Here is a 57,671-nt window from a genome sequence, read left to right on the forward strand (position 1 = left end):
TTATTCCACAACCATTATCAACAACTTTTATTAATTTTTTCCCCCCTTTTTCTATATTTATTTTTATATTTTTACTTCCAGCATCTATAGAATTTTCAACTAATTCTTTTAAAACATATGATGGATCTTTAATAAGTTCACCAGCTGAGATTTTATTTATTAAATGTTTATTTAGTATTTTTATTCTATTAAAGTTTTTTTCAATCATAAGATTTTTATTTTATATATTTATTTAAATAATATAATTTATATAATTTTATATTTCCTAAAAATAAATTTATTAATAAATTTATTTTATAAATTTTTTTATATTTTTTTAAATATATATATTTTTTTATTCTTATAAAATTATATATATATAATTTTTTTAAATATATATATTTAATAATTTGTATTTTATTTATCTTTTTTTTCAAAATATATATTTTTTTATATTTGATAAAATATATATCAATATTAAAAATATTATTTTTTTTTAATAAATTATAATTAATTAAAATTTTTTTTATAAGTTTTATTTTTTTTATATTTCCTAAAATATATATTTTTTTTAAATTTTTTAAATTTATATTAAATATTTTTTTTATAATATATTTTTCACTTAATTTTAGTTTATTTATTGGAAATAAAATTTTTTTCATTTTTATATATTTTTCTTATAGCACCTGTATCAGCAGACCTTGCAAAATATGAATATATTTTTAAAGCTTTTGTTATTATTCTATTCCGATTATTTTTTGGTTTCCATAAATTTTTTTTATATAATTTATTCATTTTATTTCTACGATTAATTAATCTATTTTTATTAATTAATAAATTTATATATCTTTTATTTATATTAATACTAATTAAATCATCATTTTTTATTAAACCTATATTCCCTCCTGAAGCAGCTTCAGGCGAGACATGTCCAATTGATAAACCAGACGTCCCACCAGAAAATCTTCCATCTGTTAATAAAGCACAAAATTTATCTAATTTTTTATATTTCAAATAAGAAGTAGGATATAACATTTCTTGCATTCCTGGTCCCCCTTTAGGACCTTCATAACATATAATTAATATATCCCCTTTCTTTATTTCATTATTTAATATACTTTGAACTGCTAATTCTTGTGAATTAACAACTTTAGCTCTACCTTTAAATTTTAAAATTTTTTTATTTACTCCTGCTGTTTTTACAACACATCCATTTTTAGCGATATTTCCAAATAATATTGCTAATCCGCCATCTTTAGAATAACAATATTTTTTCTTACGAATACAACCATTTTTTCTATCTAAATCTAAAGGCCATTTATTATTTTGATAATAAGATTTATTTGTTATAATTCGACCTGGAGCTGCTTGATAAAAATTTAATATATTTTTATCAAATGAATACATAATATCCCACTTATATAATGCTTCTTTTAATGTTTTACTATATATAGTAGGAACAAATGTATTTAATAAATTTAATTTATTTAATTCCCCTAAAATTCCAAATACCCCACCAGCTCTATGAAAATCTTCAATAAAATATTTTTTTGTATTAGGAGATAATTTACATAATTGTGGTACTTTAGTTGATAATTTATCTATATTTTTTAATTTAAATTTTATATTTGCTTCTTTTGCTATGGCTAATAAATGAAGTATTGTATTTGTTGAACCACCCATAGCGATATCCATTATTATTGAATTTTCAAATGATTCTTTTAAACATATATCTAACGGTAAAATTTTTTCATTATTTTTATAAAATTTATTTGTTATTTCTACAATTTTTTTTCCTACTTTATTAAATAATAATTTCCTATTTACATGAGTTGATAATAAAGTTCCATTACCTGGAAATGCTAATCCTAAAACTTCTAATAAACAATTCATGGAATTTGCAGTAAACATCCCAGAACAACTTCCACAAGTTGGACAAGCATTTTTTTCTATTTCTAATATTTTTTTACTATTTTTAGTTTTTGATCCACTTATAATAATAGCATCTACTAAATTAATATTTTTTTCTTTTATTTTTCCTGCTTCCATAGGACCACCTGAAATAAAGATTGTAGGAATATTTAATCTAAAACAAGCTATTAACATACCTGGCGTAATTTTATCACAATTAGAAATACATACTAGGGCATCAGCACAATGAGCATTTACCATATATTCAACTGAATCTGCTATAAGTTCTCTAGACGGTAAAGAATACATCATCCCACTATGTCCCATAGCAATCCCATCATCTATAGCAATAGTATTAAATATTTTAGCATTTCCACCATTTTTTTTTATTGATTTTTTTATAACTTTTCCTACTTTATCTAAAAGTATATGACCTGGAACAAAATCAGTATAAGAATTTGCAATAGCAATTATTGGTTTATCAAAATCATTATCTTTCATACCAGTCGCACGCCATAACGCTCTCGACCCTACCATTTTTTTATTTGTAGTTTTATAAGATCTATAATTTTTCATTTTTTACCTAATAATATTTTTTTTAAAAAACTATTTTTGCTATATCTTTATAATTTTTAACAAAATGAATTTTTATATTTTTTTTTAAATAATTTGGTAAATTTTCAAAATCTATTTTATTATCTTTTGGTAATAAAATTTCAAAAATTTCACTTCGTCTTGCTGCTACAATTTTTTCTCTAATACCACCTACTGGTAAAATTTGACCTGTTAATGTAATTTCACCAGTCATTGCGAGTTTACTATTTATACTTTTTAATTTAGCTAATGATATTAAAGCTGTTGTCATTGTTACTCCTGCAGATGGTCCATCTTTTGATATTGAACCTTCCGGGATATGTAAATGTATAAAATAATTATTAAAAAATTTTTTATTTATATTATAATAATTAATATTTGCTAATGTATAACTATATGCTATATTTGCTGATTCTTTCATTACATTACCTAAGTTTCCTGTAAGTTTTAAGCCATTTTTAAAATTCTGAATTCTAACAGCTTCAATTGGCAAAGTAACACCACCTAGAGAAGTCCAAGCCAATCCTGTTACTACTCCAATACCGTTTAATAATTTTTCTTTTTTAAAAAGAGGTGTTCCTAAATAATCTTTTAAATTATTAATTGATATATTTATAATATTATTTTTATTTATTAATAATTTAACTACTGATTTACGAACAATCCGATGTAATTGTTTTTCTAAATTTCTAACACCTGCTTCTCTAGCGTATCCTTCTATAATTTGTTTCAATGCCGCTGATGTAATTTTTATACTTTGTTTTGGTAAATTATCTTTTTTTAATAATTTAGGCCACAAATGATTTTTAGCAATCTTATATTTTTCTTCAGATAAATAACCATATAACCTAATAGGTTCCATTCTATCATATAAAGGTATTGGTATAGTATCTGTTTTATTTGCTGTACATATAAATAATACTTTAGATAAATCTATATGAATATCTAAATAATTATCAAAAAACTCATTATTTTGTTCTGAATCTAAAACTTCTAATAAAGCAGAAGCTGGATCATTATTATATGTTTGACTTATTTTATCAATTTCATCTAACATAATTACAGGATTTAAAACCTTTGTTTCTTTTAATGCTTGAACAATTTTACCTGGCATTGAACTTACATAGGTTCTACGATGCCCTTTGATTTCAGCTTCATCACGTATTCCACCTAATGATATTCTATAAAATTTTCTTCCTAATGCATTTGCTATTGATTTGCCGATTGATGTTTTTCCAACTCCTGGAGGACCTATGAATAATAAGATTGAACCTCCTATCGTCCCTTTAAATGTACATTCTGCTAAAAATTCTATAATTCTTTCTTTTATATCATTTATCCCATCATGATATTTATTTAATAATTTACGTGCATAACTTATATCTATTCGATCTTTAGATAAAACACCCCATGGTATTTTTGTTAACCAATCTAAATAATTACGAGTTGTACTATATTCTGGGGATCCTATTTCTAAGATTTTTAATTTATTTAATTCCTCTTTTATCTTTTTTTTAACTTTTTTTGATATTAAAAAGTTTTTTATACGTATTTTAAACTTTTTTATATCATTTATTCTTTCATCTTTTACAATACCTAATTCTTTTTGTATAAATTTTAATTGTTCTCTTAAAAAAAATTCTCTTTGCCGTTCATGTATTTGTAAATTTACTTTTTGTGATATTTCATTTTGTAACTTAGCTATTTCTATTTCTTTTCTTAACATTGGTAAAACTAATTGCATTCTATTTAATATAGATAAAGTCTCTAAGATTTTTTGTAATTCTTTTCCTTTATTTGATGTTATCGCTGCAGCAAAATCTGTTAAAGGACCTGGATCATTTGGACTAAATCTATTTAAATAATTTTTTAAATCTTCACCATATAAAGGATTAATTGGTAATAACTCTTTTATACTATTTATTATTGCAATGGCATAAGCACGTGTTTCATCAGATTCTTTATTTAAAATTTCTTTTGGATATATAACTTCTACAAAAAATGGGGGATTTTTTGATATCCAATTTCTTATTTTAAATCTTTTTAAACCTTGAGCTATAAATTGTATTTGATCTCCATCTGTTCGATGAACTTTTACAATAGTACCTATTAAAGGAAAATCACTCTTATTAAATATTTCTTTATTCTTAACATAAACTAATCCTAAACAATTTTGTTTTGTCTCACCTACTCTTTGTATTGTTTCAATCCATTTATTTTTATTTATTACTAATGGTTGTATTTGAGCCGGAAAAAATGGCCTATTATTTATAGGAAGTAAATAAATACTTTCTGGCAAGAAATCATTTTTAGACACTATTTTATGTCCTTTATAATTATATATTGGTAAATTATTATTTATATATTGGGATTTTTTTACAAAGTTTATTAACTTTAATATTAATTTTTTTTTTTATAATATAAAAATTTTTTTTATTTTTTATATTATCTAATATATCACAAATCCATATAGCTAGATTTTTACATTCTTTTTCTTTAAAACCACGTGTTGTTATTGCTGAGGTACATAATTTAATACCAGATGTAATAGCAAGATTTTTTGAATAATTTGAAATAAAAAATATATCTACTAAAATATTAATTTTTTTTAAAATATATTTTATATATTTACCTTTAATCCCATATTCTATTAACGATATTAAAAAAAAACTATTTTTTTCATTATTTAATATGATTTCATAACCTCTATTAATAAATATCTCAATCATTACTTTTACATTTTTTCTAATTTGTAGTTGATAATTTTTAAAATTTAAATCTAAAGCTTCTTTAAAACATACAGATTTAGCTACTAAACTATTTTTTTTATAAATACTTTTATTATTAATAAATAAAAAAGAATCAATAATATTACAAATATCTGGATTATTTTTAGATAAAATTAATCCCCCAATTGGACCACGTAAATTATTATTAGTTGAAGTAATTACTATATGAGCATAATTTATTGGAGTAGGATATTCATTTATAATAATTAATCCTGTTATTTTACTAATATCTATTATTAAATAACTATTAATATAATTAGATATTTTTCTAAAAATTGCCCAATCTATATTTAAAATATATTCATATAATATAATTTTTATTAATTTGGGTTTATATTTATTTATTAATTCTAATATTTTATTTTTTTTTATTTCATTATTTAATATTTGATATTTTATATATATAATTTTTCTACCTAAAAAATTATAATGATTTTCAATATCTGAATTATAATGATTAATACTTATACAAATAATTATATCTCCACTATTTGTTAATGCTTTATATATTAATTCATTAGCTTCATTATATGAATCAAATATAATATTTGCATAATCACAACCAAACAATTTACAAGCACGTTTTATTGCTAATTTTTCTATATTATTTAGATAATATATATTACTTCTATTTTTATTTATTAATTTACAATTTTGTAATTCAATTATTTTTAAACTTGAATAATTAATCGAAGATAATAATTCAATTTTATTTTCTTGTAAAAATAATTCTTCTTTCACAAAAGAAAATAATTTTTTATCATATTTTTCAATATTATTAAAAACCATAAAAATTCTCTTATACATTATTCTAATTTTTTATTAATATATTATATTTATAATAATAAAAATTTTAAATACTTAATTAATATAAAAAATTATGAAAATAATAAAATCTATTAAAGGAATGAAAGATATTTTACCTAAAAAATCTTTTATTTGGCAATACATAGAAAATAAAATAAAAATTATTTTATATAAATATTCTTATCTAGAAATAAGAACCCCAATAATTGAAAAAACAAAATTATTTAATATATCTTTAGGAAAAACAACAGATCTAATAAATAAAGAAATGTATACATTCAAAGATAAAAAAAATAATTCTTTAACATTGAGACCTGAAAATACTACATCTATAATTAGATGTATATTAGAAAATAATATTTTCTTTAAAAATAAAAAACAAAAATTCTGGTATTTTGGACCAATGTTTAGATATGAAAATACTCAAAATGGAAGGTATCGACAATTTTATCAATTTGGGGTTGAAACATTTAATATGTCAGGTCCTGATATTGATTCAGAAATAATTTTAATAACAAATAGAATTTTTAATATCTTAGGAATAAAAAAATATATAACATTAGAAATAAATACTTTAGGAAATAAAAAATCTAGAATAATATATGCTAATATATTATTTAAATATTTAAAAAAATATAAAAATTATTTAAATAAAAATATATTTTATAAATTATATAAAAATCCCTTACGGTTATTAGATAATAAAAAAAATAATATAAAATACATATTTAATAATACTCCTAAAATTATAAGCTGTATAGATATAGATTCTATAAAACATTTTGAATATTTAAAAAATATTTTAAATTTTACAAATATAAATTATAAAATAAATACAAATTTAGTAAGAGGATTAGATTATTATTCTCGTACTGTTTTTGAATGGACTACAATTTTTTTAGGTAGTCAAAACACTATTTGTGCTGGAGGAAGATATGATTATTTAATAAAATATTTAATTGGAAAAAATATTCCTGCAATTGGTTTTGCTATAGGTATAGAAAGAATAATATTATTATTAGAAAAAATAAAAAAATTACCAATTAATATAAAATTTAAAATAAATATCTTATTTATTATAATTTCAAATGAAAAATATTTAAAAATAAACTCAATAAAAATTGCAGAAAAAATTAGAAATGAATTACCTAATTTAATTCTAAAAATTAATTTTTGTAATAAATCTTTAAAAAAACAATTATCTGAGGCAAATAATAAAGGTATATATATTATATTAATTTATGGTATAAATGAACAGAAAAAAAATAAAATAACTATAAAATATTTATATAAAAGAAAAAAACAAAACTTATTAAAGTTAAAAAACTTAATAAAAGAACTAAAATTAATATTTTATCATGAATCAAATTATTTCAATTATTGGTAAAACAAATGTAGGGAAATCTACTTTGTTTAATTGTTTAACAAAAAAAAATAATTCAAGAACAAATAATATTCCTTACTTTACTAGAGATAGAAAGTATGGAATATTAAAAATAAAAAATAAAAATATAAATTTAATAGATACAGCTGCAATTTTGAATGATTTTTTTTCTTATAAAAAAAATAATATAAATTATTCTATTAATAAACAAACCAGAATAGCTATTCAAGAATCAAAGATAATTTTATTTTTAATAAACTCATATACAAAAATTGATTTGTTTTATAAAAAATTTATCAATTATTTAAAACTAAAAAATAAAAAAATTATATTCATTATAAATAAAATTGATTATTTTAATAAATATATTATTACTGATTTTTATAAATTTAATTTAAATCATCCTATTTTTATATCTGCTTTAAAAAAAATAAATATAAAGAAATTATTATTTAATATAAAAAAAAATTTATATAACTATAGAATTTCTATAAAAAATAATAAAAATTTAATTAAGATTTGTACAATAGGAAAAACAAATGTAGGTAAATCTACATTAATTAATAGTTTATTAAAAGAAACACGTTTAATTATTGATAAAAATCCAGGGACTACAAGAGAAAATATAAAAATAAAAATAAATTATAAAAATAATTTATTTATTTTAACTGATACTGAAGGAATAGATAAGAATATAAAAAAAAATAAAATATTAAAATTAATTAATATATATAATATTATTTTATATATTATTGATGCTAATATAGGATTAGTTGAAATAGATTTATATTTAATAAAAAAAATATTTTTATTAGGTAAATTTTTAATTTTAATTATTAATAAATGGGATCTTCTAAATATTCATAAAAAAAAATTAATAAAAAATGAATTAAATTTAAAATTAAAAAAATATAAAACTTTCTTAAGTTTACATTTTATTTCTGCTTTATATTTATATAATATAAAAACTATATTTAATTCTATTGAATATTTTATTTATTTAAAAAATAAAATTTGGTCTATTAAAAAATTAACTAATTTAATTAATTTAGCGATAAAAAAAAAACCACCATTAATTTATAAGAATAAAAAAATTAAATTTATATTAGCTAAACAAATAAATCAAACTCCAATAAATATTATTATTTTTGGAAACAAAAAAATTAAATGTTTATCAAAAAATTACAAAAAATATTTATTAAATTTTTTTATAAAAAAATTAAATATAAAAAATATTTTATTAAAAATAACTCTTTTATAAGAAACGCCCGAGAGGATTTGAACCTCCAACAGTTTGATTCGTAGTCAAAAACTCTATCCAATTGAGTTACGGGCGCTTTATAAAAAAATTATGGAGAGAGAGGGATTTGAACCCTCGATAGATACTTGATCTATTTTCCTTTAGCAAAGGAACGCCATAAACCTCTCGGCCACCTCTCCAAATTTTTTATAGTTCTTCTTTTATATTTTTTTTATCTAAACAAAAAGCTGTATGTAATGAATTTATTGCTAAGTGTACAAATTTTTCATCTATTATTACAGATATTTTTATTTCAGACGTTGAGACCATTCTAATATTTATATTTTTTTTTGCTAAAACACTAAACATTTTTTTAGCTACACATAAATGAGATTTAATACCAACCCCAATTACTGAAATCTTAACAATTTTATCATCTCCATCTATTGTTCCATTTAGTTTATTAAAAACATAATTTTTTATAAGATTGTAAGCTTTTTTATAAAAATTTTTTGATAAAGTAAAAGTAAAATCTATTTTATTATTTATTTTTTTTATATTTTGAATTATCATATCTATTTCTATATTAGCATCTGCTATTTTCTTTACGATTTTATAAGCTACCCCAGGTCTATCTGAAACATTTAAAACAGTTATTTTTGCTTCATTACAATTATAAGTTATTCCTGAAATTAATGGTTTTTCCATATTAATTATTAATTTAGACCTCTTATTTATTATTAATGTACCTGGATTATTATCAAAAACAGATAAAACTCTTAGTGGTATATTATATTTACCTGCAAATTCAACAGAACGGATTTGTAATACTTTTGATCCTAAACTGGAAAGCTCTAACATTTCTTCTACATTTACATATGATAATAAACTTGATTTTTTACATATTCTTGGATCTGTTGTATAAACTCCAGAAACATCTGTATATATTTGACATTCATCAGCTTTTATAGAATAAGCTAATGCTACAGCAGTTGTATCTGAACCTCCTCTGCCTAACGTAGTTATATTACCATATATATCTATTCCTTGAAAACCAGCTACTACCACTACATTCTTATTTATTAGATCTTTATTAATTATTGAAGTATCTATATGTCGAATACGAGCTTTTGTATAAACACTATCAGTAAAAATAGCTACTTGTGCTCCAGTATAAGATTTTGCTCTAACACCAATAAAATTTAAAGCCATTGATAATAAAGAACTAGTTACTTGTTCTCCAGTTGATATTAAAATATCTAACTCTCGATTTTTATAAAGTTTAGTAATATTTTTTTTATAAATTTTTTTTGCTAAAGATAATAATTTATTAGTTTCTCCACTCATTGCGGACACAACAACAATTATTTTATGATTTTTTTTATAAAAAAATTTTATTTTTTTAGCAATATATTTTATATTTTTTATTGATCCTACTGATGTTCCACCAAATTTTTGTACTAAAATTCCCATTGTTTTCCTCAAAATAAATATATTTTTTAATATATATTAATATAATTTTAATATATTTTTTAATATATTTTTTATTAGATTTAAATTTTTAACATTTTTTTTATTAGTACTTATATATGAAAAAATATTTTTTTTACTATAAATAATATTTTTATTATTAATAAATAATTTATTTAAAATAATTTTTGAATTTAATTTTTTTTTTAAAAAATCATTCGTTAATCTAATAAATAAATTTATATTATTATTAATCTTTATATATATAATTATTATACTTTTATTAAATAACTTATTTATTAAATTATTTATTATTAAATACAAATCGTTTTTATAATAAATTTTTATTTTTTCTATTAAAATTCTATAGTTATATAAATATAGAATTTTTTTTAATAATTTTTTTATAAAAAAATTTATATTTATATTTTTTATTTCTCTTAAATTATCAATAAGTTCATTTTTTTTATTTATTATATTTAATATATTTTTTTTTATATTGTATATATTTTGTTTAAAAATATCAGATACATTATTAATTAATAATTTATTTTTTAATAAATAACATATAGCATTTTTATCTGTTAAAGCTTCAATCCGACGTATTCCTTTAGATATACTTTTTTCTAAAATTATACAAAAAACTCCAATTTTATTAGTACTTTCAACATGTAAACCATCACAAACTTCTATAGAATAACTATTTTTTTTTCCAATAAAAACTACATTTAATTTTTCTTTTAAATATTTATTTTCAACTAATGCAACTGCTTTAATCTTATTTATTTTTTTTAATGATAATTTTTTTATAAAAATTATATTATTTTTTAATATCTCATTATTTATTAATTTTTCAATAATAAATAATTTTTCATTAGAAATATTTTTATGATAATTAAAATCAAATGTTAAATTTTTATTATTTATTAAAGAACTTTTTTGAATCAGATTTACATTTAATACTCTTTTTAACGTTTCATTTAATAAATGTGTAGCTGAATGATTTTTTTTTATTTTATACCGATAAAGTTTATCTATATAAATATTTACTTTATTATTAATAAATAAAATACCTTTTAATAAAACTCCTATATGTAAATATAAATTTTTATATTTAATAACATTTTTTACTTTAAATTTACCTAGATCATTATATATATAACCAACATCTCCAACTTGACCACAAGATTCAAAAAAAAAAGATGTTTTATTTAAAAGAATAAATCCATTATTTTTTTCATTAATAAAATTAATATTTTTTCCATTTTTATCAAAAATAAAACTTATATTAGTTTTATATTTATAAATATTAAAATTTATTAAATAATTTTTTTTATCTATATTAACAATTTTTGTATTTAATAAATATTTTTTTTTTGATTTAAATTTATAATTTATCATTTCTTTTTTAAAACCTAAGTTATCAAACTTTATATTATTTTCTGTTAAAAAATATTTGATTAAATCATAAGGTAAACCATATGTATCATATAATTTAAATATCAAACTTCCATTTATATCATACCTTTATCAAGTAATTTTATAAATTTAAGTTCTTCTTTTAAAATTATTTTTTTTATATTTTCTTTAAAAGAATGTAATTTTTTATAAACTTTTCCATAGATTGTATCTAATATATCTATTAATTTATATAAATATGGTTTTAAAACGCCTATTTTATAACCAGAAATTAAAGATCTACGTATTAATCTACGTAATACATAACCCTGACTCTTTTTATTTGGTAATAATCCTTCACTTATTAAAAAAGCACTTGTTCTGATATGATCTGCTATAATTTTTAAATATTCTTTTTTTAAATTTGATACATTTATTATATATTTGATTTCATTTAATAATGGTTTAAAAACATCAATTTCATAATTACAAAAAACATTTTGTTTAATACTTGCTATTCGTTCTAAACCCATACCTGTATCAACAGAAGTATTAGGTAATAAATATAAATTACCTTTTATATCTTTTTCAAATTGTATAAAAACTAAATTCCAAAGTTCTATAAAATTTTTCTTATTTAATAATGATATATTTTTCATATCAAGATTTTTATTTTTACAAAAATAAATTTCTGTACAATAACCACAAGGTCCCATATTATTCATTTGCCAAAAGTTTTCTTTATCAAATTTAAATATTCTTTTTTTAGATATACCAATTTCATTCACCCAGATGAAATACGATTTTTTATCTTTATAATGCACTGTTACAAATAAATTTTTTTTGGAAATTTTTAATTCTTCTATAAGAAAAGTCCATGCCAATTTTATAGCATTTTGTTTAAAATAAGAACCAAAACTAAAATTTCCTAACATTTCAAAAAAAGTATTATGAAAATTAGTATATCCTACATTTTCTAAATCATTATGTTTTCCCCCTACTCTAACACAACATTGACTAGATACAACTTGCAAATATTTTATTTTTTCTTTACCTAAAAAAATATTTTTAAATGGAACCATTCCTGAATTTGTAAATAATAATGAAGGATCTTGGTAAGGTATTATTTTACTAGATTTTAATTTTATATGTTGATGACTTTTAAAAAAATTTAAAAATAATTTTCTTATTTCTGAAGTTTTCATTTATATACCTATATAAATTTTTTATACATTTCATTAACAAAATTTTATTTATTATGCCAAACACATGAGAAGTTTATCAGTACTATGTTATTATATTTATGTTATTATATTTATGTTATTGTAAAGAACTTATTTTGATTTTCATTATATCATATATCCTATAACTATTTAAAAAACCGTATGAAAAATAATTCAAAAAATACAACACCAATAATTACACAATATTTAAAAATAAAAAATAAATATAAAGATATTTTATTATTATATCGTTTGGGTGATTTTTATGAATTTTTGTTTGATGATGCAAAAAAAGCATCTTCTTTATTAAAGATACAATTAACTAGTAGAGGAAAATATAATAATAAACCTATACCTATGGCAGGTATACCTTCTCACAGTATAGAATCTTATTTAAAACGTCTAATAGATTCAGGAATATCTGTAGCTATTTGTGAACAAATAAAAAATAAAAAAAAAAATAATAATAATTTAATAGAACGAAAAGTAATAAGAGTAATTACTCCAGGAACTATATATGAAGAAAATTTATTAGATGAGAATAAAGATAATTTAATTTTATCTATAATATACCAAAATAAAATCTGGGGAATTGCCTCTTTAGAATTAACAACAGGTTATTTTGGAGTTTTAGAAGTTAATAATAAAAAAGACTTATTTTTAGAATTAGAACGTTTAGACCCTGCAGAAGTCTTAATTCCTTATTCAATGAAATTTAAAAAATTACCAATAAAAAAATCAATAATAAAATATATAAAAAATAAAAATTTTAATTATGAGAATTCCTATAATTTAATTTTAAATAAATTAAATATTAAAAATATAAATAAGAAATTATATAATGGGATATGTGCAGCAGGGGCAATTATAAAATATATAAATAATAACAAAATTTATAATTTATCACATATAAATAATTTATTTATTGAAAATAAAAAATATAATTTAAATATAGATAATACAACTAAAAAACATTTAGAAATTAATATAAATGTTAATGGAAAAAAAGATAACACATTGTTTAGTATTTTAAATACTACAAATACAAATATGGGCAGCAGATTATTAAAAAAATGGATAAATAACCCATTTTTAAATTATCAACTAATCGAATTGAGACAAAACGCTATTTCAAAAATTATAAATTATGATTTAATATATTTTTTAAAAAAAAATATAAAAAAAATTGGTGATATCGAACGTATTATTACTAGAATAGCTTTAAAAAAAGCTAAGCCAATAGATTTAATAAAATTAAGAAATGCATTAAAAGTTTTTCCTAACATAAAAAGTTTATTAAATATTATTTTAAATAAAGAAAAAAAAATAAAATCTATACTTAATAATATTAATATATATTTAATTACTTATCCAAATATTGAATTAATTTTAATAAATTCAATAAATGATAACCCACCTAATAATATTAAAGATGGTTATGTAATAAAATCAAATTTTAATAACAAATTAGATAATTTACGTGAAAATTATAATAACTCAGAAAATTATATAAGAACTTTTGAAAAGAAAGAAAAAATTCGTACAAAAATAAATCAACTAAAAATTAATTATAATAATATTAATGGATATTTTATAGAAATACCTAAAAAGAAAATTAAAAAATATAAAATACCAAAAGAATATATAAAAAGTAAATCATTAAAAAATTCAGAAAGATTTTATTCTAAAGAATTAAAACTTTTAGAAAAAAAATTATTAGAATATAAAGAAAATTTAATTTTATATGAAAGAAAAATTTATAAAAAAATAATAAATATAATTATAAACAATATAAAAAAATTATTAAAAACATCTAAAGCTCTTGCTGCTTTAGATGTTATTACAACTTTATCTGAAAGAGCTGTATCATTAAATTTTTGTAGACCAATAATTAATAAAAATAAAATTGGAATAAAAATAATTGAAGGGAGACATCCTATAATAGAATTAGTAACTAATAATCAGTTCATACCTAATAATTTATCATTAACTAATAATAATAATATCAAAATTATTACAGGGCCAAATATGGGAGGAAAATCTACTTATATAAGACAAAATGCAATAATTGTTTTATTAACTTATATCGGGAGTTATGTACCTGCTAAATATGCAGAAATAGGTCCAATTGATAAAATTTTTACTAGAATAGGATCATATGATGATTTAAGTTCAGGAAATTCTACGTTTATGATAGAAATGAAAGAAACAGCAAATATACTAAATAATGCAACATTCAAAAGTTTAATTTTAATGGATGAAATAGGTAGAGGAACAAACCCTAATGAAGGCTTCGCCATAGCTTGGGCTTGTTTAGAACAAATAATAAAAATTAAAGCGTTAACTTTATTTTCTACTCATTTTTTTACTTTAACTAAAATAGAAAAAAAATTTAAACAAATAAAAAATATACATTTTAATGCAATAGAAAATAATAATCAACTTATTTATATGTATAATATTAATAAAGGAGCTATTAATAATAGTTATAGTTTAACTGTAGCAAAGTTAGCTAATGTACCAAAAAATGTTATTGAAAAATCTACAAAAATTATTTATTTACTAAATAATAATAAATAATTTTTTTAACCATATTATATTTTTTTTCCATAAATTTGATTTTTAGCTTTGTAACTTGATCTTATTAAAGGACCTGAAGCAATATAATTAAATCCTAAAATATAACCTTTTTTTGCATAATAATAAAATTTCTTTGGTTTTATCCATCTTTTAATTGGTAAATGAAATTCAGATGGAGAAATATATTGTCCTATTGTTATAATTTCAACTTGATTTTTTTTTATATCTTTCATAACATTTATAATTTGTTGATCAGTTTCACCTAACCCTGCCATTAAACCTGATTTTGTTTTTACACTTGGACAAAAATTTTTATATTTTTTTAATAAATTTAATGAGTTAAAATAATTGCCACCCGGTTTAACTTTTAAATAGAAATTTTTAATTGTTTCAATATTATGATTAAATACATTTGGTTTGTTTTTACTTAAAATCTTAATAGCAATATCTATTTTTCCTCTAAAATCAGGTACTAAAATTTCTATTTTTATATTATTATATAATCTTTTTATTGCTCCAATACATTTAGAAAAATGATTTGCTCCCCCTTCATATAAATCATCACGATTAACAGAAGTAATTACTATATAATTTATATTTAATTTAATTATTAATTTGATTATATCAAAAGGTTCATAATAATTTATATTTTTAGGATTACCATATAAGACATCACAAAAAGGACATTTTCTTGTACATTTATTTCCTAAAATCATTATAGTAGCTGTATTTTCATTAAAACATTTTATAATATTAGGACAAGAAGATTCTTCACAAACAGTATGTAAATAATTTTTACGTAATTTTTTTTTTATATTTTTTATTTCATTAAAAATTGGTATACGAAGTTTAATCCAATTTGGTTTTTTTTTATTTATTTTTAATATTTTATTTTTCATAGCTTTCCTATATGTTTTAAAAAACAGTAAACCCCAACATTTGCTTCTAACTCAAACTTAATAGCAAAATTATAGATATCACAAAGCTTTATCATTTTTATATTAATTAAATCACAAGGTTTAAAATTCTTAAATATATTCAGATTAAAATTAATATTATATGATAATCCATGAAAACTACATCCTTTACTTATACCTAAACCTAATGACGCTATTTTATATTCTTGATTTTTATAATTTATATAAACACCATGATTTTTTATTTTATATGCAAAAATACCATGAAAAAATAAAACATCGAGAAATGTATTTTCTAAAATATTTATTAAATTATAAATATTTATTTTTAACCGTTTAATATTTAATAATATATAAAAAATTAATTGTCCTGGGGTATGAAGTGTAATTTTTCCACCTCTATTAATTTTTAATAAAAATATATTTTTTTTTATAAAAAAAATATTTTTTTTATCTAAATTACCTTTAGTAAAAATTTTAAAATGTTCTAAAATTAAAATTTTATCTGGATCATTAAGATTTCTATATTTTGAATATAACTTCATATATTTTATAATATATGAATAATTATATTTTTTCAAACAATTAAATATTAAAATTTTTGTATTTAATATATATATTTTTTTTATTTTCATTCATTATATTAATGGAAGGCGTGGGATTTGAACCCACGAATCTAATTTAATAAAAAATTGCTTGTTTTCGAAACAAGTGCAATAATCCTCTCTGCCAGCCTTCCATTAAAATTTCGGAGGGACAGGGATTTGAACCCTGGAAAAGTAAAAAAACTTTTGTCGGTTTTCAAAACCGATGCAATAATCCTCTCTGCCATCCCTCCTTTTATATTATATTTATAATAAGTTTATTATTAGTAAATATATTTTTTTCATAAAAAAATATATTATTTTTAATACATATTATATATTTTATATTTTTTATATTTATTCCTTTTATAAATAAATAATTACTTATTAATCTAATTCTTTTTTTATTAAAATATAAATTATATTTTATATTACCTGATTTATTTATATAAAAATTTAATATAATTTTTTTATTTGGATTATTACGAATATATATAATATATTCATTTAAAATATTTTTAAAATTCTTTTTTAAAAAAAAATTATCATAATTAAAATAAATATTTTTAATAAATGGTAATTTATTATAAATAAATTCATTATTTATTTTTATATTTTTATAAAAAATATAATTATTTTTATAAGAAATATTAATTATTATAAAAAAAATAATTGTTAATATTTTAATAAATTTATTATTTTTCATATTTTTTATTATTTAATTTATTTTTATATTTAAAATAATGTGTTAATGCAACTGCTATTGCATCTAAAGCATCATAACTATTAATATATCTTAAATTTAAATACGAATAAACCATTTTTTTTAAATTTATTTTATTTGATGCACCAGAACCTGTTAGACATTGTTTAATTAATCTAGAAGAATATTCAGACACTGGGATATTATGATTTGCAGCACAAACTAGAGCAGTCCCTCTTGCTTGAATTAATTTTAAATTTTTAAAAATATTTTTTTTTTTAGATATAAAAGTTTCCTCTATTGCAACTTCAGAAGGACAATAATTTGAGATGATTTCACTAATTCCACTATATAGAAACTTTAATTTTTTTGATAAACTATTAATTTTTATTATGTTTATATAACCACTATCGATATAATATGGATAATCTTTTATTTTTATTAAACCAAAACCAGGTCTTATTAGACCTGGATCCAGACCTAAAAATATCATTTAAATTTTATGAAGGGCACCCTGTTAAAGGACAAACAAAATTTTTATTTTTAGGAAAAGCAATAACATCTCTAATATTTTTTGATTCTGTTAATAACATTACTAGACGATCTAAACCTAAAGCTAAACCACAATGTGGTGGGACTCCATATTTAAAGGCTTCTAAAAAAAAACCAAAATTTTTATTTATTTGTTCATAACTTAACCCTAATATTTTAAATATTAATTTTTGAATTTTTTCATTATTTATACGAATTGACCCCCCACCTAATTCAATACCATTAATTATTAAATCAAAAGATTTAGCTTTAGTATTTTCAGGATTATATATTAATTCTTCTAATGTAGATTTAGGTGAAGTAAAAGGATGATGATATGAAGTGAAAGTTCCAGAAGATGAACGTTTAAATAAAGGAAAATTAATAACCCAGATTGGTGCCCATTTTTTTTTATAAAGATTAAAATCTTTTGCTAATTTGATTATTAAAGCTGATAAGGAATTATTTACAATATTTTTTATATCAGAACAACAAAAAATTATATCTCCATTTTTTATATTTAATTTATTAATTATTTTTTTTATTAAATCATATTCAATATATTTAGAAATAGGAGATTTTAAACCTTTAAAACCTAATTTTATATTATAAAATTTAATCCATACTAAACCTTTTAAACCATATAATTTAACAAAATTAATATAATTATTAATTTGTTTTATAGATAATTTAACTCCATCCTTTAATTTTATAACTGCTATTCTTTGTTTGATATTTTTTTTAAATATATTAAATTTATTATTTTTAGAAATTAATTCATCAATATCGGTTATTTTTAAAGGAATTCTTAAATCAGGTTTATCTGTTCCATAATCTTTAAGTGCTTTTTTATATTCTATTTTTTTAAACTCATTAGGTAAATCAACTTTTAATATTTCTTTAAATAAATATTTAATCATATTTTCAGTTATATACATTATATCTTTTTGTTTTATAAAGGATGTTTCTAGATCAATTTGTGTAAATTCTGGTTGTCTATCAGAACGTAAATCTTCATCTCGAAAACATTTAGCTATTTGATAATATCTATCTAAACCTGAAAACATTAAAATTTGTTTATATATTTGAGGGGATTGAGGTAAAGCAAAAAATTTATTTAAAAATTTATGACTTTTTATAAAAAAAGTTCTTGCTCCTTCAATAGTAATATTACTTAAGATTGGAGTTTCTATTTCAATAAATTTATTGAAATTTAAAAATTTTCTAATTTTATAATTTATTTTTGAACGCATAATTAATTTATTTATAATATTTTTACGACGTAAATCAATATAACGATATTTAAATCTTAATTCTTCTTTTATATTTTTTTCAGATATTTTAAAAGGTAAATTTTTTGATTGATTTAAAATCTTCAAATCAATTATAAATATCTCAATCAAATTTGTTAATATATTTTTTTGTTTATTTAATGGTCTTAATTTTATTAATCCTATTACTTTTAGAATATATTCATATTTAATTTTTTTTGCTATTAAAAAAGTTTTTAAATCAATTTTTTTTGAATCAATAACTATTTGTATAATACCATACATATCACGTAAATCTATAAATAAAATCCCTCCATGATCACGGATTTTATCAACCCAACCATATAAAATTACATAATTATTTACTAATTTTTTATTTAAATTTCCACAATAATTACTGCGCATTTTTTATTTCCATAATATATATAATTTACAATAAATATTTATTATAATGTATTGACATAATTAAATAAGATATCTATATATATATCTTATATATTTTATCATAAAATATAATTAAGAGATATTAATGGAAATAAATAAAATTTTTCCTGAATTAATTAAAGCTTTATCAAAAAAAGATTATAAAAAAATAAAATATTTATTAAAATATTTTCGTTCAGCTGATATTGCTGAAATGATATCACGGAAATCAAATAATTTTATATTAAAAATATTAAATAGTCAAAATTTAAAAAGAAAAGCTGATATTTTTTCTTACTTACCAAAAGATAAACAATTTGAAATTACTAAAAAACTAAAGAATGAAGAAATAATAAAACTGTTTGTAAAAATGAATTCAGATGATAGTGCTGATGTTTTTAAGATGTTTGAACCAATCCGTAGAGAAAATATATTACGAAGTATGGCACATAAAGTTAGAGAAGATATTATAAAGCTTTCTAGTTATGAAGATGGATCTGCTGGAGCTATTATGTCATCGAAATATGTTGTTATTCCTGAAAAATTAAATGTATTACAAGCTTTAAATAAAATAAAACAAACAGCGCCTGATGCTGAAACAATTTATCAAGTATATGTATTAGATAATAATCAAAAATTAACAGGGACATTATCATTACGTCAAATTCTTTTAGCAGATCCTATTGCTTTAATTAAAGATTTAATGATTAAAGATGTAATATATGTAAATACAAATTCAAAACAAGAATATGTAGCCAAGTTGATTTCACGATATGATTTTTTAGCGATACCTGTAATTAATTCTGAACATAAATTAGTAGGTCTTATTACATACGATGATGCAATGGATGTTGTAGAAAGAGAAACAACAGATGATTTTCATAAATCTGGAAGCGTAGGTACTTTAGAATATAATATTGTTCGTACAAAATTATGGACTTTATATAGTAAACGGGTATTTTGGTTAGTCTTATTAATTTTTGGTAATTTATTTTCTGGTGCAGGAATCTCACAATATGAAAAGACTATTTATTCTAAAATCTCCTTAGTGTTTTTCTTACCTTTGTTAATTGGAAGTGGAGGAAACGCAGGATCACAAGCTGCTACTCTTATGATTAGAGGATTAGGTACTGGAGAAATTAATATTAAAGATTGGGCTAAACTAATGAGTAGAGAATTATTAGTTTCAGGAATTTTAGGTTTAACAATGGCTGTTGTAATATACCCAATCGGATATATTAGAGGAGGAATAGAAGTTGCTTATTCTGTAGCGGGGAGTATGATAATAATAGTCATAATTGGGAGTTTATTAGGAATGTCTTTACCTTTTTTTTTAAATCGTTTAGGTTTTGATCCTGCTGCAGCAAGCGCACCTTTAGTTTCTACTTTGTGTGATTCATTAGGAGTATTAATATTCTTTTCAATAGCTACTATAATATTAAATATTACTTGAAGCTAAAGGATTGGGGATGCTAAAAAAGCTGATCTGGAAATTAATTTCTTTATTAAAGAACGACAATTAATTTCATTTAACCTTATTAATCTACAAGATAATAAATCTTGTTTTAACATATAATTAACATCTTTAGCAAATTCATAATCAATAATATATGCTGTTATTTCAAAATTTAATCTAAATGATCTATTATCTAAATTCATTGTTCCTACTGAAGCTGTATGATCGTCAATTAACATAACTTTTTGATGTAAAAAACCTTTTATATATTTATATATTTTTACTCCAGATTTGATTAAATCAGATAAAAAACTAAAGGTAGATAAATAAACTAATAACTGATCTGTTCGTTCAGGTATAATTATCTTAACATCTACACCTCTTAATGCAGCTAATTTTAAGGAATCTATTACACTTTGATCTGGAAGAAAATAAGGGCTAGTTATCCAAAATTTTTTTTTTGCGAGATTAATAGCATTTTGAATTAAAAGACTTGCATTATTTATATTATATATAGGTCCAGAAGGGACGATAATTATATTTTGATTTTTAAATTTTGATATTATTGGTTTCCAATTTAAATTTTTCAATTTTTTTCCTGTTGTCCAAAACCAATCCTCTAAAAAAATTTCTTGTAAACATAAAACACTAGGTCCAATTATATGTAAATGTGTATCTCTCCAATATCCTAATTTTTTATTTCTACCTAAATATTCAATACCTATATTTAAACCTCCTGTCCATCCTTCTTTACCATCTATTATTACCAATTTTCTATGATTACAAAAATTAATGTTTAAAATATTTTTCCAACCATTACATGATCCAAAATTAAAAATGTTTATTCCTGCTTTTCTTAATTCTTTTATAAATTTAAATGATAACCTCTGACTACCAATTTGATCATAAATAAAAAAAACTTTCACTCCTTTTTTTACACTAGATATTAAAATATTTTTTAACGTTTGACCAACTTTATCATTTTTTATGATAAAAAATTGAATTAAAATATATTTTTTTGCTCTTTTAATACCATTAAACATACTTTTAAAAGAAATATATCCATTAATTAATAATATTGCAGAATTTGCTTTTGTTAATGGTAAATTTGCTAATTTCTCTACTAATTTTACATTAACATTAGTATTAGACTTTAGATGATTTTTTTCTTTATAAAAATTTTTTTTTATAGTATATCCACCAAACTTTGGACAAGATAATATCCAAAATATAGGAATTGATAAATATGGAAATGTTATTAAAGATATTAACCATGCAATAGCACCTTGAGCTGATCTACTAATCAGAATAGCTACTATTATAGTGTATAATAATAACAAAAAAATTATTATTTTCATAAAAATTTTAAATATATATAAAATATCAATAAAATTTAAATCAAAATTCATTTTTTAATCTTTCTTATTTTTTTTATATATTTACTAATTTTAAACTTAATTTTTTTTGTAGCTAATAATTTTATTTTTTTTCCATTTTTAGGATTATTACTTATCTTGGCTGCACTATATTTTATTGTAAATGTACCAAATCCTAATAAAAAAACAGATTTACCTTTTTTTAAATTTTTTTTAATATAATTATAAAACAAATTTATTATCAAATTTGCTTTATTTTTTTTTATATTTGTTAATAAAGAAATTAATTTTCTCAAATAGGATTTTTTCATACTAATAAAGGTTTACTTTTTTACTAATAACGGTTTACTTTTTCCTAATATTACATTTTCATCTATAATTACTTTAATTATATTTTTTTTTGAAGGTATTTTAAACATTGTTTCTAATAATATATTCTCCATAATCGAACGTAAACCTCTAGCACCAGTTTTGAGCAATTTAGCTTTCTCTACAATAGCTTTGATAGCTTTTTCTTTAAATAATAACTCTACACCATCAAGATTAAATAAATATGAATATTGTTTTAATAAAGCGTTTTTTGGATATTTAAATATCTTTAATAAATCAAATTCATTTAATTCATTTAAAGTAACTATATTTTGTAATCTACCAATAAATTCAGGAATTAAACCAAACTTTATTAAATCTTCATTTTTTACATCTCTAATAATATCACCTAGATTTTTATATTTTTTTAATTTTGAATTAAATCCAATACTATTTTTAGTTTTTCTATCTAAAATTATTTTTTCTAAACCTAAAAAAGCTCCACCAACAATAAATAAAATATTTTTTGTATTTACTTTTATAAAATTTTGTTGAGGATGTTTTCTTAAACCTTTTGGTGGAACTAAAGCTATTGTACCTTCGATTAATTTTAATAATGATTGTTGAACACCTTCACCTGAAACATCTCTTGTTATTGAAATATTTTCTGATTTTTTTGCGATTTTATCAATTTCATCTATATAAACAATACCTTTTTGTGCTTTTTCAATATTATAATTACAATTTTGTAATAAATTTTGAATTATTATTTCTACATCTTCTCCTACATAACCTGCTTCTGTCAAAGAGGTGGCATCAGCAATTGTGAAAGGTACATTAAGTAATAAAGCCAAAGTTTCCGCAAACAAAGTTTTTCCCGTTCCGGTTGGACCAATTAATAAAATATTACTTTTTTCAATTTTTATTTTATTATATTTTAAACGTTTATAATGATTATAAACTGCTACAGATAAAACTAATTTAGCACGGTCCTGCCCTATAATATATTTATTTAAAAAATTATAAATTTCTTTAGGTTTTGGTAAATAAATATCATAATCTAAATTTATTATTTCTTCATTTAAAATTTCATTACATAAATATATACATTCATTACAAATATACACAGAATTACCTGCTATTAATTTCTTTACTTCTGTTTGTTTCTTTCCACAAAAAGAACAATATAAATTATAAACAAATTTATTTATATTTTTTAAATCCATAATAAATCCCTTTAATTTTTTAACGTTTTTTTATTATATAATCTATAATTCCATAATCTAATGCTATTTTTGCTTCCATAAAATTATCACGGTCTGTATCTATATTTATTTTTTCTATATCCTGCCCGGTATGTTTAGATAAAATTTTATTAATTCTTTTTTTTATAGATAATATTTCTTTTGTATGTATTTCTATATCACTTGCTTGACCATGAAAATTTCCTAACGGTTGATGTATCATAATTCTTGAATTAGGTAAACAAAATCTTTTGCCTTTTTTGCCTCCTGCTAGTATTATTGCAGCCATACTAGCAGCTTGACCAATACAAACAGTTGAAATCTCAGGTTTTATATATTGCATAGTATCATAAATAGATAAACCAGATGTTACTATTCCTCCTGGAGAATTTATATATAAATTAATATCTTTTTCTGGATTAACAGATTCTAAATATAATAATTGTGCTACAATCAAATTTGCTTTATAATCTTCAATATTACCAACTAAAAATACAATACGTTCTTTAAGAAGCCGTGAATATATATCATATGAAATATCTCCTCTAAAATTCTTTTCTATTACTATCGGCACTAAATTATCTTTTATAAAACTATAATAATTCATTTGTTCTCCAAACTATATATTTTATTTGGTGGATGATGGGTCTCGAACCCATGTCCTACGGATCCACAATCCGGAGCTCTACCACTGAGCTACACCCACCAATTTCTTCTTACGTCCAGCAGGACTTGAACCTGCAACCAACGGCTTAGAAGGCCGATGCTCTATCCTATTGAGCTATGGACGCCAAGTTTATTATATGAAGATCGGAGTAGAGGGATTCGAACCCACGACACCCTGCTCCCAAAGCAGGCACGCTACCTGGCTGCGCTATACTCCGGTTTTGATAAACCAAATAAATTTTCTTAAATTATCTTGAATTAAAATATTAAATTTATTTAAAATTTTTCTTATATTATCTGATTTAAAAAAATTTTTTTCAACTTTAGCTATAGTTCGTTTTAATATTAATTTTTCAATTATTTTAATATTTAATCTTATTTTTTTTTTAAAAAATTTATTTGGTAATGAATTTAATATTCCTATTATATTTCCTAAACGTATTAATTCATAAGATAAAGCTTGAGCTTTTTTTATTTTACCTATATAAAAAAAATTCTTTAATTCATATAATATATCAAATAATATTGATATTGCTTTTACAGTATTAAAATCATTTTCTAATGCTAAAATAAAATTATTATAATAATAATTATCTATTATCCCTTTTATTGGTTTAATTTTTTTTATTATATTATAAAATCGATTTAACGAATTAAAAGCCATATCTAATGAATATTTAGAATAATTTATTGATTTTCTATAATGAGTTAAAAGAAAAAAAAATCTAATTACTTCAGGATGATAAATTTTTAAAATTTTCTTTAAAAAAACTATATTTTTTAAAGATTTAGACATTTTTTTATCATTTCTATTAATATGTCCTGAGTGTATCCATATATTAACATGTTTTTTACAAAAAATAGCTTCACTTTGTGAAATTTCATTTTCATGATGTGGAAAAATTAAATCTAAACCACCCCCATGTAAATCAAATTTATTACCTAAATATATTTTTGATAAAATAGAACATTCAATATGCCATCCTGGCATACCTAAACTCCAAGGGGAATACCATCCCTTTTTTTTAGTTTTTTTCCATAAAATAAAATCTAAAAAATTTTTTTTAGATTTATCTTTATTTATTCTTAAACCAGAATATAAATTATTAAACTTTTGATTACTTAATTTCCCATATAATTTTATTTTATTTATCTTAAAATAAACATTACCTTTATTTATATATGCATATTTTTTTTTTATTAATTTATTTATATAAAAAATTATAATATTTTTATATTTACTAACTTTTGGTTCATAATCTGGAGAATTTATACCTAATTTTTTTTCATCTTTATATATTGAATTAATAATTCTATTAGTTAAAAAATATATAGATTCTTTATTTTTATTTGATTTTTTTATAATTTTTTTATCTATATCTGTTATATTTCTTACATATTTAAGATGATAACCTCTAATTTTTAGATATTTGTTAATTAAAGAAAAAACAAACATATTTCGAGCATGACCTATATGATAATAATCATATACAGTAATTCCACAAACATATATTTTAACTTTATTATATTTTATAGGAATTAAGAATTCTTTATAATTTTTTAATGTATTATATATTAACAATTATTTTTTAAGCTTATTATCTTATTAAAAACAAAATTATTTTTATTATAATCATATCTATCTGCACAAAAATAACCTACTCTTTCAAATTGTAATTTTGTTTCAGGTTTAATTTTTGATAAAAGAGGTTCTCCTATAGAGTTTTTTATTTTTAAAGAATTTGAAGTTATATTATTATATATATTTTCTTTATTATTTTTTAATAAATTTTTATAATTACGTATTTCAACTTTTACTCCATATTTTACACTTACCCAATGAATCACACCTTTTATTTTTTTTCCTTCAAAATTTTTATTTTTAGTATTTAAATAAGCAATTCCTTGTATTTCTTTTATATTTTTATTTTTTAAATAAATAATTTTATTACATTTTATTATATAAGAATGACGTAAACGCACTTTTTTTCCGATAGATAATCTAAAAAAATTTTTTTTTGGATTTATATTAAAATCACTTAAATCTATCCAAATCTCTCTATTAAAAAATATCTTTCTAGTACCCATATCTGTTCTAACTGGATGATTCTTAACCTTAATTATTTCTTCATATCCTACAACTAGATTCGTTAATACTAATTTTACAGGATTAATTACACACATTACTCTAATAACTTTATTTTCTAAATCAGAACGTATAACATAATATTGCATTTTTATATCTATCTTATTATTTGATCTTGTTATTCCTGTTTTTTCACATAATTTTTTTAAAGAAGATGGTGTGTAGCCTCTTCGTCGCATTCCTGAAACTGTAAGTAATCTAGGATCATCCCATCCACATACAATATTCTTGTCTATTAAGAATTTTATTTTTCTTTTAGAAGTTAAAGAATAATTTATATTCATTCTAGAAAATTCTATTTGTTTTGGTGAAATATATTTGTTATTTAATAGATTTTTAATAAACCAATTATATAAATTTCGATTATTTTCAAATTCTAAAGTACAAATAGAATGTGTGATTCCTTCCAATATATCAGATTGCCCATGTGCATAATCATAAGATGGATATATTTTCCATTTATTTCCTGTTCTGGAGTGGTAAACATTTATAATCCGATACATGATAGGGTCTCTTAAAGTTAGATTATTAGATTTCATATCAATTTTCGCACGTAAAACTTTACCTCCTTCTTTAAAAAATCCTTTACGCATTTTTTTAAATAAAAAAATATTTTCTTTTATAGTACGATTTCTGTAAGGACTATTATATCCAACTGACTTAAAATCACCTCTATATTTTTTTATTTCTTTTATAGATAAATCATCAACATAAGCTTTACCTTTTTTTATTAAATATAAAGCCCAATAATATAAATTATCAAAATAATTAGAAGCATAATAAATTTTATTAAATTTATATCCTAACCACTTAATATCTTCTAAAATAGAATTAATATATATATTATTTTCTTTCAGAGGATTTGTATCATCAAATCTAATAAAACATTTTCCTTTTAGGACTTTAGCTAAATTTAAATTTAACCATATTGATTTAACATGGCCAATATGCAAAAAACCATTTGGTTCTGGAGAAAATCTAGTAACAATCTTCTTAATATTATTTATATTTTTTAACATTAGTTTCAATAATTATTTAATAAATTACGTATTTTTATATGTAATTTTTTAGTTTTTGGACGTACATTATTTAATAAATAAAATGTTTCAGCTGCTTGTTCTATTAACATCCCCAAACCATCATATATTTTTGCATTATATTTTATTGCAATTTTTAAAAAATTAGTAATTTTTTTTGAATACATTAAATCATAAGCTATACTTTTTTTTTTAAAAATATTTTTATATAAAAATATTTTTTCTTTTTTTAAACTTAAACTTGTACCATTAATTATAATATCAAAAGGTTTTTTATTTTTTAAATCATTATATGAACAAAAGTTCATTATATTCTTTATATTAAATCTATTAATTATTTCTTTACATTTTAATAAAGTTCTATTTACGATATAAATTTTGTTTGGTCCTAAATCTAATAATTGTTGTAAAATACTATTAATGGCTCCTCCTGCTCCTAATAATAAGATACGTTTTTTTAATACTTTTATTTTCAATCTATGAAAATCTCTTATTAATCCCACTCCATCTGTTGTATCGCCATATATAAGATTATTTTTTTTATCTATTATTAATGTATTTACTGATTGTGATATTTTTGATCTATAAGATAACTTCTCAGCTAATTTTATTGCATATTGTTTATATGGGATGGTTACATTAATACCTATACCATTTATTTTTAAAAAAGTTATCCATTCTTTTATTAATTTAATTTTATTAAAAATATTAATAGCATTATAATATAAAAAAATATTATTTTTTTTTCCAAAATAATTATGTATTATAGGAGATAAAGAATGTTTAATTGGTTTTCCAAAAACACAATAAAGTTTTTTTGACATGAATTATATAACCTTTTTATATGACAATATTAAAAATCTTAAAATATCCAGATAAACGTCTTAATATTATAGCGAAACCAATAAAAAATATAAATAATAAAATAAAAAACTTAATTTTTAATATGCTTAATACAATGTATGCATATAATGGAATTGGTTTATCTGCTACACAAATTAATAAACACCTTCGTATTTTTGTTATGGATATAAGTAAAACTTATAATCAACCAATTATTATTGTTAATCCTAAATATAACTTTGTAAGTAATAAATATAAAAAATTTAAAGAAGGATGTTTATCTATTCCATATTATTTTGAATATATTTATAGATCTATTAATATAAATTTAAATGCAATAGATATAAATGGAAATAATATCATTATTAATGCTTATGGATTGATATCACAATGTATACAACATGAAATAGATCATTTAAACGGTAAATTATTAATAGATCATTTATCACAACAAAAGAAAAAAAAAATATATAAAATTAAGGATTAAAAATATGACTAAATTATCATTAGTAGGTGATATAGGTGGTACTAATGTTCGTTTAGCTTTGGTATCATCAAATAATTTTAATCTTTATAAAATAAAAAAATTTAAATGTATTAATTATGTGGATATTAATGAAGTTATAAAAAAATATATTTCTTTAGTAGATTGTGAATATCCTAAAAAGGCATGTTTAGCTTTTGCTTGTCCTATTAATTATAATCTAATAAAAATGACAAATAATTCCTGGAAAATAAAAAAATATGAATTAAAAAATAAAATGAAATTAAAAAAATTAAAAATAATCAATGACTTTACAGCGATTGCCTTAGGTTTACCTCATATTCAAACAAAAGATTTATATAAAATTGGATATGGAAAAAATTATAATAATAGTAATAAAATTGTTATTGGTCCAGGCACTGGATTAGGACTTGCTGGATTAATTCCTAATAAAAATTTTTGGATACCTATTTCAGGAGAAGGAGGGCATATTAGTTTTGCGCCAATGGATAAATTTGAAATATATATATTAAAATGGTTTAAAAAAATTTATAATCGTGTTTCTATAGAACGTATACTTTGTGGTCAAGGAATATTAGACCTATATAATGCGCATGTTAATTATTTTAAATCTTATAAAAAGATATTTAACACTCCTGCTGAAATTACTAATGCAGCTTTAAATAAAGAAGATCATCTAGCTTATAAAACAATAATGAGGTTTTGTAAAATCTTAGGGAGTGTAACAGGAGATATTGCTTTAACTTTAGGAGCAAAAGGTGGAGTTTATTTATGTGGAGGAATTTTACCAAGAATAAAAAAAATATTAGAAACTAGTGAATTTCGTAATTCTTTTTATAACAAAGGTAGAATGAGTTTTTATAATAAAGAAATTTCAACTTGGTTAGTAAAGTCTAAATGGATAGGATTATTAGGAGCAGCTGAAGCTTTGTTTAATAAAATGGACCCCATGTAAATGATTTGTAATAAAATATAGGTATATTTTTTTGTTTCCAAATATAACTTATTTTATCTATCCATCTCCAAGAAAAATCAATTTCTTCTTTACTAACAAAAAAATCTTGTTTACCTTTTATAACTTCTAATATTAAAAATTCATATGAATCTAAATAATTAGTTTTTTTATTAACAAAAGACATATTTTTATAATTTAATTTCTTAAAAAGATTTTTATTTAAAATATTTATATTTATTTCTTCTTTAGGTTGTAATTTAATAATTAATTTATTTTTATTAAAAGATATAATTATTTGTGATAACTTTTTTTTTAACCGTTTTCCTGATATCAAATAAAAAGGTATACCATACCAATAAAAATTATTTATTTTTGTTTTGATTGAAATAAATGTTTCTGTACATGAATTTCTATTTGAATTTTCTTCTTCAAGATATCCATTAAAAATTTTTTTATGTAATTTATTAGAAATATATTGCCCATAATTTATATCAACTGTTAAAAAACTATTATTTAAATCTTTTAATAATTTTATCTTTTCTTTACGTATATTTTTATAACTAATCTTATTTGGAACACAGATAGTAATGATAGATAATATTTGTATCAAATGATTTTGTACCATATCTCGTAATTGACCTGTTTTGTCAAAATAACCCCAACGATCTTCTATACCTAAGCTTTCAGCTAAAATAATTTTAATATGTGTAATATATTTTTTATTCCATAAATTATAAAATATAGTATTTAAAAATCTTAAATTTAATAAATTTTTTACTTGTCTTTTACCCAAATAATGATCTATACGAAAAATGTTTTTTTCATAAAAAATATTTTTAATATAAGTATTTATATTTATTGAACTTTTTAAATTAAATCCGATTGGTTTTTCTAAAATTATTTTCGAATTTGTTTTTATGCATTTATTTAAATTTAGATTTTTACAAATAATTTTAAATAAATTACTAGATACTGATAAATAAAAAATTAATGGAAAATTATTTTTTAATAACCAAAATTTTATTAATTTATAATATATAAGATTTGTAAAATCTATATTTAAATAATATAAACATTTAATAAAATTAATAATTAAAATTAATTCATTTTTATTTTTAATTTTTTTATTATTTAATAATATCTTATATATTTTATATCTAAATTTATTTAAAGTTAAATATTTACGTGCTAAACATAATATATTTATTTTTTTATTTATTAATTTTTTTTTATATAATATAAATAAAGAATGATATAATTTTCTTAAAGCTAAATCACCTAAAGCACCAAATAATAAAAAATTTAAATTTGTTATTTTATCCAAATTTAATTTCATTAACGTTATCTCCTAAAAAAATTAATAAATAAAAAAATAATAATTATATTATAATAACATAATTATTATTATTATTACTAATTACTATTTAGAATAAATATTTTGGAGAAAAATTATATGTTAAAAATTTTTACAAAAAAAATATATTATAAAAATAAATTTAAAACTAAAATAGTGCCATTAGTATGGAGAAGTTGTAGTTTAATAGCTTTAATAGGTATATTATTTGGAATGGATATAGGTGTCATTTCGGGAGTCTTACCTTTTATTACAAAAGAATTTAAATTATCTAATACCATGGCCGGTTGGATAGTAGGGTCAATGATGGGAGGAGCTGCAATAGGAACTTTTGCTATTTGTATTGTTTCAAAACAGTTAGGTAGAAAAAAATCTTTATTAATAAGTTCAATATTATTTTTTATTGGAGCTTTAATAGCTGTATTTGCAAACTGTACAAGAATCTTAATTTTAGCTCGTATTATTCTTGGATTAGCAGTAGGATCTGCTTCTTTTACTGCTCCTTTATATTTAGCTGAAATTACTCCAGTTAGAATTAGAGGTATGACAATTTCTTTATATCAATTTATGGTTACGATCGGTATACTTATAGCTTTTATATCTAATTTTATTTTTAGTTACTTTCAAAGTTGGAGATGCATGTTTGGAATATTAATCTTTCCTTCAATAATATTATTTTTTGGAATCTTAATTATTCCTGATAGTCCAAGATGGTTAGCATATAAAAATAAAAAAAATGAAGCAAGAAAAATATTAAAAAAATTAAGATATTCTAAAGTTGAAGTTAATAATGAAATAAAAGAAATTTTTAATAGTATAAAAAACAAAAATAAAAAGTTAGGATGGAATTTATTTAAAAAAAATATTAATTTTCGTAGATCTGTAATTTTAGGAATTATTTTACAAATTATACAACAATTTTCAGGAATGAATGTTATGATGTATTTTTCTCCTAAAATTTTTGAACTTTCTGGATTTATTGGAACAAAAAATCAATTATTAAGTACTATTATAGTTGGTTTAGTAAATGTTTTCTCAACAATAATAGCTATTATATCAGTAGATAAATTAGGTAGAAAACCGATTTTATATATAGGTTTTACAATAATGGCGATCGGAATGGCTATATTAAGCTTAGTTTTATATATAGGAACATTAAAAATTATACAATATTTATCAATAATTTCTTTATTAATTTTTGTAGCTGGGTTTGCTATGTCTGCAGGCCCTATTATATGGATAATATGTGCTGAAATACAACCTTTATACGGAAGAGATTTTGGAATAAGTTGTTCTACTATTGCAAATTGGTTAGCTAATATGTTACTTGGGACTTTTTTCTTAACGATTTTAAATAAATTAGGTGGCCCAATAACATTTATATTATTAGCTTTAGCAAATATATCTTTTATTATCTTTACTAGATTTGTAATTCCTGAAACCAAAGGAATTTCATTAGAAAAAATAGAAAAAAACTTAATGAATGGGAAATCACTACGGCATTTAGGAAAATAAAAAAATTAAGTTATTAATTCATATAAAATATTTAAAGTAGGTTCTACATTATTTAATGTATAAAAATGTAAACCTGGGGCTCCTCCTTTAATTAAAATCTCACACAATTTTATAACAATTTCTTTTCCAATAATTTCTACATCTTTTTTATTTTTACAATTTTCTAAACTTTTAGATATCCATTTTGGAATATTTGCGCCACATTTTTTTGAAAAAGTTATTAACTTATTTACATTAGTAATAGGCATAATACCTGGAATTATTGGTTTATTAATACCAAAGTTAATAACTTTTTCAAAAAAATAAAAATATGAATCTGGATCATAAAAATATTGAGTAATTGCTTTATCAGCTCCAAAAAGAAATTTTTTTATAAAAAATAAAATTTCTTTTTTTAAAGTAATAGTATTAGGATGCATTTCTGGATATGCAGATACTATTATTTCGAATTTATTATAAAAATTTTTTTTTATAAATTTAATAAAATTTATTGAATTTAAAAAATAATTATTTGTTAAAATATAATTATTAAGATCACCTCTAAGTGCTAAAATTTTTTTTATACCTAATTTTTTATATATATTTATAATATTTATTATTTCTTTTTTAGTACTTGATATACAAGATAAATGTGGAACACATTCTATATTAGATTTTTTTATAGATTTTATAATATCTAAAGTATTTTCTTTATTAGAACCTCCAGCACCAAAAGTAATAGAACAAAAATCTATATTAATTTTTTTATATAATTTTTTTATTAATTTTATTAATTCTTTTTTTTTAAAATTATTATTAGGTGGAAAAAATTCAAAACTAATTTCTAGTTCATTTTTATTCATATTATTCTTAATTTTAATTATTTATTTTTTTATAATTTTCAATTAATAATATACATATATTGTATTTAATTTTTCTTTATTTTAATATTTATTTTTTTACATTAGTAAAGGAGTATATAATATGCTATATCGTAGTGAACTTGCAAATGCACTTCGCTTTCTTTCTATAGATTCTATAGAAAAAGCTAAATCAGGCCATCCAGGAATGCCTCTGGGGATGGCTGAGATTGCTGAAGTTTTATGGAATGATCATTTAAAACATAATCCAAATAATCCTTACTGGATAAATAGAGATCGGTTTATATTATCTAATGGACATGGATCTATGTTGCATTATGCTTTGTTGCATTTAAGTGGTTATAATTTATCAATTACTCAAATAAAAAATTTTCGTCAATTAGGTTATAAAACTCCAGGTCACCCAGAATTAGGATATACAATAGGGATTGAAACCACTACTGGTCCTTTAGGCCAAGGATTAGCAAATGCCATTGGTATGGCAATAGCAGAACAGAATTTATCTAAAAAATTCAATAAAAAAAATTATAAAATAATAAATCATAAAATCTGGAGTTTTGTTGGTGATGGATGTTTAATGGAAGGAATTAGTCATGAATCTTGTTCTTTAGCTGGAAATTTAGGTTTAGGTAATTTAATTGTATTTTATGATGATAATAATATATCTATTGATGGAAAAAGTTCTAATTGGTTTAATGATAATACATATAAAAGATTTAAATCTTATAATTGGCATATTATTGGACCAATAAATGGACATAATTTTAAAGAAATAAATAGAGCTATATCGATAAGTAAAAAAATAAAAAATAAACCAAAATTAATAATTTGTAAAACATTAATAGGTTATGGTTCCCCAAAAAAATCTGGTACATCAACTTGTCATGGAACATTTTTAGGAAAAAAAGAAATAGAAATAGTACGAAAAAATTTAAATTGGAAATATCCTGCATTTAAAATACCTAAAAATATTTATTTATCATGGAATGCACAAAAAAAAGGTATAAAATTAGAAGAAAAATATAATAAAAATTTTAAAATATATTCAAAAAAATATCCTCTACTTGCTAATGAACTCAAAAGAATATTTAAAAATAAATTACCTAATTATTTTAATAAAAAAAATGAATATAATTTAATAAAAAAAATACAAACAAAAAATGAAAATATTGCATCAAGACAAGCTTCTCAAAATATCTTAAATATTTTAGCACCTAAACTCCCAGAACTTATCGGTGGAAGTGCTGATTTAACTCCATCTAATTTAACATTATGGAAAAATGCAAAAATTATTAAAAAAAATAATTATTCAGGTAATTATTTATATTATGGAGTAAGAGAATTTGGGATGGCTGCTATATCTAATGGTATCGCTATTTATGGAGGATTAATTGTTTTTGATTCAACCTTTTTAGTTTTTATAGAATATATGTTAAATGCAATAAGAATGTCAGCTTTATGTAAAATAAAAATGATACATATTTTTACTCATGATTCTATTGGCTTAGGAGAAGATGGTCCTACACATCAACCTGTGGAACAAATAGAAATTTTAAGAGCTATACCAGGTCTTATTATTTGGAGGCCCGCAGATTATACAGAAACAGTAGTAAGTTGGTTGAATGCAATAAAAAATAAAGAACCAACAGTTATTATACTTTCTAGACAAAATTTAATAACACAAAAACGTAATAAGAAACAATTAAAAAATATAAAATTAGGAGGTTATATATTATATAATACTAATAAGAAAGTTATTCCTGATTTAATTTTTATTGCTACCGGATCAGAATTAAATTTAGTAATGGAAACTGTTAAAAGTTTAGAAAAAAAATATAAAAATCTAAATTTTAGAATTGTCTCGATGCCAAGTACATCTATTTATGATAAACAAAATAAAAATTATCATGAAAAAGTTTTACCAAAAAAAGTACGGAAAAGAATAGCAGTAGAATCTGCATCAATTAATAATTGGTATAAATATGTAGGTCTAGATGGATATATATTAGGTATGAAGACATATGGGGCTTCAGGCAAATTAGAAGATTTATTTAAATATTTTGGTTTTACAAAACAAAATTTAATAAAAATTTCAGAAAAATTATTAAAAAAATTACCTATATATAATTAATAGGAATAAAAATATGAAAATAATTAACTCTAAAAATTTAGCTCTAAATATAATAATATGTTTAGTTTTAGGAATAATTTCTGGATTAATATTACATTCAAATCATATTATAAGATCATGGTTTATTTTTAATTTTTTACAACCTCTAGGAGAAATTTTTATTAGATTAATAAAAATGATAGTAATTCCTATTATTATTTCTTCTTTAATAATGGGTGTTTCCGGTATTGATGATACAAAAAAATTAAGTAGAATAGGGCTAAAAACTCTTTTATATTTTGAACTAGTTACAACCTTAGCTATAGTTGTAGGATTAATAGCAGCAAATATATTTAAACCTGGATATGGTATTAATATGTCTAACTTAAGTAAGAATATTGATATTTCACAATATAAAAATTTTAATAAAATTGTTAATCCTCATACAACTGTGATAAATCTCATAGTAAATTTAATCCCATATAATATATTTAAATCAATAGTAAATGGAGATATGTTATCTATTATATTTTTTTCTATAATATTTGGTTTAGGTTTATCCAGTTTACCTAAAAAAAATAAAAAAAATTTAATAAATATAATAAAAACTATATCTGAAACCATGTTTAGTATAACAAATTTAGTTATGCGTTATTCACCATTAGGTGTATACTCTTTAATATCTATTACTCTAGCAAATTTTGGATTTTTATCATTACTACCTTTAATAAAATTAGTTTGTTTAGTATATTTAACAATAATATTTTTTATATTTGTAATTTTAGGCAGTATTGCTTGGTATTTTGGTTTTAATTTAATTATATTATTACGAATCATAAAAAATGAACTATTATTAGCTTTTATTACTTCTAGTTCGGAAACAGTATTATTAAAATTAATGTCTAAAATGGAAAATTATGGAGCTCCAAAAAATATTTGTAATTTTGTAATCCCTACTGGATATTCATTTAATTTAGATGGTTCAACGTTATATCAAAGTATTGCTGCTTTATTTATAGCACAACTTTATGGAATAAATTTAAATTTATTTACACAAGTTACTTTAATCTTTACTCTAATGATTACGTCAAAAGGAATAGCAGGAATTCCAGGAGTATCTTTTGTTGTGTTATTAGCTACATTAGGTAGTATAGGAATTCCTATTGAAGGTTTAGCTTTTATTGCAGGAGTAGATCGAATATTAGATATGGCTAGAACAGGATTAAATGTTATAGGTAATGCATTAGCTGTATTAATAATTTCAAAATGGGAAAATCAATATGATAAAAATAAAGGGTTAAGTTATTTTGAAAGTAAAAAATATAAGGGATAAGAAAATATAATGAAAATATTTTTAATTAATGGACCAAATTTAAATTATTTAGGAAATAGACAAAATAATATATATGGATTTAATACGTTAAATGATATAGAAAATTTATTAATAAAAAAAGCAATAAAATTTAAAATTGAAATAGAATGTTATCATTCTAATCATGAGGGTTATATAATAGATACTATACAACGGGCATATAATAAATGTAATGCTATTATTATAAATGCAGGGGGGTATAGTCATACATCAATATCTATATTAGATGCATTAAATATTTTTAAAGGGAAAATAATAGAAGTACATATATCTAATATAAATAAGCGGGAAAAGTTTAGAAAAAAATCTTATATTTCTACTAGAGCTAATGCAGTGATATCTGGATTGGGAATATATGGCTATATATCAGCATTAGATTATTTAATAAAAGAATATTAATTCTTTTTTATAACATACATTGTGGCGCTTCGTGAACTTTTATTAAAAATAAGTTCTTCTTTATTTGGATATATTTTTTTTAAATTATATTTTTTTTTATTTATAGTATTAGTTTTAATTAAAGATTTTATTAAAGTTGATTCTAAAGAATTAAAAGTAATAATAATTAATTTTTTATTTATATCTAAAAGGTCTAAAGATGAAATTATTACTTTCTCTAGATTAGTTAATTCATTATTTATATAAATACGTATAGATTGAAAAACTTTTGTTGCAGGATGGGTTTTATTTTTTTTAAATTTTATTTTTTTTATTAAATTAGATAATTCTAAAGTCATTTTAAATGGATATTTAATCCTACGTTTACATATTTCGTTTGTAATTTTATTTGACTTTTTATCTTCTCCATATTTTTTTAATATATTTAAAATTTCTTTTTTTTTATAATTATTTAACATTTCAGAAGCTTTTATTCCTAAGTTATTATTTATTCTCATATCTAATGGACCATTTTTATAAAAACTAAAACCTCTTTTAAAATCTTTAATTTGATTTTTAGAAATTCCTAAATCTAATAAAATTCCAGATACTTTTCCTAATTTTTTTTTAAAAGCAAAATTTTCTAATTTATTAAAATTTATATTAATCAATTTAAATCTTTTATCACGAATTATTTTTTTTGCATAAATCTTTGTATTAAAATCATTATCTATTGCTATTAATTTACCTTTTTTAGATAATCTTTTTAAGATCTTTTTGCTATGTCCTCCACTTCCATAAGTACAATCTATATATATCCCATCTTGATTATTTATTAATAAATCAATAGCTTTATTTATAAATAAACTTTTCTGATTAGTTTCTTGATTTTTCATATACCATAAGCCGGATTCTGTTATAAATTTACAGTCATTTATCTAATATATATATTACTATATATATATATGCAACTTACCAGAATTTTTTTTATAGAGCTTAAATTCTTTTTTAGTTTTACTCAAAGTGGGGTTTACATAACGAATTTGTTTCCAAACACGCGGGATGCTTTTACCAAACCATTTCACCTTTATCTAAAAAATAGATAGTATTTTTTCTTTTGTACTTTTCCGTCAAATTTTGCCCAGCGCTTAACTGGCACTTTTCTCTTCGAGTCCGGACTTTCCTCTTATAAATCTTTTATAAGTGACTGTATAGTATATTACTTATTTATAAAAAAAATTATAATTTAACGTTTTGAAAATTGAGGTGATTTTCTTGATTTTCTTAATCCAATTTTTTTTCTTTCAACTTTTCTTGAATCTCTCATTAAATAACCATTTTTTCTTAAATTATAACGAAATTTAACATTAAAAGCTAATAATGCACGAGCTAAACCATGTCTTATTGCTTCAGCTTGTGCTTTATAGCCACCGCCCCTTACAGTAATTTTAATATTAAAAGTATTAACATTATTTGTTATTTCTAACGGTTCGAGAACAATAAAATGCATATATTTATTAAAATAATCATTTAATTTATTTTTATTTATTAAAATTTTTCCTTTGCCTAATTTTATAAAAACTCTCGCTACTGCAGTTTTTCTACGTCCAGTACCATAATAATACATTTTCTATCCTCTTAAATTAATATTAAATTAATATTTCTAAAGGTTTTTGAGCAATATGTGGGTGTTTTTTTCCTTTATATATTTTAAGTTTTTTTCCAATTAATCTACCTAATGTAGTTTTTGGTAACATTCCTTTTACTGCTAATTTTATTATTTTTTCTGGATTTTTTTTTATCATATCAACTAATTTGATTTTACGTAACCCTCCTGGAAAACCAGTGTGATAATAATAATTTTTTTTTATTAATTTTTTTCCTGTTAATTTTATTTTATCTGCATTTATAATTATAATATAATCTCCTACATTTGAATAATGATTGTAAATAACTTTATTTTTTCCTAATAAATAATAAACTATTTTTGTAGCTAACCTACCTAGCGGTTTTTTATAAGCATTTATTATATACCATTCTTTTTTAATAAAATTAATATTTACATTAAACGTTTTCATCTTCTTTCATACCTTATTATATAATAGAAATTAATAATTCAAGTAATGGATTTATATATTTATATTTTCTAATCATAGCCGACTTATTTACTATTAATCTAGTACTTATATTTGTTATTAAGTTTTTTGGCTCCATTCCATTTCTTTTTAATGTATTTCCTGTATCAACTATATCTATAATTTCATCTGCTATATTCATAAGTGGGGCTAATTCCATAGCTCCATATAATTTGATTATTTCAGCATTTATACCTTTACTTGCATAATAATTTTTTGCTATTTTAATAAATTTTGTTGCTACTTTACGTTTTCTTTTTTTTATATTAAAACCAATTAAACCTGCAGTCATTAAACGACATTTAGAAATTTTAAAATCTATTGGTTCATAAAAACCTTTAGAACCATTTTCTAATAAAACATCCTTACCAACAATTCCCATATCAGCTGCACCTAATTTAACATAAGTAGGCACATCTATCGCTCTTAAAAAAATTAAATTTAAATATTTTTTTTTTGTATTAAATAATAATTTTCTATTATTATTTATAGAATCAATGGGAATTATACCTGCTTTTTTTATTAATGATAAACTTTTTAAAAGTATACGTCCTTTGGATAAAGCAATTACTAAAGGTTCTATCATAAGATTTTTATTATTCTAGTTATATTTTTATTTTATTTATATTATTATATATTATTTATAGACTTTAAGGAAAAGTTTTAATGAAAATTAATATAAATAATTTAACTAAATTATCTAAATTAAATAAAAATAAATTTCTTTTAAAAGATTTTAAAAAACAAATAAATTTATTATTAAAAAATTTATTTGTTATTAATATAAATTATATAAAACCTATTACAAATCCATTAAATAATAAATATAATTTAAAAATAAGAAAAGATAGAGTTAAAAAACCTAAAAATTTAAAAGCACATATTAATAATTTTTATATTATTCCTAATATTTTATAAAAAAATGACAATAATTGATATTATTAATGGTTTAAAAAATAAACAATTTTCTTGTTACGAACTAATAAAATTTATATTAAAAAAAATAAAAAAAAATAATAAAGATTTAAATTGTTTTATAACAATTGAATATAAAACAGCTTTAAAAGAAGCAAAAAAATATGATTTTTTACGGAAATTTAATCAAAATAATTTATTAAATGGTATACCAATCGCTTATAAAGATATCTTTTGTACCAAAGGTATAAAAACAACTTGTGGATCTAATTTTTTAAAAAATTTTATTCCTACTTATAATTCTACTCTTATTGAAAAACTTAAATATTATGGTTTTATAAATTTAGGGAAAACAAATATGGATGAATTTGCTATGGGATCGTTTAATGAAAGTAGTTATTTTGGACAAGTTAAAAATCCTTGGAATTTAAATTTAGTATCTGGTGGGTCATCTGGGGGATCTGCATCAGCTATATCTGCTGGATTAATTCCAGCTTCTTTAGGTACAGATACTGGAGGTTCTATAAGATTACCTTCTTCTTATTGTGGAATTACTGGTTTAAAACCTACTTATGGTTATTTGTCCAGATATGGAATTATTTCTTATTCATCTAGTTTAGATCAAGCTGGGCCAATGGCTCATACTGTAGAAGATTGTGCAATATTATTAAATCTCCTTTCTGGTTATGATAAGCTTGATTCTACTAATATAAAATTAAATAAATATAATTTTTTAAATTATATAAATAATTCTATATCTGGAATAAAAATTGGATTACCAATAGAATATTTAAAAAATATTAATTCAAAGTTTTCTTGTCTAATACAAGACGCAATAAATATTTATAAAAAATTAGGAATAAATTTTGTTGATATTAGTTTGCCTTATATTGAATCAGCAATTTCTGCTTATTATATTATAGTTTCAGCTGAAGCTGCTTCTAATTTAGCAAAATATGATGGTATAAAATATGGATATTATAAAATAAATCCTAAATCGTTAAAGGATTTATATATAAATCCTCGTACAATTGGGTTTGGTAAACAAGTAAAAAATCGTATTTTAACAGGAACATATATATTAAATAATATAAAATATTTTATTAAAGCAAAAAAAATTAGAAATTATATTTCTAATAACTTTATAAAAATTTTTAAAAAAGTTAATGCTATAATAATACCTACAACAAAATATAGAGCTAATAAATTTAATAAAAAAAATCAAAAGTTAAACCTGCAACAAGACATTTATACAATATCTATAAATTTAGCTGGTTTGCCTGTTATAAATATACCAATCGGATTTATTAATAAATGTCCTATCGGTTTTCAAATTATAACACCTCCTTTTACTGAAAACTTATTATTAAATATCGCTCATTCTTATCAAAAAAATACTAATTGGCATTTAAATTATCCAAATATTTTATAATGGGGTTATATAATGTTAAATAAATGGGAAACTATTATTGGGATTGAAACTCATATACAATTATCAACAAAATCTAAATTATTTTCTAATTCTTCTACAAAATTTTGTATTTACCCTAATAAACAAATTTGTAATTTAGATATAGGTATGCCAGGAGTATTACCAAAATTAAATAAAAAAGCTCTGGCTCTGGCTATTCGTTTTGGTTTAATTATAAATACTAAAATTTATAATAAATCAATTTTTGAAAGGAAAAATTATTTTTATCCAGATTTGCCTAAAGGATATCAAATAAGTCAAAAAAAAAAACCAATTTTAGGATATGGAAAAATTTCCATAGATTTAGAGAAATATCAAACTATATATATAGATCATGTAAATTTAGAAGAAGATGCAGGTAAATTATTACATTATAAAAATAAAAGTGCAATTGATTTTAATAGATCAGGTATACCGTTATTGGAAATCATTACTAAACCTAGTTTATTAACTTATAAAGAAGTTATAAGTTATTTAAAATATCTAAATAAAATTGTAAAATATATAAATATATCTGATGCTAATTTAGCTAAAGGTGAAATGCGGTGTGATATAAATATATCAATAAGAAAAAAAGGAAATAAAAAAAATAACAATTATATTGAAATTAAAAATTTAAATTCTTATAAAAATATTAAAAATGCAATTTTATATGAAACTAAAAGACAAATTAATATTTTAACTAAAGGTGGAAAAATAATTAAAGAAACTCGATTATATAATTTTAAAAAAAACAAAACTTATATTTTACGTAAAAAAGAAAATAAAAATGATTATTTATATTTAAATTGTCCTGATTTATTAGAATTAAAATTAAATAAAAACTTTTTTTTTAAACAAAAAAAATCTATACCTGATTTTCCTCAAAATAAATTAAAATATTTTATAAAAATAGGATTATCTTTTAAAGAAGCTGATCTTATAACAAAGACTTTAGAAATCTCAAATTTTTTTGAAAAAACCTTTAAATTTTGTAATGATGTTAAATTAACATATACATGGATAACTTGTTATCTTTTTGAAAAATTAAAATTTTATTATTTAAAAATTAAACAAAGTCCAATTAAATATGAGTTATTAGGTAACTTATTAAGTTATATAAAAAAAAATATTATAAATATTAATTTAGCTAAATTTATATTTAATAAATTATGGAATAAAAAAATAAATAATATAGAAAAAGAAATAAATAAAATAAAAACAGAACAAATAAATGATAAGAAATTGTTAAAGTTAATAACTTTAACATTTAATGAAAATTTATTACAACTTGAATTATATAAAAATTCAAATTTTAAAAAGAAAAAAAATATATTAAATTTTTTTATAGGGAAAGTAATAAAAAAATCAAAAAATAAAGCTAATCCAAAAAAAATTAATTTTTTTATAAATAAAAAATTAAATAAGTTAATATGAAAAATATAATAGTAATAATTGGATCTGGTTTTGGAGGAATAGCTGCAGGGTTGAGAGCTAAAAAAAAAGGTTTTGATGTAATAATAATAGAACGTAATAAAAATATTGGTGGGAAAGCACAAATATATAAAGATAATAATTATATATTTGATGCAGGTCCTACCGTTATTACAGCACCTTATTTATTTTCAGAATTATATAAACTTTTTGGAAAAAAAATTAATAATTATATAAAATTTCTAGAATTAAAAAACTGGTATAATTTTTATTTTTTTGATAAAACTAAATTTAATTATTATAAAAATTTAAAAAAAACTGAAAAAAATATAAAAAAGTTTTCAAAAAAAGATATATATGGATATAAAAAATTATTATTAATTACAAAAATTTTTTTTGATAATTGTTTTAAATATTTTTCAATTAAACCATTTAATAACTTTTATCAAATGATAAAATGTATACCTTTTTTTATAAAATTAAAATGTTATAAATCATATTTTAATTTAATTAAAATTTTTATAAAAAATAATAACTTAAAGCAAATGTTTTTTATTTATCCGTTATTAATAGGTGGAAATCCATATAAGTTATCTTGTTTATACTCATTAATTATATATTTAGAAAGAAAATGGGGAATTCATTTTCCCAAAGGGGGAATAGGTTTTTTAATAAATAAATTAGAAATTTTAATGAGAGAAGAAGGTATAAAAATATATACAGGAGTAACAGTTAAGAAAATTATTACATATAAAAAAAAAGCAATAGCAATAAAATTAAATAATAATCATTATATTAAAACTAATTATATTGTTTCTAATATTGAACCTAAATATTTATATAATAAGTTAATTAATATAAAAAATAATTTTTTAATAAAAAAGAAATTATCAAATAAAGAATATTCTTTTGGATTATTTATATTATATTTTGGTACTAATTATTTTTATTCAAATATTTATCATCATACAATATTATTTAATAATAATTATTATTTTTCAATAAAAAATATTTTTTATAAAAAGCATTTTAATAAAAAAAATATTAGCATTTATTTACATCATCCTACTAGAACTGATAAGTTATTAAAAAAATCTACTTTTTATGCCTTAATACCTGTACCTAATTTAAAATATTATAAAAATTGGTCTAGATATGAAAATGAACTTTTTGTTCAAGATATAATCTCAATATTAGATTCAAAATTATTACCAAAATTAAAAAAAAATATAAAAACCTGTTTTTATATTACTCCAAAATTTTTTAAAAAAAGATATTTTAATACATTTGGTAGTGGTTTTTCAATTTCTCCTAATTTAAATCAAATAGCATGGTTTAGATTTCATAATAAATCAGAATTAATAAAAAATCTTTATTTAGTAGGAGCCGGTACACATCCTGGGGCAGGAATCCCTGGCGTTTTATTAAGTGCAAAATTAATAGATAAATTCATTATATGAATAAGAAAATTTTAAAAAGTTCAAATAAAATAATAAAAAAATATAGTAAAAATTTTTATTTTACAAGTTTTTTTATAATAAAAAAATATTCAAAATATTTAAAAATAATTTATTTTATATGTAGAAAACTTGATGAAATTGCTGATAAAAATTATTTAAATTCTAAAAAAAAATCTTTGAAAAGATTAACAGTAATATTAAAACAAATAAAAAATAATTCTAAACAAAAATTAGATAAACTTTCTAAATTAATAAAAAATTTAAAAAAAAATAAATCAATAAATTTAAATTCATTTATTGATTTAATCAATTGTTTAATAAAGGATATAAAATATCCAGCAAATATAAAAAATGAAAAAGAATTAATATATTATTGTTATGGAGTAGCTGGTACTATAGGGAATATAGTTTTACCTTTTATAAAATGTTCAATAACTAATACTATTAAGGCTATCAATTTAGGTATTTTTTTGCAAATGATTAATATTGCTAGAGATGTGTTAGAAGATGCTTTTAAAGGAAGACGTTATTTGCCAGCATGTTGGGTTAATAATATAAATGCAAAAGAAATTATTTATTTATCAAATATTCCTATTAACAAAAAACATAAACTAATTTCATCTGCTATTATTCGTTTACTTTTTTTATCAGAATATTATTATATTAAAGGTATAAAAAATATTTATAAAGTAAATTATATAAATCGTATAATTATAACAATAATTAGTTCAATATATTATAAAATAAATATAAATATAAGTAATACTAAATATTATTGGATTTATAAACGTATTTATATATCTTTATATTATAAAATATTTATAACGCTAAAAACTATTATTAAATCTATATGTTAAAAAAAAAAATCTATGATATAGATATCTTAATTTTAGGAGGTGGATGCTCTGGTTTATCTTTAGCTTATTATTTAAGTTTTTTACCAAATAATTTAAACATTTTGATAATTGAAAATAAAAAATTATATTATAATGATAAAACATGGTGTGGTTGGAGAATAAAAAATCATGCTTTTATAAATTGTTGTAAAAAAACTTGGTATAATATAAAAATAAAAAAAGAAAAAAATTCTTATTCAATAATAAATTTTTCTATTCCGTATGAATATATATTATCAATATTATTTTATAAAAAAATTATAAATAGAATAAAAATTCTTCAGAATATTAAAATATATAATAATAAAATTTTAAATATAAAAGAATACAATGAATATGTATCAATAAAATTAAATAATGGAGAATATAAAATTGCACATTGGGTAATAGATACTTTACCTAAAAAAATAAAAATAAATTTACCTTGGAAATGGCAAAATTTTTTTGGGATTGAATTATATTCTAATAAAAAATATTCAAAACCAAGTTTAATGAATTTTTATATAAATAAATATTTAAAATCTAATAAATTAAATTTTATCTATATTTTACCAATAAATAAAAATCAAATATTATTTGAATGGACTAATTTTTATAAAAAAAAAAATCTTTATATAAAAAAATTATTAATTTATTATATAAATATTGTTTTAGGAATTTATAATTATAAAATTTTAAGAAAAGAAACAGGCCATATACCAATGGCTTATATTATAAATAAAAAAAAATTAAAAAACTTAGCTAAAATATATGGTTGTTATATACGTCCCTCTACTGGATATTCATTTAATGAAATACAAAACTGGGCTATTAAATGTGCTTATAATTTATCAATAAATAAAAAAATTATAATACCAAAAGTTCCATATTTTTTAATATTTTTAGATTATATTTATATGAAAACAAATGAATTTTTTCCTAAAAATTCGTTATTATTATATAATAATATTTTTTATAAAATAAAATCTAATACTTTCATTAAATTTTTTACAAATAATCCAAATATAATAGATATCTTTAATATATTATTTTTTCTTAAACCAAAATCGATTTTATTATATACATTTATAATGATTTTATTTAAATAAATTCCCTTTATATTGTGATTTAAATTCATTTCTTAATGAATTTATTATTTCATCTAAATTCCCAGAAATAATATTATTTAAATCATATATAGTTAAATTAATTCTATGATCTGTTACACGTCCTTGAGGATAATTATAAGTCCTAATGCGCTCTGATCTATCACCTGAACCTATTAATGATTTTCTAATTTTTGATTGTGTTTTTTGAAGTTCATCTTTATATTTTTGTTTTAATTTTGCTTTTAATAATAAAATAGCTTTATATTTATTTTTATGTTGGGAGCGCTCTGTTTGACATGAAACTACTATATTTGTTGGAATATGTGTAATTCTAACAGCAGAATCAGTTGTATTAACATGCTGACCTCCTGCCCCACTAGATCTATAAGTATCTATTCTTAAATCTTCTATATTTATATTTATTTTTATATTTAAATCTTTTTTTATTTCAGCCATAACAGCTACAGTACAAGCTGAAGTATGTATTCTACCTATTGATTCAGTATTAGGTATTCTTTGTACTCTATGAGTCCCAGACTCAAATTTTAATTTCCCATATATTCCAGAACCTTTCATTCTTAAGATTATTTCTTTAAAACCACCATATTCTCCTGGATTAAAACTTATTAATTCATTTTTCCATCCATTTTTTTCTGCATATTTATAATACATACGAAATAAATCCCCAGCAAAAATAGCAGCTTCAGAACCTCCGGTTCCTGCGCGGATTTCTAAAAAAATACCATTTTTATCTTCTTTATTAGAATTTTTTATTAATATATTTTTTATATTTAATTTTATATTAAATAATTTTCTTTTTATATTTTTAATTTCTTCAATAACTAAATTACGAATTTCTAAATCATTTTCATAATACATTTTTTTATTATAATTTATTTCTAATTCTAATTTTTTATATTTTTTCCATAATTTTACTAATTTTTCTAATTTTGAATATTCACGTGAATATTTTATATATTTATTTTTGTTATTAAGAATTTCAATTTTAGAAAGTAAAATAGATAAATTATAAAATTTTTTTTCAATTTTATTTAAATAATTACGTAATTTATATTTAATCAAATTAATTTACCTATTTATATTTAAAATAATATATAATTATAATAATATAATATAATGATTTTTAGGTAAGTGTAAATATGATTTTATCTAAATTAATGCTATTTACTGGTAATTCAAATATAGAACTAGCAAAAAAAATTGCTAGTTGTTTAAAGACAAAATTAGGTAATTCTACAGTTAATAAATTTAGTGACGGTGAAATTTCTGTTGAAATTAAAGAAAATGTAAGAGGTAAAGATATTTTTATTTTACAATCAACTTGTGTACCTACTAATGATAATTTAATAGAATTAATTTTAATTGTTGATGCTTTACGTAGAGCCTCAGCTACAAGAATTACAGCTGTAATTCCTTATTTAGGATATGCTAGACAAGATCGTAGAATAAGATCTACCCGTGTTCCTATTTCTGCCAAAGTTATTGCTGATATGATTGTTAAAGTAGGTGTCGATCGTGTGATGACGATGGATTTACATTCAGATCAAATACAAGGTTTTTTTGATGTGCCTGTAGATAATATTTATGGTTATCCTGTACTTATAAAAGATATAGAAAGTCAAAAATATAACAATCTGGTGATAGTATCGCCAGATATTGGTGGGGTTATACGTGCTCGTTCAATAGCTAAAGAATTAAATGTAGAATTATCTATTATTGATAAACGTCGCCCCAAAAAAAATCAAACACAAGTAATGCATATAATTGGAGATATAAAAAATCGGACATGTATATTAATTGATGATATTGCAGATACAGCTAGTACTTTATGCAAAGCAGCTGAATCACTAAAAAAACAAGGAGCAAAATATGTCTTTGCTTATATTACTCATGCTATATTATCAGGTAATGCAATAGATATAATAAATAATTCATTTTTAGATAAATTAATAATTACAGATACTATTCCTTTATCAAAAAAAGCTATTATTAGTAACAAAATAAGACAAGTATCTGTTGCTAGTCTAATTGCAGAAGCAATTCGTAGAGTTAATAATGAAGAATCAATAAGTGCAATGTTTAATTAAGTTGGAAAATTAATAATGCCAAACAATAAAATAAATGCTTTTATGAGATATAATCTAGGTAAAAGAGCAAATAAAAGATTACGTAATAATTCTATTATTCCTGCAATAATATATGGAGGAAATAAAAAAAATTTACTTATTGCAATAGAAAAAGAAAATTTATTAAATTTTATGAAAAGAGAAAATTTTTTTTCTTCTATTTTAAATATAAATATAAATAAAATTAATGAAAAAGTTTTTATACGTAAGATCCAACATCATCCATTTAAAAATTTAATTAATCATATAGATTTTATACGTATAAATAAAAATCAAAAAATAAATGTATTAGTTAAAATAAAAATTATAGGAAAAGAAAATTGTAAAGGTATAAAAAAAGAAGGAGGTTTACTATATTTACATAAAAATTATGTCAAAATAAATTGTTTACCTAAAGATATACCTAATTTCATTGAAATAAATGTAAGTAATTTATCTTTAGGAGAAACTTTCTATTTAAATAATATTTCTGACACTTTATATTTTAATACAAAAAAAATTTTATTTGTAGAAAAAAATAAAGAAATTATTACTATAAAACGTATAAGAAAAAATCTAGAATAATAAATATTTGACGGCTGCGTAGCTCAGCTGGTTAGAGCACATCACTCATAATGATGAGGTCCCCTGTTCAAGTCAGGGCGTAGCTAACTTTCTAAATTACTCCCCGAACAGGATTCGAACCTGTGACCTAATGATTAACAGTCATTTGCTCTACCAACTGAGCTATCGAGGATTTATTATTTATGTTAACAATTTTATTAATCAAGTCAAGTAGTTTGATTTATTAATTTTTTTAAGTAATTTCCATTATTTTTTAATAAAAATTCTCCAATTAAAAAAACATTAACACCAAAAAGTTTTAATGTTTTTAAATCATTTTTATTTAAAATTCCTGATTCAGTAACAAAAATAACATTAGAAGGTATATATTTTATTAAAGACAATGTTATTTTTATAGAAGTATTAAATGTATATAAATTACGATTATTTATACCTATAAATTTTGCATTTAATGAAAATAAAGCAATTTCTAATTCTAAGATAGAATGTATTTCTAATAATACATCCAGACCTATAGATCTAGCTATCTTATATAATTTTTTTAACAATTCATATTCTAAAATTGAAACTATTAATAAAATACAATCCGCACCTAATAAACGAGCTTCAAAAATTTGATATTCATCAATAATAAAATCTTTAAATAAAACTGGTAAATCACAATTTTTTTTTATTTTTAATATATCTTTTTTACTACCTTTAAAAAAATTATTTTCTGTTAATATAGAAATACAAACAGCACCATTCAAATAATAATTATACGCTATTTTTTCAATATTCTTAGAATTAGTAATAACACCTTTAGAAGGTGAATATCTTTTAATTTCAGCAATAACTGAAATTTTATTTTCATATTGTTTATTTTTTATTGATTTTTTAAAACAATTATTAGTAAAATTATTTTTATATAAATAATATTTATTACGTATTTTATCTAATGAAAAATTTTTTATACAATTAGTTATTGTTTTATTTTTATAATATAAAATATTTTTTAATATATTTTTTTTATCCATTATATCCCTTTCTTAAATTTTTAGTAAAAAAAACAAGTTCTTTTAATTTTTTAAAAACTTTTCCTGAAAATAATATATATTTAGCTAAATCAATTCCATTATTAATATTATTTACTATTCCTGAAACATATAAAGCCGTTCCTGAATTTAATAAAATAATTTCAAAAGCTAGACAAAAATTCCCGTTTATAGAATTAATTATTATATCTAAACTTTGTAAAACATTTTTTATTTTTATGAAATTTAATAATTTTGTTTTCATAAAAAAATTTTTAGGATGAATTAAATAGTTTTTTATTTTTCCTTTATTTAATTCAGAAATATAAGTTGAATTTTTTAAAGAAATTTCATCTAAACCCTCTTTAGAATGAATTACTAATGTTTTTATACTACCTAATTTCATAAACGCTTTAGCAATTAGATTTAATAATCGTTTATCATATACCCCTACTAATTGTTTTAATGGTTGAATCGGATTATTTAAAGGACCTAATATATTAAAGATTGTAGGGATATGTATATCAATTCGTATTTGTTTTATTTTTTTTTTATATTTAGAATTTAATATAAAAAATATTATTCCTATATTTTTTATACATTTTATAAATTCTTTTTTTTTAAAATTTAAATTTATTCCTAAGACATTAAGTAAATCTAAACTGCCTGAATAAGATGATATACTTTTACTACCGTGTTTAACAACCTTTATTGCTCTAGAAGCAGCTACTACAAAACTTGAAGCTGTTGAAATATTAAAATAATTAAAATTATCACTACCTGTCCCTACTAAATCTATAAGATTTATATTTTTAATAAGATTTAATTTCTTAAAATCATTTATTACTTTTGCTGTTGCTGCTATTTCAGCACTATTTTCTTTTTTTATAGATAATGCTGTTAAGATAGATGCAATTTGTGTTGATTCTATTTTACCTAAAACTATTAATTCCATTAATTTATAAAAAAATTTAAATTTTATATTTTTTTTCTTTATTAAAGTTTTTAAAATTTTATAAATCATTTTATTTTTTTATAAAGTTTTTTAATAACTCATGACCTTTATAAGTTAAAATAGATTCTGGATGAAATTGGAAACCTTCAATCTTATATTGTTTATGTTTTATGCCCATAATTACATTTGGTGTTAAATCATAAAATTCTGTTGTCGCTGTAATTTCTAAACAATCAGGCAAAGATTTTTTATCAATTATTAAAGAATGATATCTATTTACTAGTATAGGATTTATTAATCCTTTAAATAAACCTTTACTGTTATGTTTAATTCTTGATGTTTTACCATGAATAATTTTTTTTGATTTAATTATTTTCCCTCCAAATACTTGTCCAATTATTTGATGACCAAGACATATTCCTAGTATCGGAATTTTATTTGCAAAATGTTTAATTATTTCAAGTGAATTCCCAGCTTTTTTAGGAGTACATGGTCCTGGAGAAAGAACTAAATGAGTAAAATTTTTTTTTTCTATATTTTTTATTGTAATATTATTGCGAACAATCTTAACATAAACACCTAATTCCATAAAATAATGTACAATATTAAAAGTAAAACTATCATAATTATCAATTATTAAAATTTTCAATATTTTTCCTTATTCTTATACAATATTTTCTTCTACTAGAGCAGCTGCTTTAAATAATACACTACTTTTATTTAATATTTCATTCCATTCATTTTGATAATCTGATTGTTCTACTATTCCTCCACCAGATTGAATATGTAATTCATTATTTTTAATAATTGCTGTCCGTATTGCGATAGCCATATCCAGATTTCCATTCCAAGATAAATAACCAACAGCTCCTGAATATATACCTCTTTTTACAGGTTCACTTTCATTTATAATTTCTAATGCTCTTATTTTAGGCGCACCAGAAATAGTACCAGCAGGAAAAGTAGCACGAAAAACATCAATTAAATCTAATTTAGGTTTTAATATACCTCTTATATTAGTAACGATATGCATAACATGTGAATATCTTTCTATTGACATTTTTTTAGTAACTATTACAGTACCTTTAATACTAACTTTTCCTACATCATTACGGCCTAAATCAATTAACATAATATGTTCAGAACATTCTTTAGGATCATGTAATAATTCTTTTTCTAAATATATATCCTCTTTTTCATTTTTGCCTCTCTGTCTTGTTCCTGCTATAGGTCTTAAAGTAATTTTTTTCTTATCTAATCTAACCATAATTTCAGGAGAAGAACCAACTACATAATGATCTTTTAAATTTAAATAAAACAGATATGGGGAAGGATTTAAAACTCTTAAAGAACGATAAAGATTTATTGGTTTAGATTTAAAAGGTATAATAATTCTTTGAGAGGGCACACATTGCATTACATCTCCTGATGAAATAAATTTTTTAATTTTATTAATATATTTTTTATATGTAAATTTAGTAAAACTATAAAATATAGGTTTTTTTTTATATTTTTTAAATCTCTTATTGTTATTATACAAATATGATTCATAAATTTTTGATTTCTTAATCAAATTATAACTTAATTTCTTTTCTATTATTTTTATACGTGAATAAGCTTTTTTTAAATATTGTTTTTCATATATATTAACATTTATTAAGATAGTTAATCTTCCAGAATATTTATCAAAAATAATAAGATCATTAGCTATTAATAATAAAATATCAGGTGTATTTATTGGATCATATTGCTTGTAGGATTTGATTGTTGGTTCAATAAATTTTATAGTATCATATCCAAAATATCCAACTAAACCTCCATCAAATATTATTTTACTTTTATTAAAAATATTATTTTTTATTTTTTTTATATATTTTGATATCCATAATAAAGGATCTATAATTTTTATTTTTTCAATTTTAAATTTGTTTTTAAATAAAATTATTTTTTTTTCACGTACTTCTATTCTTTTCTTGCAACGTAAACCAATTATAGAATATCTCCCCCATTTTTTTTTTCCTTCTATTGATTCTAATAAAAAAGTCCATGGATAATTTGCTAGTTTCATATAAATCGAAAGGGGAGTATCAATATCTGCTATAATTTCTTTATAAATAAGAATTCTATTTTTTAATAAGTTCATTTAAAAATTAATAATTTTTATTGGGTCGTGTAGGATTCGAACCTACGACCAATTGGTTAAAAGCCAATTGCTCTCCCACTGAGCTAACGACCCATAAATATATTATAACATATTTTATTTAGTACCAAAAATTTTATCACCTGCATCTCCTAATCCTGGTACTATATATCCAGATTTATTTAAGTTAGTTTCTATTGAAGCTGTATAAATTTGAACATCAAAATGTGATTCTAGAACTCTTTCTAGACCTTCTGGTGCAGCTACTAATACAAGAACTTTTATTTTATTACATTTTTTTTCTTTAAGCATATTTATTACAGAAATTATTGAACCCCCTGTAGCTAACATAGGATCTATTATTAAAGCTAAACGTTCATCTAAAGCATTGACAATTTTTTCAAAATAAGGTATAGCTTCAAATGTTTTCTTATTCCGATAGACACCAACCACACTAATATGTGCACTAGGAATTAAGTTTGTAATACCATTCATCATACTTAGACCAGCTCGCAAAACCGGCACGATAGTAATTTTTTTTCCATTAATTCTTTCAACCGTTAATGGTTTACCATCCCATCCTCTTATATTATGGAATTCAATTTTTAATTCTCTTGTTGCTTCATAAGCTAGTAGTTCCGTTATTTCACTTGCTAATTCACGAAAATGTTTAGGACTAATTTTTGAAGATCTCATTAAACCTAATTTATGTTTAATTAAAGGATGCTCAATTACATTCACACTCATTGAATATCTCTTTTACTATCTATTTATAAATAAATAGGACTAAGCGGGGTTGAACCACTAACCTCCACGATGTTAACGTGGTGCTCTAACCAATTGAGCTACAGTCCTTTCGAGAATAGTTGTTATATAATTAAATAATTTACTAATTTTTGAGTTTGGTTTTGATATTAATATAGGAGATTTATCACAAATATATTTATGTAAAGGTAAACACCCTAGTTTTTTAATTTTATATTTTTTTAAAATTTTAATATATTTATTATAAAATATTGATTTAGAATATCCACAAAATGTACATGTAAAAGAACTCATATTTTCTATTAAACCAATTATAGGTATTTTTATTTTCTTAAACATATTTATTGCTTTAAATGCACCTAATAATGATATTTCTTGAGGGGTTGTTATAATTATTACTCCAGATAATTTAATATTATTTAATAATGTTAATGAAAGATCTGCAGTTCCAGGCGGCATATCTATAAATAAATAATCTAAAGTTCCCCAATTAGTATTTTTAAATAAATTTAATAAAAATTTAGATATAATTGGTCCACGCCAAATAATAGCTTTTGTTTGTTTTTTTACTATAAAACCCATTGACATTACTTTAAGTCCATAATAAGGAATAGGTTGTATTAAAAGGTTATTATTAATAAATATATTTTTTTTTATGCCCAAAATTTTAGCTTGACTAGATCCAGAAATATCTGCATCTAATAAACCTACTTTATATCCTTTTATATTCATAGCTAAAGCCAAATTAGTAGTTAGAGTTGATTTACCTACCCCACCTTTAACAGAAGATAGAGCAATAATATATTTTATATTAAACATTAATTAAATCCTTAATTTTCTTATTTATTTGATTTAATTAATAATATCATGTTATAAATAAGAATATTATGTCACGTAAAATTTTAGTAACTTGTGCTATGCCTTATGCTAATGGTGATCTTCATTTAGGTCATATGTTAGAATATATACAAACAGATATATGGGTTCGTTTTCAAAAAACTTTAGGAAATAAATGTTATTTTATATGTTCTGATGATTCACATGGGACTGCTATTATGTTACATGCAAAAAAAAAAAATATAAAACCAAAAGAATTAATTTACCATATAAAAAAAAAACATATATATGATTTAAAAAAATTTAAAATTGATTTTGATATTTATTCTTGCACCCATACTAAAATTAATAAAATTAATGTAGAAAAAATTTATAAAATATTAACTTATAAAGGATTTATTTATTGTAAAAAAATAAAACAATTATTTGATCCTATAAAAAAAATATTTTTATCTGATAGATTAATATTAGGTAATTGTCCTAAATGTAATGCAAATAAACAATATGGAGATATGTGTGAATTTTGTGGAATAACATATAAACCTTTTGATTTAATTAATCCTATTTCAGTTTTAACAGGAATAAAACCTATAAAAAAATATTCAAATCATTATTTTTTTAAATTACCTTATTTTACAAAGTTTTTAAATAAATGGATTAATAATTCAGGTGTGGTAAAAAATATGATTTATAACCAATTAAAAAGTTGGTTTAAAGTAGGACTTATAGAATGGGATATTTCACGGGATTCACCCTATTTCGGTTTTAAAATTCCTAATCTTAAGAAACTTAAATTTTTTTATGTATGGATAGATGCTACAATCGGTTATTTATCAACGGTTCAAGAATTATGTTATAAAAAAAGATTAGATTTTAATGAAATTTGGAATATAAAATCAAAATATGAAATTTATCATTTTATAGGTAAAGATATAATTTATTTTCATACATTATTTTGGCCAACTATTCTAAAAACAATGAATTTAAAACTACCTACTAAAATTAATTGTCATGGTTTTGTCACAATTAATGATAAAAAAATGTCTAAATCTAAAGGAACTTTTATTAAAGCTAAATTTTATGAAAAATTTATTGAACCTGAATATTTACGTTATTATTTTTCATCAAAAATTAATTCAAATATAGAAGATATAGATATTAATTTTAAAGATTTTTTTTATAAAATAAATTCTGATTTAATTGGTAAAATAATTAATATTGCAAGTCGATGTTATAAATTAATAAATAAATATAATAAAAATTATTTATCTAAAAATATTGAAAATAAAATCTTAATAAAATCTTTTATTAATATTGGTGATAAAATCTATTTTAATTATGAAAAACTTGACTTTTATAAAGTTGTAAAAAAAATTTTAAATTTAGCAAATCAAACTAATTCTTATATTACAAAAAAATCACCCTGGTCCTTAAACGAAAAAAAAAAACAATATATAATTGAGGTATGTTCTATGGGTTTAAATTTATTTCGTCAACTAATAATTTATTTATCTCCAATATTACCTAAATTAGCTATAAAAGTAAAAAATTTTCTTAATTTAAAAACTTTAAATTGGAAAAGTCGTAAAAAACTTTTAATAAATCATAAAATAAAAAAATTTAACCCGCTCTTAAATCGAATTGAAAAAATACCCGAAGCCGGATTTGAACCAGCACGCCAAAAAAAGGCGGGGGATTTTAAGTCCCCTGCGTCTACCAATTCCGCCATTCGGGCTTGAGGCTGGAAACGGAATTGAACCGTTTTACGCGGATTTGCAATCCGATGCATAGCCAATCTGCCATCCAGCCAAACTCAAAGAATAAGAGTATAAATAAATAATATAATATTATATTATAAAAGGGGCTTTAGCTCAATGGTAGAGCGCAACGCTGGCAGTGTTAAGGTTATCGGTTCGAGCCCGATAAGCTCCAGATATAAAAA

The 57,671-nt window shown here is 20.5% G+C and carries 51 protein-coding genes, 14 tRNA genes, 1 other RNA gene and 1 pseudogene (1 of these 67 cut by a window edge); 21 read left to right on the forward strand and 46 right to left on the reverse strand.

From position 1 onward, the window contains the following. The 5 genes in view from mutL to PAD_RS00970 are tightly spaced (at most 37 nt apart) and all read right to left on the reverse strand, a layout consistent with a single transcriptional unit that may run on beyond the window. Positions 1 to 208 carry the 5' end (the start) of a DNA mismatch repair endonuclease MutL gene (mutL, locus tag PAD_RS00950; protein WP_219848603.1) on the reverse strand. Its footprint begins 1,463 nt before the window's first position, so only the first 208 of its 1,671 coding nucleotides appear in the window; its start codon is at positions 206 to 208; the stop codon falls past the left edge of the window. A 7-nt stretch (positions 209 to 215) separates the two neighbouring features. Further along, positions 216 to 641 (reverse strand): hypothetical protein, encoded by a 426-nt coding sequence (locus tag PAD_RS00955; protein WP_219848604.1) that lies wholly within the window; start codon positions 639 to 641, stop codon positions 216 to 218. Then, on the reverse strand, positions 613 to 2,466 hold the full coding sequence (gene ilvD / locus PAD_RS00960) for a dihydroxy-acid dehydratase (RefSeq protein ID WP_219848605.1): 1,854 nt from the start codon (positions 2,464 to 2,466) through the stop codon (positions 613 to 615). The genes PAD_RS00955 and ilvD overlap by 29 nt, the downstream gene beginning before the upstream one ends. Positions 2,467 to 2,488: 22 nt before the next feature. Further along, positions 2,489 to 4,801, reverse strand: a complete 2,313-nt coding sequence (gene lon / locus PAD_RS00965) for an endopeptidase La (protein ID WP_219848606.1) — start codon at positions 4,799 to 4,801, stop codon at positions 2,489 to 2,491. Between the two features lie 37 nt (positions 4,802 to 4,838). Continuing rightward, a complete protein-coding gene (locus tag PAD_RS00970; protein WP_219848607.1) occupies positions 4,839 to 6,062 on the reverse strand; it encodes a PLP-dependent aminotransferase family protein in 1,224 nt (407 codons plus the stop codon). A gap of 91 nt (positions 6,063 to 6,153) precedes the next feature. Here PAD_RS00970 and hisS point away from each other — a divergent pair, with 91 nt between their 5' ends. Together hisS and der are read left to right on the forward strand one after the other, a co-directional pair. Then, a complete protein-coding gene (gene hisS / locus PAD_RS00975) occupies positions 6,154 to 7,467 on the forward strand; it encodes a histidine--tRNA ligase (RefSeq protein WP_219848608.1) in 1,314 nt (437 codons plus the stop codon). Next, positions 7,439 to 8,725, forward strand: coding sequence for a ribosome biogenesis GTPase Der (der, locus tag PAD_RS00980; protein ID WP_219848609.1), 1,287 nt, complete (start codon positions 7,439 to 7,441; stop codon positions 8,723 to 8,725). Before hisS ends, der begins: the two co-directional genes overlap by 29 nt. A gap of 2 nt (positions 8,726 to 8,727) precedes the next feature. Here the strand turns inward: der and PAD_RS00985 are convergent. The 5 genes from PAD_RS00985 to PAD_RS01005 all read right to left on the reverse strand — a co-directional run bounded on the left by PAD_RS00985 (position 8,728) and on the right by PAD_RS01005 (position 12,777). Further along, positions 8,728 to 8,801: transfer RNA gene (locus PAD_RS00985), tRNA-Arg, on the reverse strand. A 15-nt stretch (positions 8,802 to 8,816) separates the two neighbouring features. Beyond that, positions 8,817 to 8,904: transfer RNA gene (locus PAD_RS00990), tRNA-Ser, on the reverse strand. 7 nt (positions 8,905 to 8,911) lie between these two features. After that, on the reverse strand, positions 8,912 to 10,177 hold the full coding sequence (locus PAD_RS00995) for an aspartate kinase (RefSeq protein WP_219848610.1): 1,266 nt from the start codon (positions 10,175 to 10,177) through the stop codon (positions 8,912 to 8,914). Positions 10,178 to 10,213: 36 nt separating this feature from the next. Next, positions 10,214 to 11,680, reverse strand: coding sequence for an alanine--tRNA ligase-related protein (locus tag PAD_RS01000; protein WP_219848611.1), 1,467 nt, complete (start codon positions 11,678 to 11,680; stop codon positions 10,214 to 10,216). Positions 11,681 to 11,688: 8 nt separating this feature from the next. Next, a complete protein-coding gene (locus PAD_RS01005) occupies positions 11,689 to 12,777 on the reverse strand; it encodes an alanine--tRNA ligase-related protein (RefSeq protein WP_219848612.1) in 1,089 nt (362 codons plus the stop codon). Positions 12,778 to 12,957: 180 nt separating this feature from the next. Here PAD_RS01005 and mutS point away from each other — a divergent pair, with 180 nt between their 5' ends. Beyond that, positions 12,958 to 15,375, forward strand: a complete 2,418-nt coding sequence (gene mutS / locus PAD_RS01010) for a DNA mismatch repair protein MutS (RefSeq protein WP_219848613.1) — start codon at positions 12,958 to 12,960, stop codon at positions 15,373 to 15,375. 14 nt (positions 15,376 to 15,389) lie between these two features. Here mutS and lipA read toward each other — a convergent pair whose 3' ends face one another. The 7 genes from lipA to aspS form a co-directional block, all read right to left on the reverse strand. Continuing rightward, complete coding sequence (gene lipA, locus PAD_RS01015) at positions 15,390 to 16,274, reverse strand: lipoyl synthase (protein ID WP_219848614.1); 885 nt, start codon at positions 16,272 to 16,274, stop codon at positions 15,390 to 15,392. Beyond that, a complete protein-coding gene (lipB, locus tag PAD_RS01020) occupies positions 16,271 to 16,927 on the reverse strand; it encodes a lipoyl(octanoyl) transferase LipB (protein WP_219848615.1) in 657 nt (218 codons plus the stop codon). The genes lipA and lipB overlap by 4 nt, the downstream gene beginning before the upstream one ends. 12 nt (positions 16,928 to 16,939) lie before the next feature. Then, positions 16,940 to 17,031 (reverse strand) — tRNA-Ser (locus PAD_RS01025). 10 nt (positions 17,032 to 17,041) lie between these two features. Continuing rightward, positions 17,042 to 17,130: transfer RNA gene (locus tag PAD_RS01030), tRNA-Ser, on the reverse strand. A 2-nt stretch (positions 17,131 to 17,132) separates the two neighbouring features. After that, positions 17,133 to 17,582 (reverse strand): OmpA family protein, encoded by a 450-nt coding sequence (locus PAD_RS01035; RefSeq protein ID WP_219848616.1) that lies wholly within the window; start codon positions 17,580 to 17,582, stop codon positions 17,133 to 17,135. Continuing rightward, positions 17,572 to 18,072, reverse strand: a complete 501-nt coding sequence (gene ruvC / locus PAD_RS01040; protein WP_219848617.1) for a crossover junction endodeoxyribonuclease RuvC — start codon at positions 18,070 to 18,072, stop codon at positions 17,572 to 17,574. Before ruvC ends, PAD_RS01035 begins: the two co-directional genes overlap by 11 nt. A 7-nt stretch (positions 18,073 to 18,079) precedes the next feature. Beyond that, positions 18,080 to 19,786, reverse strand: coding sequence for an aspartate--tRNA ligase (gene aspS / locus PAD_RS01045; RefSeq protein ID WP_219848618.1), 1,707 nt, complete (start codon positions 19,784 to 19,786; stop codon positions 18,080 to 18,082). A 124-nt stretch (positions 19,787 to 19,910) separates the two neighbouring features. Here aspS and mgtE point away from each other — a divergent pair, with 124 nt between their 5' ends. Beyond that, a complete protein-coding gene (mgtE, locus tag PAD_RS01050) occupies positions 19,911 to 21,257 on the forward strand; it encodes a magnesium transporter (RefSeq protein ID WP_219848619.1) in 1,347 nt (448 codons plus the stop codon). A 2-nt stretch (positions 21,258 to 21,259) separates the two neighbouring features. Here the strand turns inward: mgtE and cls are convergent, their stop codons facing one another. From cls to aroE, 10 genes are all read right to left on the reverse strand, one after another. After that, positions 21,260 to 22,669: a cardiolipin synthase gene (gene cls / locus PAD_RS01055; protein ID WP_258172082.1), complete on the reverse strand. Its 1,410-nt coding sequence runs from the start codon at positions 22,667 to 22,669 to the stop codon at positions 21,260 to 21,262. Beyond that, entirely contained in the window at positions 22,666 to 22,947 is a 282-nt protein-coding gene (locus tag PAD_RS01060; RefSeq protein WP_219848620.1) for an HU family DNA-binding protein, read from the reverse strand. The genes cls and PAD_RS01060 overlap by 4 nt, the downstream gene beginning before the upstream one ends. Before the next feature lie 12 nt (positions 22,948 to 22,959). Beyond that, positions 22,960 to 24,171: an ATP-dependent Clp protease ATP-binding subunit ClpX gene (gene clpX, locus PAD_RS01065; RefSeq protein ID WP_219848621.1), complete on the reverse strand. Its 1,212-nt coding sequence runs from the start codon at positions 24,169 to 24,171 to the stop codon at positions 22,960 to 22,962. A 19-nt stretch (positions 24,172 to 24,190) separates the two neighbouring features. Further along, a complete protein-coding gene (gene clpP / locus PAD_RS01070; protein ID WP_219848622.1) occupies positions 24,191 to 24,796 on the reverse strand; it encodes an ATP-dependent Clp endopeptidase proteolytic subunit ClpP in 606 nt (201 codons plus the stop codon). Between the two features lie 27 nt (positions 24,797 to 24,823). After that, positions 24,824 to 24,895, reverse strand: a tRNA-His gene (locus tag PAD_RS01075). An 11-nt stretch (positions 24,896 to 24,906) separates the two neighbouring features. Next, positions 24,907 to 24,980 (reverse strand) — tRNA-Arg (locus PAD_RS01080). A gap of 19 nt (positions 24,981 to 24,999) precedes the next feature. Next, positions 25,000 to 25,073: transfer RNA gene (locus PAD_RS01085), tRNA-Pro, on the reverse strand. Continuing rightward, positions 25,064 to 26,437, reverse strand: coding sequence for a cysteine--tRNA ligase (gene cysS, locus PAD_RS01090; RefSeq protein ID WP_219848623.1), 1,374 nt, complete (start codon positions 26,435 to 26,437; stop codon positions 25,064 to 25,066). Before cysS ends, PAD_RS01085 begins: the two co-directional genes overlap by 10 nt. Then, positions 26,431 to 28,020 carry a glutamine--tRNA ligase gene (gene glnS, locus PAD_RS01095; protein ID WP_219848624.1) on the reverse strand — a complete coding sequence of 530 codons (1,590 nt, stop codon included), beginning with the start codon at positions 28,018 to 28,020 and terminating at the stop codon, positions 26,431 to 26,433. Before glnS ends, cysS begins: the two co-directional genes overlap by 7 nt. Positions 28,021 to 28,025: 5 nt before the next feature. Further along, positions 28,026 to 28,862, reverse strand: coding sequence for a shikimate dehydrogenase (gene aroE / locus PAD_RS01100; protein ID WP_219848625.1), 837 nt, complete (start codon positions 28,860 to 28,862; stop codon positions 28,026 to 28,028). Positions 28,863 to 28,882: 20 nt separating this feature from the next. On the opposite strand from aroE, the gene def reads away from it, so the two are divergent. Next, positions 28,883 to 29,368, forward strand: coding sequence for a peptide deformylase (def, locus tag PAD_RS01105; protein ID WP_219848317.1), 486 nt, complete (start codon positions 28,883 to 28,885; stop codon positions 29,366 to 29,368). Positions 29,369 to 29,372: 4 nt separating this feature from the next. Then, positions 29,373 to 30,341, forward strand: a complete 969-nt coding sequence (gene glk, locus PAD_RS01110) for a glucokinase (protein WP_219848626.1) — start codon at positions 29,373 to 29,375, stop codon at positions 30,339 to 30,341. Here glk and PAD_RS01115 read toward each other — a convergent pair. Next, on the reverse strand, positions 30,319 to 31,677 hold the full coding sequence (locus PAD_RS01115; protein WP_219848627.1) for a glucose-6-phosphate dehydrogenase: 1,359 nt from the start codon (positions 31,675 to 31,677) through the stop codon (positions 30,319 to 30,321). The two genes, glk and PAD_RS01115, sit on opposite strands and share 23 nt — an antisense overlap. Before the next feature lie 117 nt (positions 31,678 to 31,794). Between PAD_RS01115 and PAD_RS01120 the strand changes: the two genes are divergently transcribed. Further along, positions 31,795 to 33,210 (forward strand): sugar porter family MFS transporter, encoded by a 1,416-nt coding sequence (locus PAD_RS01120; protein WP_219848628.1) that lies wholly within the window; start codon positions 31,795 to 31,797, stop codon positions 33,208 to 33,210. A 5-nt stretch (positions 33,211 to 33,215) separates the two neighbouring features. On the opposite strand, the gene PAD_RS01125 is transcribed toward PAD_RS01120, so the two are convergent. Beyond that, positions 33,216 to 34,073 carry a methylenetetrahydrofolate reductase gene (locus PAD_RS01125; RefSeq protein ID WP_308726234.1) on the reverse strand — a complete coding sequence of 286 codons (858 nt, stop codon included), beginning with the start codon at positions 34,071 to 34,073 and terminating at the stop codon, positions 33,216 to 33,218. A gap of 100 nt (positions 34,074 to 34,173) precedes the next feature. Between PAD_RS01125 and tkt the strand changes: the two genes are divergently transcribed. Genes tkt through PAD_RS01140 form a run of 3 tightly spaced genes read left to right on the forward strand, consistent with a single transcriptional unit; the run spans position 34,174 to position 37,951 of the window. Then, positions 34,174 to 36,201, forward strand: a complete 2,028-nt coding sequence (tkt, locus tag PAD_RS01130; RefSeq protein ID WP_219848629.1) for a transketolase — start codon at positions 34,174 to 34,176, stop codon at positions 36,199 to 36,201. A 13-nt stretch (positions 36,202 to 36,214) separates the two neighbouring features. Then, positions 36,215 to 37,513 (forward strand): cation:dicarboxylate symporter family transporter, encoded by a 1,299-nt coding sequence (locus PAD_RS01135; RefSeq protein WP_219848630.1) that lies wholly within the window; start codon positions 36,215 to 36,217, stop codon positions 37,511 to 37,513. 9 nt (positions 37,514 to 37,522) lie between these two features. Further along, positions 37,523 to 37,951: a type II 3-dehydroquinate dehydratase gene (locus tag PAD_RS01140; protein ID WP_219848631.1), complete on the forward strand. Its 429-nt coding sequence runs from the start codon at positions 37,523 to 37,525 to the stop codon at positions 37,949 to 37,951. On the opposite strand, the gene rsmH is transcribed toward PAD_RS01140, so the two are convergent. From rsmH to hisG, 5 genes are all read right to left on the reverse strand, one after another. Beyond that, positions 37,948 to 38,826 (reverse strand): 16S rRNA (cytosine(1402)-N(4))-methyltransferase RsmH, encoded by an 879-nt coding sequence (gene rsmH / locus PAD_RS01145; RefSeq protein WP_219848632.1) that lies wholly within the window; start codon positions 38,824 to 38,826, stop codon positions 37,948 to 37,950. The two genes, PAD_RS01140 and rsmH, sit on opposite strands and share 4 nt — an antisense overlap. After that, positions 38,818 to 39,153, reverse strand: an RNA gene (gene rnpB / locus PAD_RS01150) — RNase P RNA component class A. Before rnpB ends, rsmH begins: the two co-directional genes overlap by 9 nt. Before the next feature lie 23 nt (positions 39,154 to 39,176). Beyond that, a complete protein-coding gene (gene rpsI / locus PAD_RS01155; protein ID WP_219848633.1) occupies positions 39,177 to 39,557 on the reverse strand; it encodes a 30S ribosomal protein S9 in 381 nt (126 codons plus the stop codon). 22 nt (positions 39,558 to 39,579) lie between these two features. Continuing rightward, positions 39,580 to 40,008, reverse strand: a complete 429-nt coding sequence (gene rplM / locus PAD_RS01160; RefSeq protein WP_219848634.1) for a 50S ribosomal protein L13 — start codon at positions 40,006 to 40,008, stop codon at positions 39,580 to 39,582. A 16-nt stretch (positions 40,009 to 40,024) separates the two neighbouring features. Continuing rightward, positions 40,025 to 40,651, reverse strand: coding sequence for an ATP phosphoribosyltransferase (gene hisG, locus PAD_RS01165; RefSeq protein WP_219848635.1), 627 nt, complete (start codon positions 40,649 to 40,651; stop codon positions 40,025 to 40,027). 80 nt (positions 40,652 to 40,731) lie between these two features. On the opposite strand from hisG, the gene PAD_RS01170 reads away from it, so the two are divergent. Genes PAD_RS01170 through PAD_RS01195 form a run of 6 tightly spaced genes read left to right on the forward strand, consistent with a single transcriptional unit; the run spans position 40,732 to position 47,308 of the window. Then, a complete protein-coding gene (locus PAD_RS01170) occupies positions 40,732 to 40,983 on the forward strand; it encodes a hypothetical protein (protein WP_219848636.1) in 252 nt (83 codons plus the stop codon). 4 nt (positions 40,984 to 40,987) lie between these two features. Then, positions 40,988 to 42,412, forward strand: coding sequence for an Asp-tRNA(Asn)/Glu-tRNA(Gln) amidotransferase subunit GatA (gene gatA, locus PAD_RS01175; protein WP_219848637.1), 1,425 nt, complete (start codon positions 40,988 to 40,990; stop codon positions 42,410 to 42,412). A gap of 12 nt (positions 42,413 to 42,424) precedes the next feature. Beyond that, on the forward strand, positions 42,425 to 43,867 hold the full coding sequence (gene gatB, locus PAD_RS01180; RefSeq protein ID WP_219848638.1) for an Asp-tRNA(Asn)/Glu-tRNA(Gln) amidotransferase subunit GatB: 1,443 nt from the start codon (positions 42,425 to 42,427) through the stop codon (positions 43,865 to 43,867). Continuing rightward, positions 43,864 to 45,324 (forward strand): phytoene desaturase family protein, encoded by a 1,461-nt coding sequence (locus PAD_RS01185; protein WP_219848639.1) that lies wholly within the window; start codon positions 43,864 to 43,866, stop codon positions 45,322 to 45,324. Before gatB ends, PAD_RS01185 begins: the two co-directional genes overlap by 4 nt. Continuing rightward, entirely contained in the window at positions 45,321 to 46,181 is an 861-nt protein-coding gene (locus tag PAD_RS01190; RefSeq protein WP_219848640.1) for a squalene/phytoene synthase family protein, read from the forward strand. The genes PAD_RS01185 and PAD_RS01190 overlap by 4 nt, the downstream gene beginning before the upstream one ends. Further along, entirely contained in the window at positions 46,175 to 47,308 is a 1,134-nt protein-coding gene (locus PAD_RS01195) for a lycopene cyclase family protein (RefSeq protein ID WP_219848641.1), read from the forward strand. The genes PAD_RS01190 and PAD_RS01195 overlap by 7 nt, the downstream gene beginning before the upstream one ends. Here PAD_RS01195 and prfA read toward each other — a convergent pair. Beyond that, the gene (gene prfA / locus PAD_RS01200) at positions 47,297 to 48,391 is read right to left on the reverse strand and encodes a peptide chain release factor 1 (RefSeq protein ID WP_219848642.1); all 1,095 of its coding nucleotides are present in this window, start codon (positions 48,389 to 48,391) and stop codon (positions 47,297 to 47,299) included. The two genes, PAD_RS01195 and prfA, sit on opposite strands and share 12 nt — an antisense overlap. Positions 48,392 to 48,468: 77 nt before the next feature. On the opposite strand from prfA, the gene PAD_RS01205 reads away from it, so the two are divergent. The 3 genes from PAD_RS01205 to PAD_RS01215 all read left to right on the forward strand — a co-directional run bounded on the left by PAD_RS01205 (position 48,469) and on the right by PAD_RS01215 (position 50,105). After that, positions 48,469 to 49,416, forward strand: a complete 948-nt coding sequence (locus PAD_RS01205) for a ribose-phosphate pyrophosphokinase (protein WP_219848336.1) — start codon at positions 48,469 to 48,471, stop codon at positions 49,414 to 49,416. A 15-nt stretch (positions 49,417 to 49,431) separates the two neighbouring features. Beyond that, on the forward strand, positions 49,432 to 50,019 hold the full coding sequence (locus PAD_RS01210) for a 50S ribosomal protein L25 (protein WP_219848643.1): 588 nt from the start codon (positions 49,432 to 49,434) through the stop codon (positions 50,017 to 50,019). 12 nt (positions 50,020 to 50,031) lie between these two features. Then, positions 50,032 to 50,105, forward strand: a tRNA-Met gene (locus PAD_RS01215). Positions 50,106 to 50,118: 13 nt separating this feature from the next. On the opposite strand, the gene PAD_RS01220 is transcribed toward PAD_RS01215, so the two are convergent. The 9 genes from PAD_RS01220 to PAD_RS01260 all read right to left on the reverse strand — a co-directional run bounded on the left by PAD_RS01220 (position 50,119) and on the right by PAD_RS01260 (position 55,711). Further along, positions 50,119 to 50,191 (reverse strand) — tRNA-Asn (locus PAD_RS01220). Positions 50,192 to 50,225: 34 nt separating this feature from the next. Next, positions 50,226 to 51,035 (reverse strand): indole-3-glycerol phosphate synthase TrpC, encoded by an 810-nt coding sequence (gene trpC / locus PAD_RS01225; RefSeq protein ID WP_219848644.1) that lies wholly within the window; start codon positions 51,033 to 51,035, stop codon positions 50,226 to 50,228. Next, a complete protein-coding gene (gene trpD / locus PAD_RS01230) occupies positions 51,028 to 52,056 on the reverse strand; it encodes an anthranilate phosphoribosyltransferase (RefSeq protein ID WP_219848645.1) in 1,029 nt (342 codons plus the stop codon). The genes trpC and trpD overlap by 8 nt, the downstream gene beginning before the upstream one ends. A gap of 1 nt (position 52,057) precedes the next feature. Continuing rightward, on the reverse strand, positions 52,058 to 52,636 hold the full coding sequence (locus tag PAD_RS01235) for an anthranilate synthase component II (RefSeq protein ID WP_219848646.1): 579 nt from the start codon (positions 52,634 to 52,636) through the stop codon (positions 52,058 to 52,060). Positions 52,637 to 52,651: 15 nt separating this feature from the next. After that, positions 52,652 to 54,130, reverse strand: a complete 1,479-nt coding sequence (locus PAD_RS01240; RefSeq protein ID WP_219848647.1) for an anthranilate synthase component I family protein — start codon at positions 54,128 to 54,130, stop codon at positions 52,652 to 52,654. A gap of 21 nt (positions 54,131 to 54,151) precedes the next feature. After that, positions 54,152 to 54,223, reverse strand: a tRNA-Lys gene (locus tag PAD_RS01245). 21 nt (positions 54,224 to 54,244) lie between these two features. Further along, on the reverse strand, positions 54,245 to 54,874 hold the full coding sequence (gene upp / locus PAD_RS01250; RefSeq protein WP_219848648.1) for a uracil phosphoribosyltransferase: 630 nt from the start codon (positions 54,872 to 54,874) through the stop codon (positions 54,245 to 54,247). Positions 54,875 to 54,908: 34 nt separating this feature from the next. After that, positions 54,909 to 54,982, reverse strand: a tRNA-Val gene (locus PAD_RS01255). After that, positions 54,947 to 55,711 carry a P-loop NTPase gene (locus tag PAD_RS01260; protein WP_219848649.1) on the reverse strand — a complete coding sequence of 255 codons (765 nt, stop codon included), beginning with the start codon at positions 55,709 to 55,711 and terminating at the stop codon, positions 54,947 to 54,949. Before PAD_RS01260 ends, PAD_RS01255 begins: the two co-directional genes overlap by 36 nt. A 68-nt stretch (positions 55,712 to 55,779) precedes the next feature. Here PAD_RS01260 and metG point away from each other — a divergent pair. Next, positions 55,780 to 57,366 (forward strand): annotated as a pseudogene (metG, locus tag PAD_RS01595) (methionine--tRNA ligase); the annotation flags it as partial. Positions 57,367 to 57,379: 13 nt separating this feature from the next. On the opposite strand, the gene PAD_RS01270 reads toward metG, so the two are convergent. Further along, positions 57,380 to 57,464, reverse strand: a tRNA-Leu gene (locus PAD_RS01270). Positions 57,465 to 57,467: 3 nt separating this feature from the next. Further along, positions 57,468 to 57,538, reverse strand: a tRNA-Cys gene (locus PAD_RS01275). A gap of 51 nt (positions 57,539 to 57,589) precedes the next feature. On the opposite strand from PAD_RS01275, the gene PAD_RS01280 reads away from it, so the two are divergent. Further along, positions 57,590 to 57,661: transfer RNA gene (locus PAD_RS01280), tRNA-Ala, on the forward strand. The last annotated feature ends 10 nt before the right edge of the window (positions 57,662 to 57,671 follow it).

Origin of the sequence: Candidatus Portiera aleyrodidarum, from assembly GCF_000953295.1 — a bacterium.
GTDB classification, from domain to species: domain Bacteria; phylum Pseudomonadota; class Gammaproteobacteria; order Johnevansiales; family Johnevansiaceae; genus Portiera; species Portiera aleyrodidarum_A.

What these genes read in the sequence shown, in the direction of transcription:
- aroE (WP_219848625.1), bottom strand. Translation starts at nt 28,862, where the DNA reads ATGTCAAAAAAACTTTATTGTGTTTTTGGAAAACCAATTAAACATTCT.
- rsmH (WP_219848632.1), bottom strand. Translation starts at nt 38,826, where the DNA reads ATGAAAAATCAAGAAACTAATCAGAAAAGTTTATTTATAAATAAAGCT.
- cls (WP_258172082.1), bottom strand. Translation starts at nt 22,669, where the DNA reads ATGAATTTTGATTTAAATTTTATTGATATTTTATATATATTTAAAATT.
- rpsI (WP_219848633.1), bottom strand. Translation starts at nt 39,557, where the DNA reads ATGTATTATTATGGTACTGGACGTAGAAAAACTGCAGTAGCGAGAGTT.
- PAD_RS00995 (WP_219848610.1), bottom strand. Translation starts at nt 10,177, where the DNA reads ATGGGAATTTTAGTACAAAAATTTGGTGGAACATCAGTAGGATCAATA.
- aspS (WP_219848618.1), bottom strand. Translation starts at nt 19,786, where the DNA reads ATGCGCAGTAATTATTGTGGAAATTTAAATAAAAAATTAGTAAATAAT.
- PAD_RS01120 (WP_219848628.1), top strand. Translation starts at nt 31,795, where the DNA reads ATGTTAAAAATTTTTACAAAAAAAATATATTATAAAAATAAATTTAAA.
- mgtE (WP_219848619.1), top strand. Translation starts at nt 19,911, where the DNA reads ATGGAAATAAATAAAATTTTTCCTGAATTAATTAAAGCTTTATCAAAA.
- gatB (WP_219848638.1), top strand. Translation starts at nt 42,425, where the DNA reads ATGTTAAATAAATGGGAAACTATTATTGGGATTGAAACTCATATACAA.
- glnS (WP_219848624.1), bottom strand. Translation starts at nt 28,020, where the DNA reads ATGTTAAAAAATATAAATAATATTAAGAAGATTGTTACTAGATTTTCT.
- clpP (WP_219848622.1), bottom strand. Translation starts at nt 24,796, where the DNA reads ATGAATTATTATAGTTTTATAAAAGATAATTTAGTGCCGATAGTAATA.
- rplM (WP_219848634.1), bottom strand. Translation starts at nt 40,008, where the DNA reads ATGAAAACGTTTAATGTAAATATTAATTTTATTAAAAAAGAATGGTAT.
- PAD_RS01190 (WP_219848640.1), top strand. Translation starts at nt 45,321, where the DNA reads ATGAATAAGAAAATTTTAAAAAGTTCAAATAAAATAATAAAAAAATAT.
- glk (WP_219848626.1), top strand. Translation starts at nt 29,373, where the DNA reads ATGACTAAATTATCATTAGTAGGTGATATAGGTGGTACTAATGTTCGT.
- ilvD (WP_219848605.1), bottom strand. Translation starts at nt 2,466, where the DNA reads ATGAAAAATTATAGATCTTATAAAACTACAAATAAAAAAATGGTAGGG.
- PAD_RS01260 (WP_219848649.1), bottom strand. Translation starts at nt 55,711, where the DNA reads ATGTTTAATATAAAATATATTATTGCTCTATCTTCTGTTAAAGGTGGG.
- PAD_RS01060 (WP_219848620.1), bottom strand. Translation starts at nt 22,947, where the DNA reads ATGAAAAAATCCTATTTGAGAAAATTAATTTCTTTATTAACAAATATA.
- trpD (WP_219848645.1), bottom strand. Translation starts at nt 52,056, where the DNA reads ATGATTTATAAAATTTTAAAAACTTTAATAAAGAAAAAAAATATAAAA.
- ruvC (WP_219848617.1), bottom strand. Translation starts at nt 18,072, where the DNA reads ATGATATTTTTAGGTCTGGATCCAGGTCTAATAAGACCTGGTTTTGGT.
- PAD_RS01240 (WP_219848647.1), bottom strand. Translation starts at nt 54,130, where the DNA reads ATGAACTTATTAAAAAATAGAATTCTTATTTATAAAGAAATTATAGCA.
- mutS (WP_219848613.1), top strand. Translation starts at nt 12,958, where the DNA reads ATGAAAAATAATTCAAAAAATACAACACCAATAATTACACAATATTTA.
- upp (WP_219848648.1), bottom strand. Translation starts at nt 54,874, where the DNA reads ATGAGTGTGAATGTAATTGAGCATCCTTTAATTAAACATAAATTAGGT.
- PAD_RS01140 (WP_219848631.1), top strand. Translation starts at nt 37,523, where the DNA reads ATGAAAATATTTTTAATTAATGGACCAAATTTAAATTATTTAGGAAAT.
- hisG (WP_219848635.1), bottom strand. Translation starts at nt 40,651, where the DNA reads ATGATAGAACCTTTAGTAATTGCTTTATCCAAAGGACGTATACTTTTA.
- lipB (WP_219848615.1), bottom strand. Translation starts at nt 16,927, where the DNA reads ATGAAAATAAAAAAAATATATATATTAAATACAAAAATTTTAATATTT.
- def (WP_219848317.1), top strand. Translation starts at nt 28,883, where the DNA reads ATGACAATATTAAAAATCTTAAAATATCCAGATAAACGTCTTAATATT.
- PAD_RS00955 (WP_219848604.1), bottom strand. Translation starts at nt 641, where the DNA reads ATGAAAAAAATTTTATTTCCAATAAATAAACTAAAATTAAGTGAAAAA.
- PAD_RS01210 (WP_219848643.1), top strand. Translation starts at nt 49,432, where the DNA reads ATGCCAAACAATAAAATAAATGCTTTTATGAGATATAATCTAGGTAAA.
- tkt (WP_219848629.1), top strand. Translation starts at nt 34,174, where the DNA reads ATGCTATATCGTAGTGAACTTGCAAATGCACTTCGCTTTCTTTCTATA.
- PAD_RS01035 (WP_219848616.1), bottom strand. Translation starts at nt 17,582, where the DNA reads ATGAAAAATAATAAATTTATTAAAATATTAACAATTATTTTTTTTATA.
- hisS (WP_219848608.1), top strand. Translation starts at nt 6,154, where the DNA reads ATGAAAATAATAAAATCTATTAAAGGAATGAAAGATATTTTACCTAAA.
- PAD_RS01170 (WP_219848636.1), top strand. Translation starts at nt 40,732, where the DNA reads ATGAAAATTAATATAAATAATTTAACTAAATTATCTAAATTAAATAAA.
- PAD_RS01185 (WP_219848639.1), top strand. Translation starts at nt 43,864, where the DNA reads ATGAAAAATATAATAGTAATAATTGGATCTGGTTTTGGAGGAATAGCT.
- gatA (WP_219848637.1), top strand. Translation starts at nt 40,988, where the DNA reads ATGACAATAATTGATATTATTAATGGTTTAAAAAATAAACAATTTTCT.
- lipA (WP_219848614.1), bottom strand. Translation starts at nt 16,274, where the DNA reads ATGAAAAATAAAATATTAAAAATAAATAAAAAAAAACCAAATTGGATT.
- PAD_RS01195 (WP_219848641.1), top strand. Translation starts at nt 46,175, where the DNA reads ATGTTAAAAAAAAAAATCTATGATATAGATATCTTAATTTTAGGAGGT.
- der (WP_219848609.1), top strand. Translation starts at nt 7,439, where the DNA reads ATGAATCAAATTATTTCAATTATTGGTAAAACAAATGTAGGGAAATCT.
- PAD_RS01205 (WP_219848336.1), top strand. Translation starts at nt 48,469, where the DNA reads ATGATTTTATCTAAATTAATGCTATTTACTGGTAATTCAAATATAGAA.
- trpC (WP_219848644.1), bottom strand. Translation starts at nt 51,035, where the DNA reads ATGGATAAAAAAAATATATTAAAAAATATTTTATATTATAAAAATAAA.
- PAD_RS00970 (WP_219848607.1), bottom strand. Translation starts at nt 6,062, where the DNA reads ATGGTTTTTAATAATATTGAAAAATATGATAAAAAATTATTTTCTTTT.
- PAD_RS01115 (WP_219848627.1), bottom strand. Translation starts at nt 31,677, where the DNA reads ATGAAATTAAATTTGGATAAAATAACAAATTTAAATTTTTTATTATTT.
- PAD_RS01005 (WP_219848612.1), bottom strand. Translation starts at nt 12,777, where the DNA reads ATGAAAACTTCAGAAATAAGAAAATTATTTTTAAATTTTTTTAAAAGT.
- clpX (WP_219848621.1), bottom strand. Translation starts at nt 24,171, where the DNA reads ATGGATTTAAAAAATATAAATAAATTTGTTTATAATTTATATTGTTCT.
- PAD_RS01135 (WP_219848630.1), top strand. Translation starts at nt 36,215, where the DNA reads ATGAAAATAATTAACTCTAAAAATTTAGCTCTAAATATAATAATATGT.